This is a genomic window from Planctomycetia bacterium (assembly GCA_016795155.1).
GTDB lineage: Bacteria > Planctomycetota > Planctomycetia > Gemmatales > HRBIN36 > JAEUIE01.
In genome coordinates, this window is record JAEUIE010000024.1 from 1 (window position 1) to 44,896 (window position 44,896).

Annotated in this window: 38 protein-coding genes; 22 read left to right on the forward strand and 16 right to left on the reverse strand. The window is 52.6% G+C overall.

Annotated elements, in window-relative coordinates; translation table 11 throughout:
- Positions 1–122, forward strand: a 122-nt coding sequence (locus tag JNJ77_09840) for a transposase (GenBank protein ID MBL8822876.1), incomplete at its 5' end; no start/stop codon positions are given.
- A gap of 103 nt (positions 123–225) precedes the next feature.
- On the opposite strand, the gene JNJ77_09845 is transcribed toward JNJ77_09840, so the two are convergent.
- Positions 226–444, reverse strand: coding sequence for a hypothetical protein (locus JNJ77_09845; GenBank protein ID MBL8822877.1), 219 nt, complete (start codon positions 442–444; stop codon positions 226–228).
- Positions 445–489: 45 nt separating this feature from the next.
- Positions 490–1,665: a hypothetical protein gene (locus JNJ77_09850; GenBank protein MBL8822878.1), complete on the reverse strand. Its 1,176-nt coding sequence runs from the start codon at positions 1,663–1,665 to the stop codon at positions 490–492.
- Positions 1,666–1,791: 126 nt separating this feature from the next.
- On the opposite strand from JNJ77_09850, the gene JNJ77_09855 reads away from it, so the two are divergent.
- The gene (locus tag JNJ77_09855; GenBank protein MBL8822879.1) at positions 1,792–2,592 is read left to right on the forward strand and encodes an ABC-2 family transporter protein; all 801 of its coding nucleotides are present in this window, start codon (positions 1,792–1,794) and stop codon (positions 2,590–2,592) included.
- Between the two features lie 105 nt (positions 2,593–2,697).
- On the opposite strand, the gene JNJ77_09860 is transcribed toward JNJ77_09855, so the two are convergent.
- Positions 2,698–3,561 (reverse strand): endonuclease/exonuclease/phosphatase family protein, encoded by an 864-nt coding sequence (locus JNJ77_09860; protein MBL8822880.1) that lies wholly within the window; start codon positions 3,559–3,561, stop codon positions 2,698–2,700.
- Between the two features lie 149 nt (positions 3,562–3,710).
- Here JNJ77_09860 and JNJ77_09865 point away from each other — a divergent pair, with 149 nt between their 5' ends.
- From JNJ77_09865 to JNJ77_09880, 4 genes are all read left to right on the forward strand, one after another.
- Complete coding sequence (locus JNJ77_09865; protein MBL8822881.1) at positions 3,711–6,857, forward strand: DUF1553 domain-containing protein; 3,147 nt, start codon at positions 3,711–3,713, stop codon at positions 6,855–6,857.
- A gap of 93 nt (positions 6,858–6,950) precedes the next feature.
- Positions 6,951–7,733: a hypothetical protein gene (locus JNJ77_09870; GenBank protein ID MBL8822882.1), complete on the forward strand. Its 783-nt coding sequence runs from the start codon at positions 6,951–6,953 to the stop codon at positions 7,731–7,733.
- Between the two features lie 398 nt (positions 7,734–8,131).
- Positions 8,132–8,983 (forward strand): DUF4339 domain-containing protein, encoded by an 852-nt coding sequence (locus JNJ77_09875; GenBank protein ID MBL8822883.1) that lies wholly within the window; start codon positions 8,132–8,134, stop codon positions 8,981–8,983.
- Positions 8,984–9,156: 173 nt separating this feature from the next.
- Complete coding sequence (locus JNJ77_09880) at positions 9,157–9,510, forward strand: hypothetical protein (GenBank protein ID MBL8822884.1); 354 nt, start codon at positions 9,157–9,159, stop codon at positions 9,508–9,510.
- On the opposite strand, the gene JNJ77_09885 is transcribed toward JNJ77_09880, so the two are convergent.
- The 3 genes from JNJ77_09885 to JNJ77_09895 form a co-directional block, all read right to left on the reverse strand.
- On the reverse strand, positions 9,465–9,890 hold the full coding sequence (locus tag JNJ77_09885) for an OsmC family protein (protein MBL8822885.1): 426 nt from the start codon (positions 9,888–9,890) through the stop codon (positions 9,465–9,467). The two genes, JNJ77_09880 and JNJ77_09885, sit on opposite strands and share 46 nt — an antisense overlap.
- Before the next feature lie 79 nt (positions 9,891–9,969).
- Positions 9,970–11,163, reverse strand: coding sequence for a hypothetical protein (locus JNJ77_09890; protein ID MBL8822886.1), 1,194 nt, complete (start codon positions 11,161–11,163; stop codon positions 9,970–9,972).
- A gap of 15 nt (positions 11,164–11,178) precedes the next feature.
- Positions 11,179–12,570: a DUF2252 domain-containing protein gene (locus tag JNJ77_09895; protein MBL8822887.1), complete on the reverse strand. Its 1,392-nt coding sequence runs from the start codon at positions 12,568–12,570 to the stop codon at positions 11,179–11,181.
- Between the two features lie 337 nt (positions 12,571–12,907).
- On the opposite strand from JNJ77_09895, the gene JNJ77_09900 reads away from it, so the two are divergent.
- Complete coding sequence (locus tag JNJ77_09900; GenBank protein ID MBL8822888.1) at positions 12,908–15,274, forward strand: arylsulfatase; 2,367 nt, start codon at positions 12,908–12,910, stop codon at positions 15,272–15,274.
- A gap of 421 nt (positions 15,275–15,695) precedes the next feature.
- Positions 15,696–15,923, forward strand: a complete 228-nt coding sequence (locus JNJ77_09905) for a hypothetical protein (GenBank protein MBL8822889.1) — start codon at positions 15,696–15,698, stop codon at positions 15,921–15,923.
- 412 nt (positions 15,924–16,335) lie between these two features.
- Here JNJ77_09905 and JNJ77_09910 read toward each other — a convergent pair whose 3' ends face one another.
- Positions 16,336–16,692, reverse strand: a complete 357-nt coding sequence (locus JNJ77_09910; protein ID MBL8822890.1) for a helix-turn-helix transcriptional regulator — start codon at positions 16,690–16,692, stop codon at positions 16,336–16,338.
- An 85-nt stretch (positions 16,693–16,777) separates the two neighbouring features.
- Complete coding sequence (locus JNJ77_09915) at positions 16,778–18,310, reverse strand: NB-ARC domain protein (GenBank protein ID MBL8822891.1); 1,533 nt, start codon at positions 18,308–18,310, stop codon at positions 16,778–16,780.
- Between the two features lie 362 nt (positions 18,311–18,672).
- Here JNJ77_09915 and JNJ77_09920 point away from each other — a divergent pair, with 362 nt between their 5' ends.
- On the forward strand, positions 18,673–20,088 hold the full coding sequence (locus tag JNJ77_09920; GenBank protein ID MBL8822892.1) for a hypothetical protein: 1,416 nt from the start codon (positions 18,673–18,675) through the stop codon (positions 20,086–20,088).
- A gap of 85 nt (positions 20,089–20,173) precedes the next feature.
- Here the strand turns inward: JNJ77_09920 and JNJ77_09925 are convergent, their stop codons facing one another.
- On the reverse strand, positions 20,174–21,169 hold the full coding sequence (locus JNJ77_09925; GenBank protein MBL8822893.1) for an NAD(P)H-quinone oxidoreductase: 996 nt from the start codon (positions 21,167–21,169) through the stop codon (positions 20,174–20,176).
- A 150-nt stretch (positions 21,170–21,319) separates the two neighbouring features.
- Here JNJ77_09925 and JNJ77_09930 point away from each other — a divergent pair, with 150 nt between their 5' ends.
- The 11 genes from JNJ77_09930 (at position 21,320) to JNJ77_09980 (ending at position 35,633) form a co-directional block, all read left to right on the forward strand.
- The gene (locus tag JNJ77_09930; protein ID MBL8822894.1) at positions 21,320–21,886 is read left to right on the forward strand and encodes a DUF2617 family protein; all 567 of its coding nucleotides are present in this window, start codon (positions 21,320–21,322) and stop codon (positions 21,884–21,886) included.
- Positions 21,887–21,993: 107 nt separating this feature from the next.
- Positions 21,994–23,691 carry a zinc ribbon domain-containing protein gene (locus JNJ77_09935; GenBank protein ID MBL8822895.1) on the forward strand — a complete coding sequence of 566 codons (1,698 nt, stop codon included), beginning with the start codon at positions 21,994–21,996 and terminating at the stop codon, positions 23,689–23,691.
- A gap of 217 nt (positions 23,692–23,908) precedes the next feature.
- The gene (locus JNJ77_09940) at positions 23,909–25,189 is read left to right on the forward strand and encodes a VWA domain-containing protein (GenBank protein ID MBL8822896.1); all 1,281 of its coding nucleotides are present in this window, start codon (positions 23,909–23,911) and stop codon (positions 25,187–25,189) included.
- Positions 25,190–25,335: 146 nt separating this feature from the next.
- Positions 25,336–25,866, forward strand: coding sequence for an FHA domain-containing protein (locus JNJ77_09945; protein MBL8822897.1), 531 nt, complete (start codon positions 25,336–25,338; stop codon positions 25,864–25,866).
- A gap of 2 nt (positions 25,867–25,868) precedes the next feature.
- A complete protein-coding gene (locus JNJ77_09950; protein MBL8822898.1) occupies positions 25,869–27,299 on the forward strand; it encodes a protein kinase in 1,431 nt (476 codons plus the stop codon).
- Between the two features lie 15 nt (positions 27,300–27,314).
- Positions 27,315–29,396, forward strand: a complete 2,082-nt coding sequence (locus tag JNJ77_09955; GenBank protein MBL8822899.1) for a protein phosphatase 2C domain-containing protein — start codon at positions 27,315–27,317, stop codon at positions 29,394–29,396.
- Between the two features lie 200 nt (positions 29,397–29,596).
- Positions 29,597–30,475 (forward strand): methylisocitrate lyase, encoded by an 879-nt coding sequence (gene prpB, locus JNJ77_09960; protein MBL8822900.1) that lies wholly within the window; start codon positions 29,597–29,599, stop codon positions 30,473–30,475.
- 147 nt (positions 30,476–30,622) lie between these two features.
- Entirely contained in the window at positions 30,623–31,762 is a 1,140-nt protein-coding gene (locus tag JNJ77_09965) for a citrate synthase (protein ID MBL8822901.1), read from the forward strand.
- Between the two features lie 30 nt (positions 31,763–31,792).
- Positions 31,793–34,336, forward strand: coding sequence for a DEAD/DEAH box helicase (locus tag JNJ77_09970; protein ID MBL8822902.1), 2,544 nt, complete (start codon positions 31,793–31,795; stop codon positions 34,334–34,336).
- Positions 34,320–35,012, forward strand: a complete 693-nt coding sequence (locus JNJ77_09975; GenBank protein MBL8822903.1) for a metallophosphoesterase — start codon at positions 34,320–34,322, stop codon at positions 35,010–35,012. The genes JNJ77_09970 and JNJ77_09975 overlap by 17 nt, the downstream gene beginning before the upstream one ends.
- 9 nt (positions 35,013–35,021) lie before the next feature.
- Positions 35,022–35,633, forward strand: coding sequence for a hypothetical protein (locus JNJ77_09980; GenBank protein MBL8822904.1), 612 nt, complete (start codon positions 35,022–35,024; stop codon positions 35,631–35,633).
- Here the strand turns inward: JNJ77_09980 and JNJ77_09985 are convergent, their stop codons facing one another.
- Genes JNJ77_09985 through JNJ77_09995 form a run of 3 tightly spaced genes read right to left on the reverse strand, consistent with a single transcriptional unit; the run spans position 35,634 to position 38,357 of the window.
- A complete protein-coding gene (locus JNJ77_09985; protein MBL8822905.1) occupies positions 35,634–36,374 on the reverse strand; it encodes a hypothetical protein in 741 nt (246 codons plus the stop codon). It abuts the gene before it with no gap.
- A 2-nt stretch (positions 36,375–36,376) separates the two neighbouring features.
- Positions 36,377–37,345: a hypothetical protein gene (locus JNJ77_09990; protein ID MBL8822906.1), complete on the reverse strand. Its 969-nt coding sequence runs from the start codon at positions 37,343–37,345 to the stop codon at positions 36,377–36,379.
- Positions 37,346–37,358: 13 nt separating this feature from the next.
- Positions 37,359–38,357 carry an NADPH:quinone reductase gene (locus JNJ77_09995; GenBank protein ID MBL8822907.1) on the reverse strand — a complete coding sequence of 333 codons (999 nt, stop codon included), beginning with the start codon at positions 38,355–38,357 and terminating at the stop codon, positions 37,359–37,361.
- Between the two features lie 109 nt (positions 38,358–38,466).
- On the opposite strand from JNJ77_09995, the gene JNJ77_10000 reads away from it, so the two are divergent.
- Positions 38,467–39,483: a hypothetical protein gene (locus JNJ77_10000; protein ID MBL8822908.1), complete on the forward strand. Its 1,017-nt coding sequence runs from the start codon at positions 38,467–38,469 to the stop codon at positions 39,481–39,483.
- A gap of 6 nt (positions 39,484–39,489) precedes the next feature.
- Here the strand turns inward: JNJ77_10000 and JNJ77_10005 are convergent, their stop codons facing one another.
- The 4 genes from JNJ77_10005 to JNJ77_10020 form a co-directional block, all read right to left on the reverse strand.
- The gene (locus JNJ77_10005; protein ID MBL8822909.1) at positions 39,490–39,909 is read right to left on the reverse strand and encodes a molybdenum cofactor biosynthesis protein MoaE; all 420 of its coding nucleotides are present in this window, start codon (positions 39,907–39,909) and stop codon (positions 39,490–39,492) included.
- A gap of 20 nt (positions 39,910–39,929) precedes the next feature.
- The gene (locus JNJ77_10010) at positions 39,930–40,172 is read right to left on the reverse strand and encodes a MoaD/ThiS family protein (protein ID MBL8822910.1); all 243 of its coding nucleotides are present in this window, start codon (positions 40,170–40,172) and stop codon (positions 39,930–39,932) included.
- Positions 40,169–43,126, reverse strand: coding sequence for an FAD-binding protein (locus JNJ77_10015; protein ID MBL8822911.1), 2,958 nt, complete (start codon positions 43,124–43,126; stop codon positions 40,169–40,171). Before JNJ77_10015 ends, JNJ77_10010 begins: the two co-directional genes overlap by 4 nt.
- Before the next feature lie 187 nt (positions 43,127–43,313).
- On the reverse strand, positions 43,314–43,694 hold the full coding sequence (locus JNJ77_10020) for a PDZ domain-containing protein (GenBank protein MBL8822912.1): 381 nt from the start codon (positions 43,692–43,694) through the stop codon (positions 43,314–43,316).
- A 196-nt stretch (positions 43,695–43,890) separates the two neighbouring features.
- Between JNJ77_10020 and JNJ77_10025 the strand changes: the two genes are divergently transcribed.
- Positions 43,891–44,649, forward strand: coding sequence for a hypothetical protein (locus JNJ77_10025; GenBank protein MBL8822913.1), 759 nt, complete (start codon positions 43,891–43,893; stop codon positions 44,647–44,649).
- Positions 44,650–44,896 lie beyond the last annotated feature (247 nt).

The following is a 44,896-nucleotide window of genomic DNA, read 5'->3' on the forward strand; positions in this document are numbered from 1 at the left end:
TCGTGGAGCGGACGTTCAACTGGCTCAAACGATACCGCCGTATCGCCACCAGGTACGAAAAAACTGGACAGAACTTCTTGGGGTTCTTCCAGTTAGGCTCTGTAATGATGCTGCTCAGGTAATTTGTCAACACGCTCTAATTGAGCAAAGCAGCGTGCCAGCTTAGCAGCTAAAGACTGAACTGCATTGGCGTAAAAATCAGTGGATTCTTCCGACAACACGACTTCATACATCGTTTCTCACTTTACGCCAGTCCACACACTTGCCTTCAGCATAATCGCGTTTGGCTTTTTTCAGTCTTTCTTCGATAGTGGGGTTACTGAGAAAATGAACATAGTCTGCAAGGGAGGATAGACGCTCTGGCGAAAGCTGATCAACTGCTTTCTTGATCGCATTTCGCAAAGCCAGTGTCTTCTTGTGTTTTGCGATGTTGGTGGTCATCATTTTTCTCCAGGAACTCATTATATCATGGCAGAATTGCTGCCAACATCACTTCCCTGCGGCCTTCGCAGCTGCGTAACCCACGGCGTCGCCTCGGCGGATGCAGAGTTCAGCGAATGAAGCATAGTCGCCGCTGCGACGGGCCAACTCTGGAGCGGTGGGGCAGGCGAGTTGCCGGGGGTTGGCCTGGGCCAGGTAGCGGCCCAATGCTGCCAATGCTTCCTGATGTCGGCCTAACTGCGAAAGCAAATGCACATACACTTCAGCCGGGGCCGTTTGCTCAGCGGAGTTGTCCACATTCTCTGCTTTCATGCGGAAGTGGTTCAGTCCCTTTTCGGTATTGATGCCATTGAGGGTGCGGTAGAAGGCGAGGTAATCCTTGTAGCCTTCTTCAAACGGCGGATCGTTGGCGGGTTGCAAGCGTGGTGACAGCATGCAGCCATACTGACAGAGTTCGATAACCTTCTTGGTCGTTTCTCCCGGGGGCAGTTCCAAAGCATATTGCACCACGGAAGAAAGGTGCGAGACATCAATGTGATAGCAATCATCTGACATGATGTTGTCACGGCCTTCGAGCAGTTGGGCAATCGAGGCATCATCTGCCGGTGTTTCTTTTTCGAGTTCCTTGATATGTGCAGCCAGGCTGTTACGCAGGTCGCGATAGATGGTATCTACCAGCAGGCCTACCGCTTTATGACGCACTTCGCCACTATGAGGAAAACTCTGTCCCATGGCAGTGATAGCATTGCACAGCCCATACTTTTTCAGCATGAGTTCAAACCCACGCACCGGGTTGGCACCTTGCTGAATGGCCATTTCCAGGATGGAAGGGAAGGCTTCGTCATCTTCTTCGCGAGGTTCAAAGGTTTCCAGAGCTTTGGCAACCGGTTCCACTTCATTGATCATGCGGAAGTAAGGCCAGGCATTGAGCACATTTTTATCATCGAGAAAATGCTGGCCTACCGTTTTAGCTGCCTGTCGCACCTCGGTTTCATAGGCAGACTTTTGTTCCGCTGACAGTTCTTCGCCCGACTGGCTTAGGATGGCTGGCAAGCCAAGTTTCAGCCGGATTTGCAGCAGCATCGCTTCAAAGAGTGAGTGATAGTCGCCTTTGTTACGCAGCATTAGGCACAAGCGGTCGATGGCCTCTTTAGGTGTGCCACGTTCCAGGGTCTGGTCGATATCGATGAAGAGGGAGTTGTTCATGGTGGGTGGTTTGGTCATAAGGTGGGTGATAACAGTCTCTGTTCCCAATTGTAGGGAAGATGCAAGAATGGTAGAGCAATCTTGCAGATGAATGCAGTGTACCGATAATGATAGTTCACTGAATGAACCGATGCCTGGAATAAGATGACACGATACCTGCGTTTGTATGCAGCCTTTGCCCGGTATAGTTTCACTCGCGAACTCAGCTTTCGAGGCAACTTTCTTGCCAAGATGTCGGTTGAGTTGCTTTGGCTTGGGTTGATGCTCGTTTTTTACAAGACCATCTTTCGGCAATCATCATCGGTGGCGGGGTGGAACGAAGCGGAGTATCTGTTTTTCGTCGGTTGTTATGTCACGCTGGAAGGCTTTATTGAAACGCTCTTCTTGGAAAATTGCCTGGGACTGGCGGAACTGGTTCGTACGGGTGAACTCGATTTCTACCTGATGAAACCCATTGATGAGCAGTTCCTGATTACCTGCAAAAGCATCGATCTATCCACCATACCCAATATCTTCATGGGGCTGGTGCTGATGGGCATTTCGCTGAACGACCTGGGCTGGCCGCTGGACCCGGTACGCATCGTGTTATTTGTCATCACTTTTTTTGCAGGGCTAGCTATTGCCTACAGTTGTCTGCTGATGTTGTCAGCGACCTCATTCTGGCTGACCCGCAATTCGAGCCTGATGGAAATGTGGTGGTTGTTCACTTCGCTGATGCGTTACCCGCGCGATATCTTTCGAGAACCCTGGGCGATGCCGATCGGGTTCTTCTTCAGTTTCCTGGTTCCCGTGATGCTGGTGATTCATATGCCAGCCAGCGTGATGGTGAAGGCGATGGATCCCTGGTTTTGCGTGTATGTGATTATTGCAGCCATGGTGATGCTGTGGCTCAGTCGTGCCTATCTGCATCTGGCGATGAGCAGATATCGGAGTGCGAGCAGTTGATGATTTTCCTGGCGAACTTGGCGCTGCTTGGCACCTTGGCGGTTAATTTTTTAAACCGCCAAGTCGCCAAGAAGACGCCAAGGAAACAATGCTAAGGTGCTTTACTTACTTGACAGCGTCCCTCACTAGAATCGCTGTCACCGGAAAGTGATCCGAAGGCACTTTGCCTGCTTTGGTGGTATGGTCGATAGCTGCGTCTTTCACATGCAGATCGATTGAGCAGCCTATCCAGTCGATGCGTTCCTTATTTTTTACATCAGGCTTGAAGCCATTGAAGGTGCCTTCTTCTTTGCCTCGTAGTGGATGCTTGATTCGGAAAGTATCTATGATGCTGGCCGGTTTGCCTTGGCTGTTTGCGAAGAGTGCCTGATAGGGTTCGGTGCTTTCGCCTGTGTTGAAATCGCCAGTGACAATGATGGTGTGGCCGTTGCCCAATTCTTCCAGTTTCTGGCGAATGAGCAGGGCTGATTCCGTGCGTGCCTGCTTGCCCATGTGGTCGAAGTGGGTGTTAAGAAATAGCACGGGCTTGGCATCGTTGTGTTGTAGATCTTTCAGTTTGACCCACGTGGCAATGCGGGGCAGGGCTGCATCCCAGCCTTTGCTGCCGACTATATCGGGAGTCGGGCTGAGCCAGAAATGCCCGCCTTCGATGAGGTTGAAACGGTCGCGACGGTAAAAGAGCGCTGCCATTTCCCCCTTCAACTTGCCATCATCGCGACCAACGCCGAATGCCTCGAACTGGTTTAACTCTTTCAGAAGATAATCTCGCTGGAAGGCCAGCGTTTCCTGCGTGCCCAGCAGGTCGGGATTGAACTTCTTGATGGTTTCGCAGAGGAATTCCTTCCGTTTGTTCCAGTGATTCTCCCCATCGTTGGCTGTGCCGTAGCGAATGTTGAAGCTCATCACTTTCAGGGAGGCATCGACTTTTGGTGCAGGCAGAAAGAGTGAGCAAAGCAGCAGGCAATACATGATTAAACTCGGATGATGAAGGACAGGCAACTTCCCAATAGCCTATGGAGTCTGCTTGGCGTGCAGCAGGAAAGTTTGCTACAATAAACCTGAATAACATGCCAGATAATCCTGCCTTGGGCATCGCCCAACAACCTGTAGAGTCAGCCATGCGATTGATAGTAACCCTGGGTTGCCTTCTGTGTTCATGCATCATGGTGAATGCGGAAGAGAAATTGCAGTACAACCGTGATATCCGTCCCATTCTTGCCGAAAACTGTTTTGCCTGCCACGGCCCCGACAGCGCTGCCCGCAAGGGAAACCTGCGGCTCGATCAGCGTGAACTGGCTATCAAAAAGAAAGCCATCAAGCCGGGGGATGTCGCGGGTAGTGAAATGATCGAACGTATCATCACGGCTGATACTAGCGATTTGATGCCTCCGCCTGAATCACACAAAAAGCTGACCGATCAACAGAAAGCCATGCTGAAGAAATGGATCGAGCAGGGGGCAGAATATCAATCGCACTGGTCGCTGATTGCTCCGCAGCGTCCTGCTGTGCCCGCAGTCAGGTATCAGTCATGGATACGCAATCCCATTGATGCCTTCGTGCTGGCTGAGTTGGAGAAACAGAAGCTGAAGCCATCGCCCGAAGCAGATCGCCGAACGCTGGCCCGCCGGGTGAGTTTTGATTTGACAGGCTTGCCACCCACGCCGGAAGATGTGACTGCGTTCGTGAACGACACCAGCGCCAATGCTTACGAAAAGTATGTCGACAAACTGCTCAGTTCAGTTCACTGGGGCGAACACCGTGGCCGCTATTGGCTTGATTACAGCCGGTATGCCGATACGCATGGCATCCATTTCGATAATTATCGCGAGATGTGGTCATACCGCGACTGGGTGATCAAGGCGTTCAATAATAACATGCCTTTCGATCAATTCACCACCGAGCAACTCGCAGGCGATTTGCTTCCGAATACCACACTCGACCAGCGCATTGCCACCGGCTTCAGCCGTAACAACATCACCACCAATGAAGGCGGGGCTATCGATGAAGAGTACCTGGTGCTCTACGCCCGCGATCGCACGGAAACACTCGGGCAGGTTTATTTCGGCATGACGACAGGCTGTGCGGTCTGCCACGATCACAAGTATGACCCTTTCAGCATGAAGGATTTCTATTCCCTGTCAGCCTTCTTCAACAATACCTCGCAGCGGGCCATGGATGGTAACATCAAGGATACACCCCCGATCATCGTGGTGCCCATGGATGCTGATCGCCCGCGATGGGAAGCACTCTGCCAGGAGTTGAAGAAAATCGATGCCGATATTGCTGAACGGAAAAAGGCAGCACGGCCCAATTTTGACAAATGGCTGGCAGCAAGCAAACCAACCGACTTCTATAAAGCGATGCCGGTTAACGGGTTGCACTTTCAAACGTTGCTGGCGGAAGGCGCCGGCAACAGTATCAGTGCATTGCTGCAAGGTCAGTTACGTCATATCACTTCGGCTAAAAATCTGGCCTGGGAAGCAGGCCACCTGGCAGAAAAGGCTTTGAAATCACGAACCGATATGGAACTCGAGTTCGAAGATGCCGGTAATTTTGATACAAAGCAGCCATTTTCATTCGGTGCCTGGATCAACCCGCAGAAAACCACCGGGTACGCCGCCATTATCTCCCGCATGGATGAAGCTAACCATTACCGGGGTTGGGATTTATGGATTGAAGATGGCAAAATTGGAACTCATATCGTCAGCAAGTGGATGGATGATGCACTGAAAGTGGTGACTTCCAATGCCGTACAACCCAAAACCTGGTCGCATATTTTTGTCACTTATGATGGCACAGGCAAAGCAGAAGGAGTGAAACTCTATATCAATGGAGTGTTGCAGGAAGCCCGCCAGGTAACAGCCAACAGCCTGAAAGGCAGCATTAAAACAACAGTTCCCCTGCGTATTGGCCGACGTACCGGTGGTGCGGCATTGTCCAATCATGGCATTCAGGATATTCGCATTTATGATCGTGTGGTGAGTGCCGGCGAAATCGAGACGATCAAGCAGGCAGGCCGCACTGCCTGGATTCTTACCCGGCCTGCCGACAAACGCACTGATGCCGAAAAGAACGAAGTTTTTACCTGGTGGCTCCCGAGCAAAGATCACGCCTTCAAATCGCTGATCGAAAAACACTCAGCATTGAAACAGGAAGAAGCTGCCATCAAGGGGCGAGGTACCGTGGCCCATGTGATGCAGGAAAAGCCTGAACAGGCTATGGCCTATATCCTCAAACGAGGCGAATACGACAAGCGGAGCGAACCGGTTAAGCCAGGTACACCAGCGATGCTGCCACCCATGCCCGAAAAGTTTCCCAGGAACAGGCTCGGGTTGGCCCAATGGCTGTTGCAGGCCGATCAACCGTTGACTGCGCGTGTTACGGTGAACCGGTTCTGGCAGGAAGTTTTCGGCAACGGCCTGGTACGCACATCAGGAGACTTTGGCATCAGTGGAGAGGTGCCTTCGCATCCTGAATTACTCGACTGGCTGGCAGTGGAATTCCGCGAATCGGGCTGGGATGTGAAAAAGTTTTTCAAGATGCTGGTAATGTCGAACACCTATCGACAGTCAGCCCATATCACGCCGGAGCAACTGGAAAAAGATCCGTCCAATAAGTGGCTGAGCCGTGGCCCACGTTTCCGCATGGATGCTGAGATGGTGCGTGACAATGCCCTAGCAGTCAGCGGCTTGCTCGTTCGCAAGATCGGCGGGCCGAGCGTGAAGCCTTACCAGCCCATTGGGGTGTGGGAAGCCGTAGCGATGATTGGCAGCAACACCCGCGATTACAAGGCAGACAAAGGCGAAAACCTCTACCGTCGTAGCATGTACACGTTCTGGAAACGTGCCGCCCCGCCCGCCTCGCTCGATATCTTCAATGCTCCGAACCGCGAAACGTGCGCCGTGAAACGCGAACGCACCAACACGCCGCTGCAGGCCTTGGTCACATTGAATGATGTGCAGTTCGTGGAAGCTGCCCGCCACCTGGCAACCAATGCCATCAAAGCTGCAAAGACCAGCGATGAGCGACTGGAGTTCATCTCTCAGCGACTCCTTTCCCGCAGCTTCAAGCCAGATGAAAAGAAAGTCATCGAAGCCTCGCTGAAGGAACTCACCGAGTTCTATCAGAAGAATGAAGCCGATGCGAAGAGCCTGGTTGCCGTGGGGGAATCGAAGGTTGACGCTTCGCTATCTCCGCAGGAACTCGCCGCCTGGACGATGCTGTGCAATGAGTTGATGAACCTGGATGAGGTGTTGAATAAGTAGGGGGAGTGAATTATCGCAAGTAGACACAAGTCAGGTATCACATTCCATGTACACTGTGCCTTCGTCAGGATTATTTGAATTGAAGCGTTCGGCATGGTGATGAAGCTCAGAAAAGGCCACATATTTCTTTACTATGGTGATAACATGATTCAAAACAAAGTTGGAAAATCATTCATTTTGGTAATTCTGCTGCTATCAGCTCCCGCTTCACTGACTTGGGCCCAGATCAGCCTTGTTACAAGCCGACTTGCCTTGGGAGGTACTGACTTCATTGACTATAGTGTTCTCGGCCCTTCCGGAACGATTGTACCTAGTATTGTATCTGTGCAGTCAAACCAGGGAGCCACAGTGTTTATTTCTCAGGGTATGCAGTTCACGTTCTTGCGGCTTGACCAGGGCGATGGCTGGAATGGTAACTTCACATTTGGGGACCGGTTGTTGTATACCAACCGAACAAATGCTGATATTAGAGCGTCGATCTCGTGGAGCTTCGACCGGCCATTGACCGCGTTTGGATTGAACATCCAACCGAATTTCCTAGATTCCTTCGTCGCGCGTATTGACTTCTACAGTTCCCAAACCGTTGGTTTCATCGGTTCCGTTACGGCGGCTGGTACTTCCACAAATGCCGGTGACGGAAGCGCATTGTTCATCGGTGGCTTGAGCGGCAGTTCTGCTACCAATTTCACCTCGGTAGAGGTTCAATTGGTTGGCGTGGGATTTGGTCCGATCAGTAATTTTGCAGTTAACCAGACGGATTTTACGCGCACCGCTGTCATTCCTGAGCCGACTACCTTTGCTATGTTGGGAGTTACCATCTTTGCCGTTGTCGTTGTTCTCGTTTGGAGGCAGAGGTATCAGGAAGCAGAAAGATAACTTTGGGCTTCAAGGTATCTCGGAAAATTGACGAGGTCTCAACAGTAAGGTACTTTTCGCTAGAGCATAACTTTTAGCGGGAAAGTGCAATGGGAAAAACTGCTGTCAAATCGGAGACAATGATTCGGTTCAGCTGCATGAAGTGTCACAAGTTACTGAAAGCACCAACTCATCATGTGGGGGCAAGAACGAGTTGTCCGAAATGTGGCCTATCCCTCCAGGTTCCTGATAGTCATCCCGAACGGTCAACGTCTCAATCAGAAACTCTAGATACCGAATTCAATGAAGTTTCACCGATTTCTGAAAACCATCGTTCGTCAGTTGAATCTAATCGTGACACTGCTGTAAAGCCTCCACCGTTACCTCAAAGTACATCCAGTCCATCAGTTCCGCCTCCTTTGCCTAAGTCAGATAAAGCTGAATGGTTCTATTCCAAAGAAGGTAATCAACTTGGACCGGTTAGTGAGGGGCAGATTCAAGAACTGCTTCGAACTAATGCCATAACCAGAAATACACTGGTTTGGAAAAAAGGAATGAATGAGTGGGCCAAACTTGCGAACTGCAATGAACTTTCCATTGATTCATTTGCTCAAGTGGCTATTCAGATGGAAAACGAAGTGACGAGACAAGCAGCATGGCTATGGTCATTTGATGGAAGACCCTGGCTGATAGCCTTGGCGCCTTTGCTTGTAGTGTTCGTTGTCAACTTCCTTATCTTGAATGTTGTTGGTCTTATTCACTACCAATTGATGATTCTATTCGATGCCATTTTTGTTTATGGGTTGCTCTACTATGACCGCATGATGCTCATTAAGGAAGGGCACAGTACCAATATCCTCGATAAGTATTTGTTCTTCATCATTGTCTTAGGTCCCATTGGTTATCTGTATGCCCGATCCAGGCAATTTGGATTTCAGCAAAAGCACTGGATTGTCAGTATTGCAATTGTGACGTTGTTTGTTTTGCTCAGCAGTACAATGACAGGCTTCAACTTTGGCCACTACTCCTTTGCTTCAATAGGTTCGAGTTCGAACTACACCAGAGAACAATTCAGGCAGTTGATTGTTGGTAAATCTGTCGAAAAAGTGAAAACACTGTTAGGCAAGCCCTCTTTGACACAGGATTTGTCGCCTTTTGTTTTCTGGTATTATGAAAATATCACCTACGACCCTGTCTCAGGTAAACGTGATTTTCAAGTCCAACTATCGATAAAACACGGCATGGTTGAAAGTGTCAACTTCCTCTTCTAACTAACCCAAGCACAGAGATGAGTTTTCTGAAATTCCTGTCAGGGTGTCATGCATAATTTGGAGGTGATGCATGGCGTTCCAGCCATGGCCCCATGTCCACCCTGGAGCTTGGGGTGGGTATGGCATCCTTCACACCCAAAGAGACTTTGGAATAGGAGACAACAATTACTCAAGTGCAAGTCTCACACCGGTGGTATGCCAGGCCGGTGTTCTTTGTTGCCGACGTGAATCGGGCGCTGCATTTCTACCTCGACATGCTTGGCTTTGTGAAGCATTGGCATAGCGGTGACGGTACGGGCAAGGTGTGTCAGGTGAATCGTAGCGACTGTGAAATCATCCTTTGCAAGGATGCCAAACGTACCGACAAGGCACGATTATTTGTCGAACTGACAGCTGAGGGGCTTGCTGATTTTCGCCGTGAACTTACAGGACGTTCGGTTCCCCAGAGCCACTCATGGTGGGGCTACGATCTCATCCAGATTCACGATCCAGATGGGAATGAACTGCTGTTTCCGATTCCGGAGTGAAAAAGAGTTGCGTCGAAAGTAATATCGCTGCACAGAGTCTTCTTCACTGGGCATCGGCTGACTACGTCGTGTAACTGTTGTCGTTGCTCGCTGCTCAACTCGCCTTCCAGTGTCAGTGTGTAATTCATGATGTGGTGATCAGGATCAGTGCGATCCAGCTTCACTTCACAGATGACACTCTTGAGTGCAAGCTGATGTTTGTCAGCATACTTGCGAGCGGTGATGGTCATGCAGGTGGCGAGGGCTGCTTCCAATAGTTCATGTGGGCCAAAGCCTTCGCCTTTTCCACCTTTCTCCAGTGGTACATCAGCGAACGATGAATGGGTTCCATTCGTGAAGGGTGTCTGATACTCGATAGTCGCGGTGGTTGCACGAATCATGAAAGTGTTGCGTTTCGGTAGTGCCAATGTACTGCCATTAAACTAGCAAGTTGATGTGCGACGTAGAGGGGTAAAGCTGCTAAAACACTGCACCAGCCAGCAGGCCGAGCAGCTTGTTGAGCGGGAATACCAGCAAGAGAAGGGGCAGGCAGGGAATGCTTGTCATGATGGCTAACTGGATCATGACACGCATGCTGAAAGGGACTACTTTCATATTGCGGATATACTCAAAACTGCTGCCGAGGTCTGCCAGCGACTGGATATCAGCAGTGCCCAGCAACTTCTCATCTGCAGGTGGTTTACCGTCAATCCACTTGTCATGAAAGGCTCGGTTATATTGTGCTACGAACAGGCTGTATTTCCGGAGCCAGGCCAGGCGCGTACGAGAGAGCAGCGGCACGAAAACCAGTAAAGGCCCGAAGAAGACAGTTTGCACCAGGATCAGAACGACAACGAACTCCATTTTGAAAGACTCGATCTGGGCATCGTGAAAAACGATGAGGGAAGCGACCTCGGCACTGAGGACACAGCTGAGTGCAAACGCCAGTATTCCAAACGCATTATGAGCTGATCCGAGAAATCCCAGACCACCAGCCTGATCGGCATGCGTAGCGACAAGGTTGAGGTTCATCCGGGAAACTGTCCAGAGAAAACGTGTCCAGATGATGAGCCGCCACAGCCAGCGGTAAAGGAAGAACTGGATAATGGGTATGGCAACGATATGGTACCACAAGCCGGTGAGAGATTTGCCAAAGAAGAGGCTGTCATGCCTGTTGACCGAACGCCAACTGGCAATGTCGCTGCCATGAAACGTCTCCGCAGTCAGAAACCATGCGCCCAACACCGCCAGGCCGATGATGACAGCTTCCGCCCACTTGGATTCACGCCATCTGACAACATTGGCGATGGCCTGATCGAAGGCAGGGTAGTCTTCCGGCCGTACATAGCCTCCTTGAATGAACTGTAAACCTGCAGACCGTAGCCTTGGGCCAATGACAATTTCTGCAACGATCAACAGGGGAATGGCCAGGAAGAATCGGGTGAAGGTGCCAAAATCAAGCAGGAGAGAATGCCTGGGATCTGATCCGAGAGCTCGCCCCTCGAGCAATGCAAACATCAGTAGTGGAACCCAGGTGATGACGAGGAACGCGAGAATACGCGGACGGATGGATTTACCGATGTGCCAGTGCTGTACCAGTTGATGGGTGAACCGATACGTCGGTCCGCCACTCTCAAAGTAAAGCTCTGCATCATTCTTCAGGGCAGGGTTCATGATTGATGTTCCGAGCTAATCCTGTTCTTCGATGAAGACTTCGAGTTTTCCATCGCGAACGGCTTGGGTCAGAACTTGATAATCCTGTTCGCACTGATCGGCGTAAGCAATGGAAAAATCAGCGATGGCTCGATCGAACTTATCGCTTTCTCCGAGGTAGCCAGTGATGATGGCAGGTTGGCCGGAGCGTGCATGAGCATGGGCCAGGGTCCTCCCACACAGCCCTGCGTACTGGTTCATGACACTGGCAGTAAACAACTCGACAAGTGGCTTGATCTTCATGTCTTTCATCTGACGGACATAGAAATGTCGTTCAGCCTGACCTTCTGTCCAGCCAAGGAAAATATCACTCGCTGATTGCATCATCCTGCAACCATGAACGATACGTTGACCTTGATTCGCATGCAGACTCTTGCCTGCATAGGCTTCGAGGACGGAGGGACGTGCATGTTTGAATTGAAGGAAGAGTGGGTCATGCTCACTGGCCATCAGGAGCATGATGCCGCAGAAGGTCCCAACACTACCCACGCCAACTACTTTGTAGGCACAATCCATGACTTTGAACCGGTCGAGCAGTAGTTGCTTGTCTTCCTGAAGGGAAGCCCGGTAGCCAGCAAATGATTGCTGGAATTGACGTTGAATATCCTCAAGCCCCTTTTCCTGTTGATGAAAGATGAGTGGTGGGTTTTCCTTGATGACAGGATGAAGACCACCCGAGAGTGCAAGCTCCGGATACTCATGCTCCAGGACACTGCGTTCCCGGGCCTTGGCTAATCGCTTCTGCACTCGTTTGCGTGTTTGCTCATCTTCGATCTGCGTCATGATGTCCTTGACATCAATACTGTCGTACCAGATATCCATTACGGTCATTACGCTGTATTCCGCCATCCGTTTGCGATAGGATCGAACACAGCTTTGAACGGCATCTCTGGCGTTATTATCACTGAGACTGTTATCACGGCAGGCCAGGACGAAACTGGCAGCAAGTCGTTTGACATCCCATTCCCAGGGGGCAGGCAGGGTTTCATCCAGGTCGTTGATATCAAAGATGATGCGGCGTTCCGGGGTGGCGTACGAACCGAAGTTCATCAAATGGCAGTCGCCACAGACCTGTACCCGTATACCAGTGGCGGGCAGGGTAGCCAGGTCTGCCGCCATATTAAGGGCAGCACCACGGTAGAACGTAAAGGGCGACTTCAGCATACGACCGTGCCGGACGGGGAGGAGTTGGGCCATCCGTCCCTTGTTTGATTCCAGCATCATACTCAGTGGATCGGCACGATTTACGGTAGCTTGCCAGTCTGCGTGTGAGTGGCGTGGAAACTTGTCGCGCAGGCTCTTCCCCATCGCATAGAGCTCATCCAGCGTAGGGTGTGCTTTCAGGGAAGGGCTCGTTTCGAGGCCCATTTCTTTGCTGGTGGCTTTGTGTCTTTTGCCCATAGAAGTAACAGCGAGTTAGAGAGTACCTGCCCTGTTAGGCAGTTGTTTCAGACGAGGCTATCCACATTATGCCGTAATGCAAAAAACTGTGAAAGCATGTCAAGTACATTCGTGATGAATCAGACAAAACAATGCTGTTACAATCGGCTTCTCTTCCAAAGGTTCACAACTTGGGAAATTCCGTCATTAGTGCGTATGCATTGTTATTACTTGCAAATTGAAGTCACACCGGTACAGTTGCCAGTGGCCAACTGTTTACGCTGTCACCAATATTCTCGTTTAATCACCTTTTTGGAGCTGCATCATGCGTGGTCGATATTTCCTTCCTGCGACGATTGTCGCGGTGGGTACCCTTCTCGGCTGGCTAGCTGCCACTCAGCAGTGGACGTCGCTCTTCGCCCAGGATGGAAAAGCTCAGGCAGGCACCCAGTTGCCTCAACCCGATCCCCTTTTCAAAGGCAAGATTGGCGAGACCTACAAGGACTCTACCCCCAACTTCCCGATGCCCCTCAAGGCTGCCAAGGATAGCCCGAATGTCCTGCTCATCATGCTCGACGACGTGGGTTTCGGCATGTGCTCTACCTTTGGTGGCCCGGTACCTACCCCGCATATGGACAAGTTGGCCAACAACGGTTTGAAGTACAATCGCTTTCATACCACCGCACTCTGTAGCCCAACCCGCGGCGCTATACTTGCTGGTCGCAATCATCACACCATCGCCACCGGCGTCATCATCGAAATGGGCACAGGCTACCCAGGCTACACTGGCATCATCCCCAAGAGTACCGCTCTCGTCTCGCAGATGCTTCGCGACAATGGCTACGCCACCGGCATGTTCGGCAAATGGCACAACACCCCAGAGCCTGACATCAGCCCTGCTGGCCCCTTCGACCGCTGGCCTACCGGGCTCGGCTTCGACTACTTCTACGGCTTCAACCAGGGTGAAACGCACCAGTACTTTCCCACCATTTATCGGAACACTACCTGGGTACCACAGCCCAGGACACCCGAGCAAGGCTACCACTTCACCGCAGATATGACCGATGAAGCCATCGCCTGGACTCGCAACATCCGGGCTGCTGATCCTGAGAAGCCCTGGTTCAACTACTTCAGCACTTCGGGCGTTCACGCTCCACACCATGCTCCGAAAGAATGGCGGGAGAAGTATGTTGGCAAGTTCGATCATGGCTGGGATAAGCAGCGAGAACTGACGCTGGCGAAACAACAGGAAATGGGCATCGTCCCCGCTGGCACCAAGCTGACACCTCGGCCCAAGGAAATACCAGCCTGGGATACCCAGTCTGCTGATGCCAGGAAGGTCTACTGTCGGCTGATGGAAAACTATGCAGCCTACATGGCATACACCGATTTTGAAGTAGGTCGATTGATCGAGAGCCTGCGAAACTCTAGCGAGTTGGATAACACGCTGGTCATGTATGTCGTAGGTGACAACGGCGCCAGTGCTGAGGGTGGTTTGGAAGGCACCTTCAGCGAGATCGCCAGCCTGATTGGTATTCAACTGGGTTTGGAAAGCACTATCAAACGGATGGATGAAATCGGTGGCCCTTCCAGTGAGCCCCACGTTCCCGTCGGATGGGCTTGGTCAATGTGTGCCCCGTTCCAGTGGACCAAGCAGGTCGCCAGCCACTTTGGTGGCACCCGCAACCCGATGGTGGTTCACTGGCCCAAGGGCATCAAGGCCAAGGGTGAGATTCGCAACCAGTTCCATCACTGCATCGATGTGGTACCTACGATTCTGGAAGCGTGCAAGATTCCTGAGCCCAAGGTGGTCAATGGCATCCCGCAGAAGCCGATTGAAGGCATCTCCATGGTTTACTCGTTTGATGATGCCAATGCCAAGGACCGCCGCACGACCCAGTACTTTGAACTAGCCACCAACCGGGCCATCTACCACGATGGTTGGGTAGCCTGCAGCAAATATGGTCTGCCTTGGGTAACGATGGGCCGAGGAGATGGGTTTCTCCAGGCACCATGGGAACTCTACAACGTCAATGAAGACTTCAGTCAAGCGGACAACCTTGTTGACAAGAACCCGGAGAAGCTGAAGGAGTTGCAAGCCAAGTTTGTGGAAGAAGCGACGAAGTACGGTGTCTTCCCGCTCGATCCCCGATTCTCGGAACGCATGGATCCGAGCTTGCGGATGTCCGGGACACCGAAAACCCAATGGATCTACTACGGCAACAACGTTTGGCTGCCTGAACCGATTGGCCCACAGACTTTCCCTCGTCCCCACACCGTTACTGCTGAGCTTAACATCCCCAAGGGTGGCGCTGACGGTGTGATCACTTGTGCCGGTGCTTTCTCCGCAGGCTGGTCGCTCTATGTGAAAGGTGGCAAGCCGGTCTTCCACTATACCTTCTTTGAAATTGCTGACGTGACCATTCCGTGCACCGAAGCACTTCCCGAAGGAAAGGTAACACTGAAGACCGAGTTCATCCCCGATGGTAAACCAGAAGGCAGTGGTACCCTCAAGTTTTACATCAATGGCAAAGCGGCTGGTGAAGGGAAGATCATTCGCTCCTCTTTCCGACACGGTCTCGAACCCTTTGAAGTCGGTCGCGATTCGATTACTCCAGTCTCCCCCGACTACAAAACACCGTCACCCTTCACCGGGACGATCGACAAGATTACTTTTGAGTTGATCAAATAACATCGTGGATTAACGAGAGGCCGGTGATCTGCACCGGCCTTTTGCTTCAGCACATGCTTCTGAGACTTTCACCATGAATTCGCAACGTCTGTTGCTGGCAAGGAAGTCGCTAAGGGGCGCATCGAACGGACGATTCCCATCCGTATTGCCCTGGATGAGACGCTTGATATCGGTGAAGACTGCGGCACACCGGTCAATCTCACTTACGATGTGTCCTTCAAGGTCACGGGCAAGATCGAGAAGGTTACGATTGATCTAGGCAAGTAAAGCGAACTATAATCATGAACCTGCACGATACATTGCTATCGTGCGTAAACGCCAGCACGTTTCGTTGATGTTTCCGATATTGGTACGTTCCCGAAACACATTCAACTGGATTTTCTTTTGCGTGTTACGTTAGAATAAACTCACGAGGAAATGCATGCTCAGCAAAGAAACCATTGAATGGTATCGCCAGATGACGCCGAGCGAACGGCTTCGTCTGACGTTGATCGCCATTCGCCAGAATAAGAAGTACCTCTACCGGGGCACGCCGGAAGAGATAGTCAGGCGGTTCGAGGTGATGAGTCGTAAAAAACGGGAAAGCAACGATGCATTGATGAAAGGGCTGATGGAAGCTGAGGCCAGAAGACATGAATTTGGATATTGAACAGATGCTGATGATTTTGTTATAAGATACCGTTCCTGGATAATAATTTGCCAGTCAGACACAGTATCAAAAAAGTGCAGATTATTAAATGCAGTGTTAAACCTCGAGATCCCAATAGAAATCGCATAGAGATGCCGTTAAACTCAAGATTCTTCCTGTATGCGTAATGTGTGAGATTCTTTGAAAAAATGATACAGAGTAAAAGAATAACAATACCTGCTATATCTATGACGTTCTGCATTGCCAGGGACTCGGGGATTTGCAGGAAGTTACCGTGTTGCACTGTCGCATAATCCTGTCTCCGCGATCTGCATTGCTCTGAGTACAGAGCAGTGCCACACAGCTTGCCATTTCGGGTTAGGTGGCCCTGCTTCACGTACTCGTTAAGCAGAGCTCTGGCCGAATTGTCCAACTACACCAAGTGCAGTTCCGTAGGCAATGACCTTCCGGCATGGTTGTGCCGGTCATCAAACTGGTCGATCCGCACCGCGCCCTTGGGGAACCGGGCGATCACGTCCAGTTCGCCACCCAGAGCTGAGACGATCTTCCTCAGCGTGGAAATCTGCATGTCGGACTGGCTTTCCAGCTTGGAAAGGCTTGGTTGCTTGATACCCAGGGCGGCTGCAACCTCCCGCTGGCTCTTGCCGGCCAGTTTCCTGACCTCGCCAAGAAGTAGTTCGCCGAGTAGTTCCCGTGTGCGTAACGCTGCCCGCATGCGTACTCGCTTGCTTGTCATCCGTTTCACTAATCCGTCATAAGACTTGGACATGTCCAAACTTCAAGGTTGTTGCAACTTGCCACATTCTGAAATAATAGCCTTATGGCTATGTTTTGGCAATAGCTTTAAGGCTATATCACTTCGCCAGCGTCTTCAACAACGTTCCATTCTGGCCATTGTAAATGCGTACGATGCCTTCTTCGCCGCCGGCGGCTACCAGGCTGCCATCGGCACTGGCGGCAACGGCTTGCAGAAAATCGTTGGCTCCGGCATAGTTGCGCACATTGCCGCCGTTGTCGATGTTCCATTGCCGCAGGCCCGCATCGCCACAGGCGCTGATGACCATCGGTGCGGTTTTCAGAACCGAAAGTCGGCTGATCTGCTTGGCATGTCCGCCGATGGTGCGAATCTGTTCGCCTTTGCCAAAGTCCCAGACCTTGAGCACGTTATCTGCACCGGCTGAAACGAGAACGTTGCCATCAGCACGCCAGGCGACATCGAGCACATGATGCGTGTGGCCTTCAAAACTGCGGAGTTGCTTGCCTGGCGAAACCAATGACAGATCAATCGACTTCAGATAGTGCAGAGTTTCAAAGTCAGCACTGGCAGCAGCGGCGGGTGATGTCCAGGGGGTGAGCATGGAGGCAACTGCAGCGGTGGCATGGGCTACCGATTCAGGACGTAGCACTGGTTGCACTGCCCAGACTTTGACGAACTTGTCGGCACCTGCACTCGCCAGCATCTTACCATCCGGACTATAACGGATGCCAAAGACGGTATCGCTGTGCGGCGTGGTCAGCGTGAGTGCTAGTGTGCCTTTCTGCAGATCGAAAATAATCACTTCGCCATCAGCAGTGGGTGCGCCGCCTGCGGTTGCAAGATACTTGCCGTCGGGGGAAAGATCGAGTGCAACCACGCGATCTGAAAAGCCTGTCAGCTTGCGAAGAACGGCACCTGTTTTGGTGTTCCACTCGACGACTTCCTTGTAGCCACCACTGTAGAGCTTTTCGCCATCGGCGCTGAACACCAATGCCTGTACCAAGTCCATTTGCGATTGTTTCACTGGCTGGTTCTTTTCATCTTTGAGTGCAGGGTCGATCAACTGTTTGAGAATGTCGCCTTTATCAACGTTGTAAAGCGTAATAGATGGGCCACGGCCAACCGCGAGAGTTTTCTTATCTGAAGTGAGTGCCATCGCAACGACGGGTTTAACGCGCTCTGCCATCTTCAGGAGTTTGATGCTTGCGGCTGGTTTTGTTGAAATTGCACCACTGCCCTTGGCCCCTTGCTGAATCCAGGCTTTAAGCAAAGCCAGTTCCTGAGGTGTCAGTGGCTCTTCATCGACTGGCGGCATGACCGGTTTCTGGGTGTGGCCTGAGAGCTTGATCAGCATGCTTTCTTCAGGTTTACCTGCGATGAAAACCGGGCCGTTCTTGCCACCCTTCTGCATGGCTTCGTAACTGCTGAGGTCGAGCCGGCCTTTCTTGTTGGCACCGCTGTGGCAGGTGGTGCATTTGTTGTCGAGAATCGGCTCGACATGTGTAGCGTAATCGATAGCTCCACCCTGGTAAGAGACAACTGCAATCGGTTTGAGTTTGACATCCTGTTTGTCTTGTGCCTGAATGAGTGAACAGGATATGCAAAGAAGGAACAGCACAAGCCAGCGCATGAGCAACACTCCAACGGCGGGGAAAGCAGGCAGAAAACCGGCAGTAAAACTGGCAGATAACTTTAATATATCAGCATTTTCCGCAAGTGATAGTGCCAGTCGCAACAAGTGCCATTTGAACTTGAATCAATCTGATGGAAACAAACGGTTTCTCTGGAAGTTTAGGCAAAACATTCGGATCGTAACGATGATTCCGACTTGGGGAGGTAAGGAAAGCTTGCGCTTTCTATCAATCACTCCACCTTTTCCTGTCAGCTAGACGATATGGATTGCGAGGCTCTTGACATCTGTACGGTCAAGTAGCGCTGCTGCGCAACCGTTCGACGTTGGTTGCTTTGCAGGGAAAAAAGAGGGGTTTCACCATGTCATCACGCTGGTTACACCTGGGCTTGCTGGTGGTTGTTGTCATACCTGGACAATGGGTCCTGGCACAATCGCCTCGAAGTGATCGCGACAGCGGTTTGCTTCCGCCGGTGGTGCAGGTGGTGGCACGTGAGCCAATGGACGAAGTAGAAGTCGTGGTGGAACTCATCAAGGAGATGCCCCGTACGCGCGAAGAGCAGAAGCCCAAACAGGAACTGCCTGAGAACTTCAAGGTCATCAAGGTGAAACGCGATAAGACTGATGAGCCAACCAGCATTGTCAGTCACGAGACCACCAAAACGGAAGTCAGCAAGACAGTCGAAAAGAAACCCGTCGTAACCAAAGTGCCCGTGGAAGCCAAGTCCAAGGAAGAACCGCTGCATTTTGTTCCTATCGAGAAGCAGAAAGCGGTCAATACTACACCCACAGTTGCGATGGAACCGCAGCCCCGCCTGGTCAAGGTGCCAGTGAGGGAACATGCAAGCTATGAAATGACTCTGCCAGATCTGGCGGTTCCCGAACCCTGGTCGCCACAGGTGGCATTGCAGAACGGTGAGATTTGTACATCGTGCGTTCCGACCCTGGCAGATTCGAATATCGGTTGGATTGATTCAGCTATACCTGGAACTAATGTGCGTTTGCGATTTGATGGACGCTGGCGCAATCGCTATCCCGATCGTGCTGAATTCTTCACCGCCCGCAGTAAGCAGTATTTCGATGGCACTAACATTGATGGCCGTGGCTTTGAAGTGCCCGAAAGCAACATTGATATGATTGAAGCTGTGCCATATGTGGAATGGGCATTCAGCCAACGGGCGAGCGTATTCTTTGAAATGCCACTCCGCTACATGGATCCGCAGGAAAACCCCGCTGCATTCGGTGGTGGCGACTTCAACTTCGGTTTCAAGTTCGCATACTTCTTCATGCCTGAACAAGTACAGACGTTCCAGTTGCGATTGATCATGCCCACTGGCGCCGAAGGCCGGGGATTAGGAACGGGACATGCCGTGATTGAACCGAGCTTCCTGATGTGGCAACGACTGAGCGAGAAGTTTGTTCTGGAATCAGAATTCCGCAACTGGATTCCCGTGGGTGGCACCAATTACTCAGGCTACACGCTGCGATATGCTTTGGGGTTGAGCTACGACTGGTACCAGGGTGACAACTGGTCGATCAAGCCAGTGACCGAGTTGATCGGTTGGTCCGTGCTACGAGGTTATCAGTCCGACTTCATTGACAGTCTGCCGACCTTCCAGACAACGGGATCAGCACAGGGAACCATCATCGAATGGGCCTGGGGTGTGCGTGGGACAGCATATGCTAACTGTGACTGGTACTTGGGCTACTCTTTCAACGTGACCGACAAGAGCTGGTTCGAAGACAATATCCGGCTTGAGATGCGCTGGAGATTTTAGTCAATACTCAGTTAATAGGGGTGGTGGCACCGACATTCTTGTCGGTGCGCACAGACAGGAATGTCTGTGCCACACGATACAGTGATCAGGTAACTTTCAAAATCACCTTACCTACATGGCTGCCTGATTCGAGTCGGGCATGAGCTTGCGAAGCCTGGTCCAGCGGGTAACAGGTATCGATTACCGGTCGTATTTTTCCTGCCTTCACCCACGGCCAGACGTGTTGCCTGACCTGTTCCACCAGGCGGGATTTCTCTGCAATGGATCGAGGCCGTAGCAGTGAGCCGGTAATTGTTAATTGCTTCCGCATCATCATGCCGATGTCGAGTTCTCCATTGGCTCCGCCGCGGGTTGCAATCGTGACCAGTCTTCCCTGATAAGTGAGTGCGGCAAGGTTGCGTGATAGATAGCTGCCACCGACAATGTCGAGAATGACGTTCACACCCTTGTTAGTGGTGAACTCCATCAGTTTTTCCACGAAGTCTTCTGTCTGGTAATTGATGACGTGCGATGCTCCCAATGACAGACACATACCACGCTTGTCATTTTTTCCTACGGTGCAATATACGGTGCAGCCATGCGTTTTCGCCATCTGGATTGCCGTGGTGCCGATGCCGCTGGCTCCGCCGTGAATGAGGATTGATTCGCCGAGCTGCAGTCTGGCCAGTTCAAAAACATTGCTCCAGACCGTGCAGCAAGTTTCAGGGAGGGCTGCAGCCTGTTCGGGTGTTGCAGGCTGCATGGCTATCTCAGGCCAAGGTAAACACTGTCCCACGGGCACAGCTACATACTCAGCGTAGCCACCGCCACTTAATAACGCCGCTACCTTGTCGCCTCGTTTCCAGGATGTGACATCACCCGCAATAGCTTCAATGATGCCTGCCACTTCAAGCCCCGGTATTTCTGCCGAGACACCAGGAGGCACAGGATATTTGCCTTTGCGTTGCAGCAGATCGGCCCCGTTGACTCCGGCAGCCTGCACCTTAATCAGCACTTCACCCGGTTGGAGTTCAGGCACCGGTCGTGGTTCGATCTTCAGCACATGTACATCACCCGGTTGAGTGATGATACAGGCTTTCATGGTAGTTGGGGGCATGATGCGGATTTCTGTCAAGAGGAGGACAATAATATTCTATCATTGCTCTTGCGAGAGTAATGGGTGTTTGGTACGCCAACGCCCGCATGGCAGAAGACGGTTTCATCCTGCTGCGTGCACAACTATAATGACGACATGCAAACGAAGCGTCCGTTAGTGAAAGAACTGGTGTTTCAGGCATACACCCGGCCACTGCATCCGGAGTTGTTTGAAATTCGTGCGCGCGAACGGGTACAGAAACTGGGCCACGATGTGACAGCACAGTTGACTGCAACGGGTCATGTGGTGATCTGGAAATCACAAGGCCGTTACCTGACGGAAGTGTTGACCGCTTCAGATATTTTACTTCCAGCCCGTCGCTTACTTGAATATCGCGTGCTCTCTGGTTACGGGCCTGTCTACATGGAAGTGCCAGCGCGAGGCAACCAGCCTGGCTATCATTATCATGCCTGCTTTCAAAGCGAGGAGTTAGCCTGGCCCGATTTCTGCCGTGCTCACGATGAGATTGAATCGGATGCAAGAAAGCGTGGCATGCTGGTGCGCTTGCCGGTGAAACGTGAACGATCCTATCCGCCGTTGGGATTCCTGGTTTTAGAAGGGCACCCAGAGTGCCTGCTTATCCATGCTTTCCACACTTTTCCAGATGAACGAAAAATCGTGAAATCACAATCGTTGATAGAATTCCAGAAGTCTGGTGAGTAAATGGTGAAGCAACCATGAGTCTGTTCGATTATTTGATTCCCACCCCTTGACAGAGTCTGTTAGAATATTGACACTGAAATCTTTAGGTCTACTGTCAGGAACGGTGCATGGTTCCCCTGTTTTGTCCGCGCTGTCAGCGGGCGAATCCTCCGGAAGCGTTGTTCTGCCATTTCGATGGCACGGGGCTTCGCACCGGAACCGATAGCAAGCAGGCAACGAACACTGCACTGGGCCGTGAGTTTGTTTTCCCATCTGGAAGACGTTGCCGATCATTCGATGAATTGATCAGTGCCTGTTCACTGGAATGGCCAGCTGCCCGCAGCATGTTACAGCAGGGTGGAATGCGACAATTTCTGGCCAGCATTGGTCGCATGGATCTGGCACAGCAGGCCGATAAGGCTGCAGCCCATATCGATCCTGATCTGGGGCTTGATCAGTTGCTTGCCGCTTTTCCCTCTAAGGACGTTATTCAGCCCAAGCTCGATATTTCTCCTCGCCGACTGCATCTGGGGACAGTGCGTGCAGGCGATTCGCGAGACATTCAGTTACAGGTGCTTAATCGAGGCGCAAGATTGCTGCACGGCATGCTGGAAGTGCGTGGCGAAGGATGGCTTCGTGCCGGTTCGGATGGTGGCGGCCCTCCGAATGGCAAAGTGCCCATCAAAACCGGGCAACAGCAGAACTGTCCACTGCATATTGAAACTCGCGGGTTGCCAGCCGGGCAGCAATATGCAGCAACCCTTGCAGTCATGACCAATGGTGGCACTGCAGAAATCCCCGTGACGTTTGATCTGGCATCAATTCCCTTTTCACAGGGAATACTGGCTGGTTGCGATTCACCAAAAGACCTGGCATCACGCATGAAGGATGCACCCAAGCAGGTTGCCCTCCTCTTGGAAAAAGGCGATGTCGAACGCTGGTTTACCCAGAATGGCTGGCGTTATCCGGTACAGGGGCCGCCTGCACAGGGTGTTGCAGCAGTTCAACAGTTTTTCGAAGGCATGGGGCTATCCAAACCACCGGTTCTGAAACTGAATACGGATCATCTTGCACTGGAAGCCAGGTCTGGAGCTGTGGTGCAGGCACAGATCAAGCTGGAAACTTCTGCCAAGAAATGGGTCTATGCCTTTGCTGAATCGAACGTCTCCTGGATACAGATTCTCACGCCCCTGACCTGTGGCGGACAATCATCAATACTGGATATCGTGGTTCAAACCCGCGGGCTGGCTCCGGCAACTACGCACACCGGTACTGTCAATATCGTGGGCAATGGCGGACAACGTCTGCAGGTGAAAGTGACCGTAGCTATCACAGCAGCGCTGCCGGTGATGCAGAGATTTTTGCAGCCGGTCGTGGCCGGTTTTCTGGCTGGGATGATCGCCAGGCTGTTCTGCATCCTTCCCGATATGGCAGCACGGTATGGGACATCGCTGCCCGTAAGCAGCTATGTTCAACGATTCACGCTTCTAACTTTCTGGATTGTCATTCTGATTTTCTGGTACGGTATCCGTCAGCAAGGGAAACTGCGTGATTATGTGTCTGCTGCCATCACGGGTGGTTTTGCAGGATTGATCGGCATGAGCACCTTGGCCCAGATGATGCTATTTCTGGATGAGTTAGCCTCATGGGGTGATTGGCCTGGTTCAGCGGTATTATCGTGGAGCCTGCTGGGTGCCGGTGTCGGGCTACTGATTTCATTGTGCGGACAGCGTGGCAGAGCCATGATGACCGCAGTCAGTGAGTCTCTGGGCAAACTGGCGGGATGGATCCGCTGGAAACCATTAGCTCATTTTTTGGGAGCTTAGGAGACTGTTGAATAGCCGTGGCAGGGTTATTCGGTATTCCGAATGACCCTGCTGGATTTGCAAAAAACCGGCAGTTTGCAGGGTCATACATGAGTACATGTATAACCTTGCCACATCTGTCGGCTTTTCATCAAACGACATGCACTTTTTTTTAAGCAAGATCAGCAGTGATAGAGCGAATAACGAAACGAGACATTTTCCAAGAAGAGGAATTGCCATGCCTGCCAGGATACATCTAGAACGCATGCTCCATCGCAATAGTGTGGCGGTACGAGGCGATTCCATTGCCAGCTATGCTTTGGTTAAAGTGATCCCTGCGGGGGATGGCAGTGCACCGATGATGCCCGTCAATCTGGCCCTGGTGCTCGATGTTTCAGGAAGCATGTATGAAGAAGATGGAACGGGCATCAGCCGACTGAAACGAGTGCAGCAGGCGGCACTGGAAGCAATCCCCTTGTTGCGTCCTTCCGACACGCTGACCATCGTGGCCTTCGGGCATACTTCTGCGGTAGCATTGCCTCCCACGCCACTCACGCAACTGGCAGCAATCGAAAAGACCATCAACACTATTGACCGGTTTGAAATTGATCCGGGCGGCACGGCCATGGACAAAGGTTTGCAACTGGCACTCGAACAGCTACGCGGCGTCAAAAAAGAGAACACGCTGACACATGTGCTGCTGCTCACCGATGGTGAAACTTCGGGTGAACAGAATTGCCGGGAACTTGCCAAGTCGATGGCAGACAGCAAGGAACAGTTGACGGTGGTAGGAGTAGGCACCGAATGGAATGCATCACTCGTGAAAGACCTGGCGCAACTGAGTGCTGGAAAATGGTATTACGTGGATGAAGCCAGGAAGGATGATACGCAACGGGTCTTCCTGGAGGAGTTTGCCCATCTGCGATCCACGGTCTTCCGCGATGTCAAACTGCACATCAAGCCGATGAAAGATATTCGCGTCAAGCGCTGCCGACTGGTGTTGCCTGAAATTCGTGAACTGACACTCGATGGTTTGGAAGAACGTCATCTGATCGCAAACCTGGGCACGATGGAGCGTGACAAGCCGACACGATATGTGCTGGATTTAAGTCTGCCTCAGCGTCCCGATGGCCAGTATGTCATTGCCCAGATTGAAGTGAGTTATGTCACCTCGGAAGGCCCCGGTACGACAGGCCTAGTGCCATTGCAGATTACTTACAGTCTTGAATCGCCGAGCTATGTAAATGCTGAGGTAGCCAAGCATATCGATGAAGTGCAGATATTTGAACTCTCCAATAATCTTCAATCTGCACTGGAATCTTCCAATACCGATGAAGCCAAGCGACTGGCCCAGGCCATTGAGCGCAAGGCGACTGTGCTGGGGCCACGCGGAGCCAAGAAAACCATGCTGGCAAGGCAGGCCCTGGCCGAACTGGATGGCGGTGGCAAGGTTTCGAAAAAGACCATGCTGGCACTCGATGACAGTGCGCGACTTGCGGAAGAGATGCCAATACCTTAATCTGAGAACTAACAGGACATCTAAAACACCACTGCGGAATTCGCTTCATGATTACATGCCAATATTGTGCTTTCAAGAACGAAGATGGAACCCTGTTCTGCGAGCGCTGCAAATCGGATCTGCAACTTCAACCGGAGGGTAAGAACATGTCAGATGAAACGAGCGTACCTGTCACGGTACCTTTGAATGACATACCCATGGCAGAGCCGCTGACTGACACCAGCAGCTACGAAGCGGTGAAGACCCTCAATGTCGAACAGGCACAGCATCAGATGGAGACCAGCAGTTTCCCGCCGATGCAGGTTGAAGTTACCGATACTATTCCGACTGCTGATCCTGTATCTGCTCCGTCTCTGACCACGCCGAAGCTGATTGTGATTCGCGGTCAGAAACTCAATGTGGAATATCCCATCTACACGGGCGAAAACTACATTGGCCGTACCGATGAAAAGCCGGTCGATGTCGATCTGGAAGATCAGGAATCAACCGAGCGCATCTGGTGTTCCCGCCAGCATGCCCGCATTGTTTCCTCGGAAACCGGACTTAGCATCGAAGACCTGGGCAGCCAGAACGGCACCTTTGTCAATCGAGCCCGTATCTTCCCTGGCCAGGTCAGGCCGCTAGTCAACGGTGATGTCATCCAGGTGGGAACAGTGCAACTGAAACTGAAGATGTAGTTATGCCTATCCTGACGCGGTGCGAGCATTGCCAGAAATTGGCCCGGGTGGCTGACATTTTTGCTCAGCGTCAGGTACGCTGTCCGTTCTGTAAGCAGATATTCACGGCACGAACCACAGAAGATGAACTGCCCACGGCAGTACGTCCGCAAGGCAGTACGCCACAACTTGCCAGTGGCGTGGTTCTGCCTCGCCCGGCTGATTCCTCGCAGCAGCTCACTGCACTCAATGGTTCAAGCTCTTCTATCCCAACAAGCTGTCCAACCTGCAAGATTGCGCTCAAGAATGGCAGTTGTTCGCAGTGTGGCTGGGTGCCACGTACCAATGGCGTATCGATTGATGCGGAAGAGCAGCCACTGATCTGTACCAACCCGGCTTGTGGCACTGCCAATTCCCGTCAGGCTCGGTACTGTGCCCGCTGTCAGGCCATGCTGCCCAGCCCGACTGGAACCGTACTTCATGATCGTTACCGGGTGGATAGACTGCTGGCAATTGGTGGTTTCGGCGGTGTCTACCTCGCTCACGATGTGAAAGCCAACCGGCCTGTTGCCATCAAAGATATGCTGGCAGCAGACCAGGCGGAGTTTGCAACGCGTTTGAACTTTTTCCGCCGCGAGGCAGAAATCCTGAGATTGCTCGAGCATTCGCCTATTGTTCCCAAAGTTTTCGACTTTATTGAAGATGGCCAGTCGGCACATCTGGTTATGGAGTACATCCCAGGCAAAGACCTGCTCAAGATTCTGGAAAGCCAGGGGCATCGTCCGTTTCCGGTTGATCTGGTGATCACCTGGGCCAAGCAGATTTGTGATGTTCTGACTTTGCTCCATTCCCAGCAGCCCAGCATCATTCACCGCGATTTGAAACCTGATAACATCATGTTGCTGGAGGATGGCACCAATATCCGGCTGATTGATTTCGGCACGGCACGGGAACTCGGCAAGACAGCCCGAAGCCGGGTTGCGGCCAAAACCAGGGTGTATACCGAAGGGTACGCTCCGCCGGAACAGGTCATTGGCAAGCCGGAATTACGCAGTGATTTGTTCGCATTAGCGGGGACACTTTACCAGCTTCTCACCGGAAAAGCGCCGGAAGGGCAGTACACAGCACTGGAATTGCGTGATATGCTTATGGCACCGGAAGGGAAAATACCTCCGGAGCAGCGCTGGCTGTACGAAATGATCGCGACTAACCTGGCGGAAGATGCCAACGACCGGTACTTTTCAGCCAGGGAATTCAAGACAGATTTGCAGCGGCGTGCGGTGACCGTGTCTACAGCCTGCCCGGCTTGCAGACATGTCAACAAGGTGCGGGAGCCACATTGTACCCAGTGTGCTGCCCCTTTAACCGAGCCGATGCACGGTTGTGTCACTTGCGGGAAGGTGAATCGCCAGGGATCACGTTTCTGCACGCAATGCGGCGGTCGGCTGCGTTAATCACGAGGATATGCGGTGCCTACTTCCCCACAGAATGATCCTCCTCCCAGCCGGGGTGGCATCTGGAATCGTCTGTGGGCGCCTCGTCTTGAATCAAAGTCTGATGAAAATGCTGTACCGGGTTCCAGTGGTGATGTGGAAATACCCGCAGATGCACTCGCACCCATCTGGGATTCAGCAACGGATACCGCTCACCTGCATCCGGTAGCATCGCCAACGGAAGCTCTGGAACCATCTGAGATTCCCATTCCTTCGATCCCGGTGCCGGTTTGTCCAGCCTGTTCTGCAACACTGGATGAGAAAGCGACCTATTGCCTGGAATGCGGCCTGGTCCTGCCGAAGGAAAAAATGGAACCGCTCCCCGCAGCGATAAGGGTGGAGCCTGCGCCAGACTGGCATGAACGCTACAAGCCAGAACAGCCGCTTCCGAGTCGGCCCAGTGTGCAGCGGTGGCTGGCATTGGCGAGACAGGAAAAAAGTCCGAAGCAGGTTGAAGTTTATTACTCGCTCAAACGCTCCGCTGTGACCGAGCAGGAAATCGCCACTCCGGAAGATGAAATGGTGAACCTGCAGGCACCGCTCAAGCAACTGCATAGTGGCTCAGCTCCGCTGCCTGTTTCCGCTGAATCGCTCCATTGGCCGGGAGCACACTGGCTTCACCAGATGATCCAGAAGTTGCCAGCAGTCATGCCAGCCATTCGGGAGTTTACCGAAGAAGAAGCTGCAGAAATTCTGGTGATTGATCCGCCAGAAGGAACCAATCTTTGGGATGCCTGGGAAAAATCGCCTACCCTGGTAGATCGCTTCCGCTGGCTTGCCGAGATTGCAGAGTTGCTGCAGAAACTACATCAGCATAACGTGGTGATGGAGGCGCTCCGGCCTGAAATGTTTGTCGTCAATGCCGGTGGCCATATCGTGCTTGCCGATTTGACGGAACTGCTGCCTATACCTGTTCCCTCCATAGCACAGATGAAAGGTGCGTTGTCCACTGCGCCGGAACTGGTGCTGGCCCCGGAACTGGCTGATGCCAGCGTGGACTTGTATCCCTTCGGCGCTTTGGTTTACGCCCTGCATCATGGCAGGGAATTGACCGATCTCGATTTTGATGCGTACGGAGTGCCTCGCTCGTTTGTCAGCATCTTTCCCGATGGACATCCCCTCTTTACCCAAGTGGTACTGAAGACGTTTACCCGTTTTGTCGAGCAGCGATACCCAACCCAGGAAGATGACCCTGACCAGACAGGGTTTACAGAACTGATCGCTCAATTGCGGGCAGGTGAACGTTCAGCCCAAGCGTTGCGCTACGATGCAGTAGGCTGGTCTTCCACGGGGCTGGCACGGGCCACAAATGAAGATGCCTTCGCAGTCTTTCATGCCAGTGCTTACGAGCAGGATCGCTGGGGTGACCAGACCATGGTTATCCTGGCTGATGGCATGGGTGGATGCAATGCCGGCGAAGTGGCAAGTGCGATGGCCATCAACACCATACGGCGTGAGCTTTGCAGCAGAGATCCGTGGAAGGTGTTCCACGATCAGGATCCCAGTCTGCCAGTGGTGGTTGAGGAAGAGAAAATTCTCGAGATGATGCACGACGCAATTGAGACCGCGAATTCCACCATTCACACGGCGGCTGAGCAGGGGGATGGTACGCAGATTGGCATGGGCTGCACCTGTGAAGTCGGTTTCCTCATGCAGGGTAGGCTGTACATGGGGCATGTGGGTGACAGTCGAACATACCTCTATCGCGAGGGCGCCATCCGTCAACTGACGCAGGATCAGACACTGGTCAATCGCCTAGTTTCGATGGGTGTTATCAATCAGGAAGAAGCAATCAATCATCCGCGTCGACATGAACTCGATCAGGCCTTGGGTTCATCACATCCGGTGCAGATACAACTCATCAGTGAGCCGTTGGAGGTAGGCGATGCCCTCATTTTCTGTTCGGATGGCTTGACAACGCATGTCAATGATCGTTCCATCAGCGAAGTGCTGCGTAACACAGCATCGGCAGAAGCAGCAGCACGACGACTGGTCAACCTCGCCAATGCCCTGGGTGGCAGTGATAACGTGACGGTGGTAGTAGTGCGGGTGGCGTAAAGTGTTATGCATCGCCTGGTAATACATGAATCATGTAAGCAACTGTATTCCTTGACAATTCTTGGCATCAAGATGGTTAATTTGAATGTGAACCGCCAGGAAGCTCAGTTGCTGCATGGAATCATTCCTGCAGTTCGAACAACCCATGACTCCCAACAGTGTTCAGCTACACTAACTGGGTTGGAAACATGGGAAAACATATGTCGTATATAGCTAACAACCATCCTGGAGCCCTTTTGCGCCAGGCCTGGCAACAGGGCACCGTTCAAATCCCCGGTGTTTACAATCCGCTGGTGGCACGATTGGCTGAACAAGCCGGATTTCAGGCGATCTATCTATCGGGTGCAGCCCTCTCGGCATCGATGGGGTTGCCTGATGTGGGGCTGGTGACTCTTTCAGAGTTTGTCGATTTCGCACGTGGTATCACCACAGCCTGCTCGTTGCCACTCATCTCTGATGCTGATACCGGCTTTGGTGAAGCGCTGAATGTTGAACGAACGGTACAGCAGTTTGAGGCAGCGGGGGTGGCAGGCATTCATCTGGAAGACCAGGTGATGCCTAAACGCTGCGGACATTTATCAGGCAAGAAACTCGTTAGCCTCGAAGAAATGGCAGCGAAGGTACGTGCAGCAGCAGGCAGTCGACGAAATCGAGATTTTGTGATTATCGCCCGCACGGATGCCCGTGGCGTGACTGATATGAAAGACGCCATTCAGCGGGCCATAGCTTACCGGGAAGCTGGTGCCGATGTCATTTTTGTGGAAGCGTTGAAATCGGAAGCAGAGTTTGCAGAGTTTGCCAAGGAAGTACCCGGGCCACTGCTGGCGAACATGACCGAATTTGGTCAGACGCCTCTGATGGAATTGAGCACTCTATCCAGGCTTGGCTATCAATTGGTAATCTACCCGGTGACACTATTGCGGCTGGCATTGCAAAGCACCCGGGTGGCACTGCAAGCCATCAAGCAGGAAGGAACACAGAAAAACCTGATTTCCCAAATGCTCACTCGGCAAGAGCTGTACGATCTGCTAGGCTACACGGGGTATGAAGCACGGGATCGTGCGTATTTTGGAAAGTAGCTACTAGCTATCAGCTGTTAGCTGTCATCTTTGTATGCTATTGATGAATGATGTTGGTTTTGATTGAACATGGTTCGGATGAATGAGAATTGATCATTCGCTGATAGCTGATAGCTGACAGCGAAGAGCTTTGAAAGGATACTCTCCATGAGTGCAACAACCAACCCTGCGAAGGAAACCTATTCACCAGGTCTGGAAGGGGTGATTGCAGGTGAATCAGCTATTTCTACCGTGACCGGTGGCTTGCGTTATCGAGGCTATCCCATTACGGAACTGGCGGATCATTGTTCCTTCGAAGAGGTGGGCTATCTCCTGCTTTACGGCGAGCTGCCGAAAAAGTCAGAGCTGGCTGCATTTCATGCCCGCATTGCCGAGGCCAGACAACTGCCCGATGCCCTGATCAGCCTGTTCAAGGCGATGCCGAAAAATGTTCCTGCGATGGATGCCTGCCGTACTGCCATCAGTGTGCTGGCACATTATGACCCGGAAGTGAATGACAATTCAACTGCTGCTAATCGCCGCAAGGCAGAACGTCTCATGGGGTCGATTCCGCTCGCGGTGGCGGCACATCATCGTATTGTCAATGGACAGGAACCGCTGCAGGCACAGGATGGCTTGCCAATAGCCTCCGAGTTTCTGCGTTTGCTTACTGGCAAGGTGCCCAGCCATGAAGACACCAAGGCATTTGATGTTTCGCTGATTCTCTACGCTGAGCATGAGTATAATGCTTCGACATTTACGTGCCGGGTGGTCTGTTCCACCATGTCCGATCTGCATTCAGCCATCGTTGCGGGGGTTGGTGCACTGAAGGGGCCGCTTCATGGTGGAGCGAATGAAAAAGTGATGGACATTCTGCTGGCTACCGGCGGCCCGGAGAATGCGGAGAAGTGGACCTACGATGCCCTGGCACGCAAGGAACGGATCATGGGTTTTGGCCATCGGGTTTATAAGACGGGCGATGTGCGGGCAGCGTATCTGAAGAAATATGCCCAGGAAGCAGCCAAGCGGGCAGGCACCGAGAAGTGGGAAGAAACTGCCGAGATCATGGAAACGATCATGGCGAAAGAGAAGAACATGTTCCCTAATCTCGATTGGCCCGCTGGCCGCTTGTATCACGCCATGAACCTGGCAGTGCCACTCTACACGCCGATATTCGTCATGAGCCGTACCACCGGCTGGAGCGCACACTTCATTGAGCAGGCTGAGAACAATCGCCTGATTCGGCCACGTGGCTTGTACACCGGGCCGGATGTTCGCAAGGTGGTGGCGCTGGATCAGCGGGGGTAGGCAGGAAAATTCGTTTCTGCAGGATGCAATATGCTTCAACCTACGGTAAATCTGGTTGGCTTGCAGCCATTGCAGACGATATTGCTTTCCTGGTGGCAGGCACGTTTTCCCCAAGGCCCCACTGCCTGCCAGAAACTGGCCTGGCCTGCAATCTTCAATGGTCAGAACCTGTTGCTCACTGCGCCCACAGGCACAGGTAAAACCCTGGCCGCGTTGATTCCCATTTATCAGGAACTTATCAATCGACCGCATCGCGATAATCGCGGCATTGCCTGCCTGTATATTGCTCCACTTAAAGCATTGAGCAACGATTTGCATGTTCGGCTACAGGATGATGCTGAAACACTGGCTCGATATGGCACTCTTCGCATGACTGTCGGCCTGCGTACCGGAGATGTCAGCACCGCTGCTCGTCGCCAACTGCTCGATGATCCGCCTGATATCCTCCTCACCACGCCGGAGAGCCTGTCGCTGATGCTGGTACATCCGGAATCTGCCAGGGTGCTGCAGGATGTTCGCTGGGTGATTGTAGATGAAGTACATGCTTTGGCGTGCAACAAGCGAGGTTCAGATTTATCCATTTCACTCGAACGGCTTGATCATCTGACTGCCAAACCAGCTCAGCGCATTGGTTTGTCAGCAACCTGTCATCCGCTCCAGAAAGTAGCGCGCTGGCTGGGTGGTTCAAAGCACGAGGTGGTGATTCGCAGTGTTCAAGATCAGATTCGCTGGCGACTCGATATCGTTGACTTAACCCAGGCTATGCTGGAACAGTCGTTCCTCCCTTCGCTGCAGCAGCGGTTGCAGCATCTGATTGAAAAACATCGAACCGTGCTGGTTTTTACCAATGTCCGCAGCCTGGCGGAACGCCTTGGCTGGTCGCTGAAAAGACGGCTGCCTCACTTGGCCGAACAGATCGGCGTACATCACGGATCGATTGCTCGCCAGGAGCGGCATGAAGTTGAACGGAAGCTGCAACGTGGTGAATTGCGGGTTGTGCTCAGCAGCACCAGTCTGGAACTAGGAATTGACATCGGCTGCATCGATCATGTGGCATTCGTCCATGCACCCGGTGGCGCGGGCCGGTTGCTGCAACGCGTGGGGCGAGGCAATCATCGACCGGGATGCATCAAAACGGGCACACTTTTCGTCGGATCAGCCATCGAACTGCTGGAAGCGGTTGCCACCCGGGCAGCGGCAGAAGATGGTTTCCTCGAACCTCTACACATTCCAGCCGTGCCTTTGGATGTACTGTGCCAGCAACTGGTGGCGATGGCGGTGGTCAAGGACTATTCTGTCAGGCAGGCTTATGATCTGATCAGACGAGCTGCATGCTTTGAGCATCTGGAACTCATCGATTTTGTCCGCTGCCTGGAATATCTTTCCGGTGGCAACGCCCAGTTGAATATTCCGCCTCGCATCAGAATCAGGGATCATCGCCTGCTGGCTGGCTCTGGCATCATCCCCAGGCTGTACCGCACCAATGCAGGCACCATCAACGATGAGCCACATCGGCAGGTGTACTTGGAACAGCCCAAAAGCGATGAGCCGGCACGTTCACTTGGTTCGGTGCCGAACCACTTTGCAGACCGTCTGCTGGCGGGAGATCGGTTTTTGCTAAGCGGTAAGGTGTATGAGCTTTGTCGTCACGAACGGACCAGCGTGGTGGTGAAGGAGAGCGGTGGCCTGCCTGCGTTTACTCGCTGGCAGGGGGGGATTATGAACATGCCTCCGATTCTCGCGGAACGGTTCTGGACGTTGCGGGCCAGAATAGGCGATGCATTGATTGATTCCCCCGAACATGCCCGGCAGATTCTGCAGGAAGAATATCAGTTACCCGATGATGTGACAGAGCCGCTTATCGAGTGGATGAATAAACAAATTCAAGTCAGTGAAGTGCCTGATTCCGGTTTGCTGGTGGAAGCAGCGGCATCACCTGATGGTGAGCATGTGTCGTACAGTTTTCATGTGCCCTTGCCCGCTGCAGCTTGCGAAGGACTTGCCAGGGTGTTGAGTTGGCGAATCTGTGCGGGAACGCAGTATCCGATGGAGCCTGGCCCGCTTGGGTTCCTAATGACGCTGCCTGCTGATGTTGAAATTACACCTGGTCGATTGCGTATCTTGCTGTCGCCTGAAGGATATGACATTGATCTGCAGCGGGTATTGGCAGGCAGTCCGGTGCTTGCCCGGCGATTCATAGAAACAGCACACAACGGTTTGATGCTTTTGCGTAAGCCGTTGCGAGGCAAGCATCGCCGGGTCGGCGGTACTTCATGGGCAGGCGATAAACTGATGAACTGGCTGCGTTTCGCCAACCACGACTTCCCACTACTTCACCAGGCGCAACGGGAAGCAGCGGAAGATTATTTTCAGTCAGAAGCGACGCAGGCTTTCCTGGAACGGTTGCAACTGGATGAGATTCGGTTACGATGGTTGTCGGAGCCTTCGCCCTTTGCAGCAGAGTGGTGGCCGCAAAGCAGTGTAGCTCCAAAGAACTCGGTGAGCAGCCTGGACCAGATGCTGCTTGCACTGGGAACCACACAGCAGGAGGCAAATCATGTGGTATCAGGATGATTGGCTCTTTACCGCTGAACGGGTTATTATTCATCAGCCTACTTCCACTGCGGTGCTGGCTGATATGCACTTGGGCTATGTCGCTGCCCGGCGTGGTGATGGCGAAGCGGTGCCCCACTTTGGAGAAACTGAGCGGCTTGACTATCTGGTGCGCATTCTGCAGCACTGGAAGGTAAAGCAGGTAGTGGTGGCAGGCGACTTGGTGGAATCGGCCCGGCATGGCTACGAGGTGGCAAGCAACTGGGTGGCTGAACTGACCAGTCTGCAGATGGCCATACATCTGGTGCCCGGCAACCATGATCAGGGGCTGGGTGACATTGAAGGTCTGCAACTGCATCCTGAAGGTTTCACTTTGGGAGAGTGGATTGTCTTGCACGATGCAGAGCTAGAAGATGAGCGGCGGATTGTTCTGGGACATGTTCATCCGAGCTTGCGCTGTGCTACACTGCCTGGTGAAGCTCCCTGTTATCTCTACACGGAGAATCGTTTGTTGCTTCCTGCCTGGTGCGAGCACGCAGCGGGAGTGAGCGTACTCGGCAAAACGGATTGGCATCAGGCGGAGTGTTACGGCATCGTGGGAACTCAGGTAATTCACTTGGGTCTGGTGGAGAAGCTATCCAAGCAATTACGAAGGCGACCTAGACCCTTTCGTATCGGCTTTGGATTGACTACTTAGAGGCATCGCATGGCAGACTGGCTGACCACTCTGGAGTCGTTTGTCACTTCACCTGAAGGTCGCTGGGCTGTCATTGGGTTAGTGGTCATCCTGGTATTTCTGCTGATACTACAGAAATGTTTGAAGTACTGGAATCGCTCCCAAAGAAACATTGCCGATTCTGCCTTGCTGGAAGACCTGGCAACTTATGCACCAGCTCCTCCAATGCCAGCAGATGCCAAGCCATTGGTCCTCTATGGTTTGCCGGTCCGAATCAGGTTGATGGTATTTGGGCCATTGGGGCATGAGGCAGGAACCATAGAGCCTGATGAGGTGGCATCCATCGTTGATCGAATTGTTCCTGGCATGTATGCCAGAGTGATGCAGGATGCTACCCGCATTCGATTGTGGCCGACACAGCTAAGTTATTCGGGGTTTATCGCGTCCTTTCGCAGACTGTCACAATTGCCTTTCGATGCAAATCGCCAGCAGCGCTGGGTGCTGGTGATGGGGAAAGTAATTCGCAACGGCGCACCCATTGCAGTGGGCTTGGCGTTACAATCGACTGAGCCGCACACACTGGGGCCAGTCATGCTGCAGCATGCACACCAGTGGATGGAAGTGATGCGGTTTGGATCCTGATCATACCACAGTGAGTGTGCGCCCTCGTGCAGAATAATAAAGAGCCTGGTAGCGTTTCCAGTCGATAAGTTTTGTCGTTTTCCAGTGTGCCAATGGATAGCCTGCGTTGCCGTTGAGCTGCAACAGGTTTCCCAGTGCAGTCAACCGCTCTTCTTCGTCAATCATGTCTTCTTCCTTCAGCAGTTCACCTGCTTCATCGAGTTGCTTCGCATCGAAAGCCTGCCACCAGCCGGCGTGTAACATTTTCTGCAGTTGCTCTATTGTGACATTGCGTGGCAGGAGCGGTGTAAATGCCTTGGGCTGATGACGCTGATTCAGCACGTCTTTATCATCGAGACGATGATCTGCCAGGTGCTGCGGGTTGCTGCAGTAACCATCGCGAGGCGTGCCACGGTAATCGAGGTTGTAAAAGAGCACATCGCCATCATGAAGGAGCAAGGCCAGGGAGTGGGTCTGCAACTGCTGGCTCAAGCGATTGGCCACATCTGCCAGGAAGGGAGTATCTTCTCGATCAGCAAAGGGTTGAATGAGCGTTGTCCAGTTGCCTTGCCTCGGGCCTAGCAGATAGCAGAGGTAACCAACGCCTTTATCTAAGTGAGATAGCATCACTCCGGGGCCATCAGGTGGTATGGGGTCGGAGTGGGTGTACTTGAATTTCCATTCAGCCAGCACTGTCGAAAGTGCCTTGGCTGCGGCTTTCTGTTCCACGCGATGTAGATGGATGAGCGCAACGCTGGACATGGTTACCCGACTTCTGATGAAAGAGCAGCATGATAGAGTGCCGGTACCGTTAACCGATGATCCCCCTGAATGTAATAGCTTTCGCCACCATCAGCGACTGTGCGAACCAGAATGGTTTTCCAGGGCCGATAATAATAACGGGGGTCAGTCTTGGGTGCTTCGTGCGTCAAATCACCATCGAGCGGTATCAGATCGAACGCTGCAGTAGTGAAATGGCAAATCTGTCTGCCTAGCTGGTGGGCAAGATTGCGAGCCATCGTCAGCGCTTTCAGATAGACTTCCGGACCCATGACAGCGGTTCCGAAGTTCAACATGATGCCACCTTCGAGCGACTGGCATGCATGAGCAAAGGTAAGGAAATCGCGATAGCTGGTGGCACCCAGGGCTGCGCCATCGCAATTGGGGTGTTCGTGGATGATGTCATACCCCACGCCTACGTGAACCGTCACTGGGACGTTTAACCGCGCTGCTGCGGCGAGCACGCTGATATCCTTATGGGGAAAATTACCTTCGAGAATAGTGCGTCCGATTGCCTCGCCGAGCCCCAGACCCTGTTGATGGCCCATGACGATGGCATCATTGATGCGGCCAGTTTCTGACCAGAGTCCAAATTCGCCGGTTCGCACATACTTGGCCACGCTTTCGGTGGTTGCACCAATTAATGCAAATTCCCAGTCATGAATCGGCCCGGCGCCGTTCATAGCGATGTGTGTAATCAGCTTTTGTTCCATCAAGTCAATGAGGTAGCGGCTCACGCCAGCTCGGAGCACATGGGCGCCCATCATCAGAATGGAGGATGCGCCTCTGGCCTTGGCCTGCCGCATGCGCTCGCCCAGTTTGGGCAACGCATCATGCTGAAAGCTGCTGCGGGGATGAAACAGTGGCAGAATCTGCGACAGGTTCAGGTCGTGCTGACGCTGAGCCAGTGGCTGTATCTTTAGCTGTGAACGGTCAAGAATGGGATAAGGCATAATGCTATGAACTTCAGGAAACCTGTATGACCACTTTGCCAGTCAGCGTGCCGGCGCCATGGAGTGTATTTTCTTCGAGCAACTGATGGGCTGCTGCGGTTTGATCGAGCGGAAACGTTTTGCCGATGCAGGCTTTCAGCTTGCCGGTTTTCATCCATTGGTTCATCTCGGTAGCGCAGACACGCTGTTCATCGGGAGTAGCGTTGAACATGGCGAAGCCTCGGATGCTGAGATCACGCACGTAAAAGATGCCGAAGGGCAGGGCAGGGCGGGCAGCCCGGCCAGCGATGACGACAACTCTGCCCCGTATTTTCATGAGCGGCAATATCATTTCAAAGTTGGGATCACGCTGCGTTTCATACCAGAGATCAACGCCCTGGTTGTTGGTGAAATCCTTGATAGCCTTGGCAAGGTCATCCGTCTTGTAGTTCAAAACCAGGTCAGCTCCCCACGATTTGCACAGTTCCATCTTGGCCGAGTTTCCCGTGGTGGTGATAACTTTGCTGCCATGTGCCTTGGCCATCTGAATGACCATGGATCCAACGCCGCCGGTGCCACCATGAACAAATACCGTTTCGCCAGGTTGCAGTTGACCGGTGCGGAAAAGGCCCAGATGAGCAGTGATGCCTGTCAGGGCACAGGCTGCAGCATCGGCAGGCGAAACTGTTTCGGGCAATGGATAGGCCCAGTCTTCATTGAGAGATGCCAGTTCCGCAGCGGTTCCCTGGCGACCCATCATGCCCTGATTGCTGCCCCAGACTTTGTCCCCGATGCGAAAGCGGGTTACCTTGCTGCCAACCGCTTTCACTGTTCCTGCGAAATCGGCGTGGGGAATAAACGGGTTGGGCAGCGTGGCGTTGATGGTGCCTGCCCGGATGTACAAATCTATCGGGTTCAATGCGGAATGACTGATCTGTACGAGAATATCGTTAGGTTGCACCAGCGGTTCTGGCAGATCACTGATCTTGATGACCTCGGGCGGGCCAGTATGGGTATAAGCTGCAGCACGCATGTAGGTATCCAGTTGGCGAAGATAAATCTGTCGTATCTCTACATCTTATCAAGCTGGAGCTTAACAGCAGGGGATGCACTTGCTATCAATGGAGTAACCGAATGGACTCATGCCAATGACGGAACCAGACATCCAGCCAATTTCAGTAGAACCATCGGCGTCTGGTGAAGCCAATGCATCAGAACCAAACCATGCCGTGGTAAGTGAGCAGTCTCCAGAAACTACTCCTGCAGCTCCAACGGAAATGGCATTGAATACAGCATGGCCTGAGACCAGTCCTCGCCTGCGCCCTGATATATCGACTTCGCCCAGGAAATTGCCCGCCTCTCTTTGGCTGCTGGCGTTGCTGATACCCTATGCTGTCGTAGCCACCATTGCCGTGGTTTACTTACTGCAACAGCAGCAGCGCAGCCGCACGCCACATATTCTCGAAAGCATTCCCGATCAGGGGTTGTATGAAGACTTTTTTGAAGGCAGACAACGAGTGGTGATGCCGCCACTCAAGCAGGCGAAAGATGTGACGGGTAATCAGAAGGTCATTTCGCCGACGGAATCTCTTGGCAAGGAATTGCCGCCGTTAAAACTGGGCGAAACACGAACGGTTGGTTCATTAAGTGTTCAGCCGGTCGCGGTCAAAGTGATTGATGCCAGCTTTGCTTTTCGTGATGGCCAAAAGGATGTACCATTAGGCAAAGCATTGCAACTGGAACTGCGAGTGAAAAATACGGGCAAGCTGATTTTTCATCCCGATGATGTGACATTCAACCGCACTGGTGGGCAGGAAGGTAAACCGGTTTACACTTTTCTGGAATGGGGCAAGGAACGATTCTATGGCCCGGTGACTGATCCTGCACTGGAGCAGTTGAACCAGTCATCATGCCCGGCATTGCTACCGGGTGAAGAGGGAACCATATTGGTCACTGCCTGGGCCAATCAGGATCAGAAGAAACAGGCAGTGGATGCGATTAAGGAAGGGCAGTCAGGTATCTGGCGCGTGCATCTGCGGCAGGGCAAAGAAGATATCCTGCTTACCAACAACCGCAAGCGAAGCGTCTGGGTGACTACTGTTGTGCCTGTGCAAATACAAGCGAGCGATATTAAGTCTGATGCGAGTGAGAAGAAATGAAGTTGATTATTGGCCCAATTCAGGGTGAATCCACGTGGTTTTCCCGTCGTTTGCATGATCCTGTTTCCAGATCGGAACTATTTCTTTCAAGCGATCAATCGCAAACCGGCAAGATGCAAACGCAGCATCCCGATGACCGGCGCTGATGACCACTGCGACACTGATTTCACCGAGTTCCAAATACCCGGTGCGATGCACCAGGATCACCTCGTGTACTGGCCATTGCTGGCGGGTTTCCTGTTCTACCTGGGAAAGCAGTTGTGGAGCCATCACTGGATGAGCTTCGTAAGTCAATGCTGCCGTTTGCTCGGCACCGGTAAATTCACGTACAGTACCGAGAAATAAGCAGACAGCGCCGCTGGCATGCGAGCGCACTGCTTCGGTCAGTGCATGATAATCGATAGGTTCAGATTGGATGCGGATCATGTGGGTATCTTATAATGTTGTCAGCCACCACTCACGGGTGGCAGCAATGCAACTTCTGCCTGGTCGGGTATCAGGAAAGAATCGGGTACGATCTGGTTATTGACAGCAAGTGTTGATCGCTGGAGCAGAACATCGATGGTTGGCCAGCGCTGCGTCAACTGGCTTCGTAACTGTCCTGCAGAAAGCCCTTTCTCCCATCGCCAGTCAATCTGAGATACCTTGGCTTGTTCACGCAATCCTGCAAAGAAATGTACCTGAATCAATGAGGGTTTCCTTGTTTCAGTCTTTCCTGAAGTTGTGGCATTACACCGTATGCCAGTGCCAGCCATTGTACGGGATGCATGACCGTTTTGTTGCCTGCATGTTCCATCTGCAAGCGACAGGAACTGCATTCACTCGAACCAAAATGGAGATCATCCTGAGCGAATCGGCTGAGCATCGGTTTGCCTGCTTTCAGTGATGACTGGTAATTTGCCTGCTGCAATCCATACACGCCAGCCATACCTGAACAACTGACATCGAGTGTCTTGATACGGTAGTTGGCAGCGCTGGTGAGCAGATCGGGGCCGAAGATACCTTGCTGCAAGGCTTTCACATGACAGGGTACATGGTGGCCCAGAGTAATTGCAGGCGTGTTGCTCGGTATCGCAGGCAGTCGGCCTTGCTCCTGCAATTGACTAAGGTAGCTCATTAATTCCACAGTATGTCGAGCAATCTGTGCGGCACCTGGATCATCCACCAGGGCAAGGTAATCCTGCTGGAACATCAGTGCGGTGGTGGGTTCACTGCAGAGAATGGTGAAACCTTCACGAGTCAGCGGTTCCAGCGTATTGATGTTGCGTTTGGCCAACCGCTTGGCGCGTTCGACATGTCCAACCGAAAGTGATGCGGCACCGCTTTGCAGAGCTTCCGGTGGTACGAACACCTGCACATTCGCCAGTTGCAACACACGTACCGTGGCTTCAGCAATATCAGGATCGAAGTACTGGGCATAGGTATCAGCAAAATAAAGAACACGCGGTCGATCCGTTGCGACTGGTTTCTCTGTCCAGCCGAATCTTTTAGCTCGTTTTGCAAAGATATCAGAATGCAGAGCAGGCAGCCGTCGATGCCGAGTGATGCCAAAGCATTTTTCGATAACCCAACGGGTGGCTCTGTTTCGAAGCAGGCGATTCACGAGCCAGGCACCCCGACTGCCCCATCGAGCCCAGGTGTCAATGTGTGATACAGTCCAGTCACGCCATCGCAACCCCTGTTCCCTGGCAAACTGTGCTTTAGCTTCCAGCATGAGTTGCGGGATAGCAACACGCGATGGACACTCGATCGCACACATCTTGCAGTTAACGCAAAGGTCTGCAACCTCACGCAACTCTTCTGAACCCAGGGTGAGCGACTTGTCGGGGTGCTGCAACATATCACGCAGAAGATTTGCCTTGGCTCGTGGGCTGGCAGCTTCGGTTTTCTGGGAATGGTAAATCGGGCACATGCGGGTTTCGCTCACCGTCGTTCGACAGGCACCGCAACCGTGGCAGGCCTCTGCTGATGCAAGTGGCGATTGCCCTGCCCAATGCATTTCCCATTCGATGATCGGCAACGTAAATGCTCCATCTTTTTTGGAGACAGCATTTTCTTCCTTGCTGGTAGCTGGTGTTGGTGCAGCCAGGGTGCGGAACACTTCGTATGGCGATTCAGAACCGCCCAGTATTTTTCCACGGTTGTAAATGCCTGTTGGATCAAACAGAGTTTTTACTTGCCTGAACAATTCCGTGAGCGGGCCAACCTGTTGCGCCATCCAGGGAGTGCGTGCCAGCCCCACTCCATGCTGTGCACTAATCGTTCCACCAACACGGAAAACCTCGGCATACACATCATGGGTGAAAGATTTCAGCCGATCAATGTCTGCGGAATCGTGGAGATCGTACAACGGCCTGATGTGAACGATGCCCGCACCTGCATGGCACAAAATGCTTGCAGTCGTTTCGTGCCTGGGCAACAGTTTCTGTACATGATCGAGAAAACCGGTGAGTGCATCGGTAGGCACCGCAATATCTTCGAGGAATGCAACCGGCATGCGCCGGGCATTGGCATAGAGTGCGGGCAACGCCAGGCTGCGGAACGACCAGAGGTGCTGGGCTTCCGCAGGTTCCAGGGCCAGTCGCTCGACAATTGGATGTGCCTGTTGCCTGAGAAGTGCTGTCCCTTTTTCGATCATCGGCAGAACGGTCCCGTTCTCCATGCCCTCCCATTCAATCAGCAGGGCAGACTGCATGCTGGGGCTGAGCCAGCGTTTGAACACCGGATCGGCTTCGCAGGCCATGGTGATAAGGCGTCTATCCAGCATTTCGATGGCTGCCGGTCCACTTTCCATGAGGTAAGGGACTGCTTCGGTTGCCTGTTGCATTGAAGTAAACCCTAGCAGCAGCACAGCCCGTTCCACTGGCAAAGGCACCGTTCGTAGGGTAGCTTCCGTGATAAAACCCAGTGTGCCTTCGGAACCGATCATCACTTTCTGCAACTGGATCAGCTTGTCCCGCTCCAGATCGTGTAGCAGATAACCAGCGCGATGAAATGGCGTTTTGGGCAGACACGTTTGAATGAGGTCACGATTCTTGTCGATGAGTTGATGCAGCACCTGCGCCAGTTGCGACTCCGCAGTAATGGGCAGGCGGGGTAAGTGCGTATGCGGCAACAAGGTGACTGATTGGCCGGTGCCTATGATGGCTTGAATCGATTCGACATATTGCCTCAGGTAGCCATACTTCATGACGCGAGAGCCGGAAGCATTGGTAGCCAGCATGCCACCCATCGTGCACGATGATTCACTGGCAGAATCGATGGCAAGCCTGCGACCGATGGGCAGGAGAGCCTGATTCACCTTGCTCGCCACTACTCCAGGCTGAACACGAACCGTTTCAGGACCGATTTCCAGAATCTTCTGAAAATGCTGTGTCAGATCGACAACCAGTTCGCTGGTGAGGCTTTCCCCTGCCAGGCCTGTCCCACCACCGCGAGGCGTGAGACCGAGTTTCTTCTCGTTAGCATATTTCACCAGTGCCAGCAGGTCTTCCTGATCCAGCGGTGTGGCAACTCCTAGAGGCAAAACGCGAAACAGACTGGCATCAGTCGCAAACATCCGCCGCGTCGCTTCATCAAATTGAAGCGAACCGCGAAAGTGGTTGCGCAATTCTTCACGAATGGTTTTGGGGGATAACGACACACGGATCGCCTGAAGGAGAGTGTTCCCTCCAGCTTAACGAGTATCAGCCTGAAATCCAAACAGTGAACTGTGGAAACAGGTGTGAAAAAGGTCTGAAACTACAGACAAGCTGGAGAAACCTCCAGCTTGTACCGGTTTTACTCCCCTCTCCCCTTGGCGGGAGAGGGAGTTGGGGGTGAATCGGGCTTTAGTACGAATATGCCGAGAGCGTTACGCCGATGTGTCCGTTGGTAGGGTAAACCCTCACGTCGCGGATGCGTCCAGAGCGGGCATCGCGAACGGTCAACACCCCCCGCATACCCGTGCGGTGCAAGGCCTCGTGCAGTTGTTCCGGATGCCTGACATCGCGGCCATCCACTTCGAGAATGATGTCGCCTCGTTCCAACCCTGCATAGAAAGCTGGTGATCGCCAGGCAACTGAGTTGATTCGCAAGCCATGTCGTTGATGGATATGACGATAGCCTGAATGCCAGCCATGGCGATAAGGTGGATCGAATGCCTGTGAAGCACTTGGAATGGCAAAGGTACACAGGGAAGCAAGAGCAAGAGATAAAAGTCGCAGTTTCATGGGCAACTCCTTGGTATGAACGCATCCGTCGCTGGATGCACCCCAGAGACGATCACATCCGGAGAGGTTGCGCGGATTTCATGGGATTATCATCAAAAACAAAAAATGTCATGGAGCGGTGTGGTTTGACATGAGCTACGCCTTCGGGTAGTGTTCATCCATGTCAATCTGATGAATGCTTATAGGGTCAAGACTTATGTCTCATCTGGCAATGATAGCTGGTGTGCTGTTGAGTCTGTTTTCTGGTGCATGTGCATTTGCCCAAACGGTCGTTGTGCCGCCTTCACGTGCCAATAGTGAAGGCAATACAGGACTTCAATACACCACTACAGGTGGTTCCATATTCCAACAACTGTACGGCTCCTCGTTGCTCAGTGGCTTTCCCATTGGCAGTCAAATCACAGCCATGCAGGTTCGCCTGAATGGCGGAGACCCGTCTGGTCCTTCCGAAGTTCTCAGCACTCCGAACTTTGACATTTACCTGGGACCGTCGAATTTCACTGTTGGATCGTTAAGTTCTAGCGTAGCAGCCAATCAGGGTCCAGGCACGGTGCAGGTGCGCAATGGACCACTGTCATTCGGCATCAACAGTTACCCAGGTGGTGCGACACCGAATGCGTTTGGCCCGGTCATCAACTTTTCGACGCCTTACATCTATACCGGCGGCGACCTGTTGATGACAATCACTTGGAGTCACGCACAGGCCTTCACCTTTATCCGATGGGACTTTGACAATGCCATCGTAGGCGCTCAGTACAGGGAGAATGGCTTTTATAACGATCCAGTCGTTCCAAATAATGTCACCAATGGCGCGTTAATTGTGCAATTCCAGTATGCTGCAGTCCCTGAACCAACCACGCTGGCATTCACCGGTTGTGCAAAATTGGTTGCAGGTGCATGGTACTATCGTAGGCGACAGAACCGCTTGGCAATTCTCGACCAGCTTTCAGAGTAGCAGATATGCCCGTGGATGGATTGGTAAATCATACTGATCGATGGCAGTGCTGTTGAAAATGACACTTTGCAAGAAGGTGATGCTTATGTCTCGAACGGCAATTATTACTAGAGCATTTTCAGTTCCATTCTTGCGGCGCATATCCTGCATGTCGGAGGTAGTTGGCGCATTCATTAGGCGAGAACCAGTCGAGGCACTGGCCGCAGAGTTGATCACATGCTTCCTTGGTGCGTGGCTTGCGTTTGCG

Excerpts from the sequence above, each read along its gene's own strand:
- JNJ77_09900 (MBL8822888.1), top strand. The coding sequence starts at position 12,908 with ATGCGTGGTCGATATTTCCTTCCTGCGACGATTGTCGCGGTGGGTACC.
- JNJ77_10005 (MBL8822909.1), bottom strand. The coding sequence starts at position 39,909 with ATGATCCGCATCCAATCTGAACCTATCGATTATCATGCACTGACCGAA.
- JNJ77_09925 (MBL8822893.1), bottom strand. The coding sequence starts at position 21,169 with ATGAAAGCCTGTATCATCACTCAACCGGGTGATGTACATGTGCTGAAG.
- JNJ77_09850 (MBL8822878.1), bottom strand. The coding sequence starts at position 1,665 with ATGACCAAACCACCCACCATGAACAACTCCCTCTTCATCGATATCGAC.
- JNJ77_09995 (MBL8822907.1), bottom strand. The coding sequence starts at position 38,357 with ATGCGTGCTGCAGCTTATACCCATACTGGCCCGCCCGAGGTCATCAAG.
- JNJ77_09910 (MBL8822890.1), bottom strand. The coding sequence starts at position 16,692 with ATGTCCAAGTCTTATGACGGATTAGTGAAACGGATGACAAGCAAGCGA.
- JNJ77_09855 (MBL8822879.1), top strand. The coding sequence starts at position 1,792 with ATGACACGATACCTGCGTTTGTATGCAGCCTTTGCCCGGTATAGTTTC.
- JNJ77_09935 (MBL8822895.1), top strand. The coding sequence starts at position 21,994 with ATGGTTCCCCTGTTTTGTCCGCGCTGTCAGCGGGCGAATCCTCCGGAA.
- JNJ77_09930 (MBL8822894.1), top strand. The coding sequence starts at position 21,320 with ATGCAAACGAAGCGTCCGTTAGTGAAAGAACTGGTGTTTCAGGCATAC.
- JNJ77_09945 (MBL8822897.1), top strand. The coding sequence starts at position 25,336 with ATGTCAGATGAAACGAGCGTACCTGTCACGGTACCTTTGAATGACATA.
- JNJ77_09890 (MBL8822886.1), bottom strand. The coding sequence starts at position 11,163 with ATGAACCCTGCCCTGAAGAATGATGCAGAGCTTTACTTTGAGAGTGGC.
- JNJ77_10020 (MBL8822912.1), bottom strand. The coding sequence starts at position 43,694 with ATGAAACTGCGACTTTTATCTCTTGCTCTTGCTTCCCTGTGTACCTTT.
- JNJ77_09845 (MBL8822877.1), bottom strand. The coding sequence starts at position 444 with ATGATGACCACCAACATCGCAAAACACAAGAAGACACTGGCTTTGCGA.
- JNJ77_09905 (MBL8822889.1), top strand. The coding sequence starts at position 15,696 with ATGCTCAGCAAAGAAACCATTGAATGGTATCGCCAGATGACGCCGAGC.
- JNJ77_09980 (MBL8822904.1), top strand. The coding sequence starts at position 35,022 with ATGGCAGACTGGCTGACCACTCTGGAGTCGTTTGTCACTTCACCTGAA.
- JNJ77_09940 (MBL8822896.1), top strand. The coding sequence starts at position 23,909 with ATGCCTGCCAGGATACATCTAGAACGCATGCTCCATCGCAATAGTGTG.
- JNJ77_09865 (MBL8822881.1), top strand. The coding sequence starts at position 3,711 with ATGCGATTGATAGTAACCCTGGGTTGCCTTCTGTGTTCATGCATCATG.
- JNJ77_09895 (MBL8822887.1), bottom strand. The coding sequence starts at position 12,570 with ATGGGCCTCGAAACGAGCCCTTCCCTGAAAGCACACCCTACGCTGGAT.
- JNJ77_09985 (MBL8822905.1), bottom strand. The coding sequence starts at position 36,374 with ATGTCCAGCGTTGCGCTCATCCATCTACATCGCGTGGAACAGAAAGCC.
- JNJ77_10000 (MBL8822908.1), top strand. The coding sequence starts at position 38,467 with ATGCCAATGACGGAACCAGACATCCAGCCAATTTCAGTAGAACCATCG.
- JNJ77_09860 (MBL8822880.1), bottom strand. The coding sequence starts at position 3,561 with ATGTATTGCCTGCTGCTTTGCTCACTCTTTCTGCCTGCACCAAAAGTC.
- JNJ77_09920 (MBL8822892.1), top strand. The coding sequence starts at position 18,673 with ATGTCATCACGCTGGTTACACCTGGGCTTGCTGGTGGTTGTTGTCATA.
- JNJ77_09870 (MBL8822882.1), top strand. The coding sequence starts at position 6,951 with ATGGTGATGAAGCTCAGAAAAGGCCACATATTTCTTTACTATGGTGAT.
- JNJ77_09990 (MBL8822906.1), bottom strand. The coding sequence starts at position 37,345 with ATGCCTTATCCCATTCTTGACCGTTCACAGCTAAAGATACAGCCACTG.
- JNJ77_09970 (MBL8822902.1), top strand. The coding sequence starts at position 31,793 with ATGCTTCAACCTACGGTAAATCTGGTTGGCTTGCAGCCATTGCAGACG.
- JNJ77_10025 (MBL8822913.1), top strand. The coding sequence starts at position 43,891 with ATGTCTCATCTGGCAATGATAGCTGGTGTGCTGTTGAGTCTGTTTTCT.
- JNJ77_09975 (MBL8822903.1), top strand. The coding sequence starts at position 34,320 with ATGTGGTATCAGGATGATTGGCTCTTTACCGCTGAACGGGTTATTATT.
- JNJ77_09965 (MBL8822901.1), top strand. The coding sequence starts at position 30,623 with ATGAGTGCAACAACCAACCCTGCGAAGGAAACCTATTCACCAGGTCTG.
- prpB (MBL8822900.1), top strand. The coding sequence starts at position 29,597 with ATGTCGTATATAGCTAACAACCATCCTGGAGCCCTTTTGCGCCAGGCC.
- JNJ77_09915 (MBL8822891.1), bottom strand. The coding sequence starts at position 18,310 with ATGCGCTGGCTTGTGCTGTTCCTTCTTTGCATATCCTGTTCACTCATT.
- JNJ77_09885 (MBL8822885.1), bottom strand. The coding sequence starts at position 9,890 with ATGATTCGTGCAACCACCGCGACTATCGAGTATCAGACACCCTTCACG.
- JNJ77_09950 (MBL8822898.1), top strand. The coding sequence starts at position 25,869 with ATGCCTATCCTGACGCGGTGCGAGCATTGCCAGAAATTGGCCCGGGTG.